This window comes from Sphingobium sp. SA916 (assembly GCF_002894065.1).
GTDB lineage: Bacteria > Pseudomonadota > Alphaproteobacteria > Sphingomonadales > Sphingomonadaceae > Sphingobium > Sphingobium fuliginis.
On the sequence record NZ_LXYF01000035.1, the window covers coordinates 1 to 56,391 of the forward strand.

Annotated in this window: 55 protein-coding genes and 1 tRNA gene (1 of these 56 only partly in view); 23 read left to right on the top strand and 33 right to left on the bottom strand. The window is 65.6% G+C overall.

All coding sequences use genetic code 11. The annotated features are described in order from the left end of the window. The 3 genes from A8G00_RS10405 to A8G00_RS10415 form a co-directional block, all read right to left on the bottom strand. On the bottom strand, positions 1-1,082 hold a 1,082-nt coding region (locus tag A8G00_RS10405), incomplete at its 3' end, for a glycosyltransferase (RefSeq protein WP_103000602.1). Further along, complete coding sequence (locus A8G00_RS10410; protein ID WP_103000603.1) at positions 1,079-2,413, bottom strand: polysaccharide lyase family 1 protein; 1,335 nt, start codon at positions 2,411-2,413, stop codon at positions 1,079-1,081. The genes A8G00_RS10410 and A8G00_RS10405, both read right to left, overlap by 4 nt. Beyond that, on the bottom strand, positions 2,410-3,414 hold the full coding sequence (locus A8G00_RS10415) for a sulfotransferase (RefSeq protein WP_025550565.1): 1,005 nt from the start codon (positions 3,412-3,414) through the stop codon (positions 2,410-2,412). The genes A8G00_RS10410 and A8G00_RS10415 overlap by 4 nt, the downstream gene beginning before the upstream one ends. Before the next feature lie 203 nt (positions 3,415-3,617). On the opposite strand from A8G00_RS10415, the gene A8G00_RS10420 reads away from it, so the two are divergent. Continuing rightward, complete coding sequence (locus A8G00_RS10420) at positions 3,618-4,943, top strand: O-antigen ligase (protein WP_048577229.1); 1,326 nt, start codon at positions 3,618-3,620, stop codon at positions 4,941-4,943. Positions 4,944-5,048: 105 nt separating this feature from the next. Here the strand turns inward: A8G00_RS10420 and A8G00_RS10425 are convergent, their stop codons facing one another. Beyond that, positions 5,049-6,026, bottom strand: coding sequence for a 2OG-Fe(II) oxygenase family protein (locus tag A8G00_RS10425; protein ID WP_103000604.1), 978 nt, complete (start codon positions 6,024-6,026; stop codon positions 5,049-5,051). A 324-nt stretch (positions 6,027-6,350) separates the two neighbouring features. Between A8G00_RS10425 and A8G00_RS10430 the strand changes: the two genes are divergently transcribed. Next, positions 6,351-8,624: a Wzz/FepE/Etk N-terminal domain-containing protein gene (locus A8G00_RS10430; protein WP_103000605.1), complete on the top strand. Its 2,274-nt coding sequence runs from the start codon at positions 6,351-6,353 to the stop codon at positions 8,622-8,624. Continuing rightward, positions 8,621-9,349, top strand: a complete 729-nt coding sequence (locus A8G00_RS10435) for a response regulator transcription factor (protein ID WP_103000606.1) — start codon at positions 8,621-8,623, stop codon at positions 9,347-9,349. Before A8G00_RS10430 ends, A8G00_RS10435 begins: the two co-directional genes overlap by 4 nt. Before the next feature lie 240 nt (positions 9,350-9,589). Here the strand turns inward: A8G00_RS10435 and A8G00_RS10440 are convergent, their stop codons facing one another. From A8G00_RS10440 to A8G00_RS10465, 6 genes are all read right to left on the bottom strand, one after another. Further along, a complete protein-coding gene (locus A8G00_RS10440) occupies positions 9,590-10,972 on the bottom strand; it encodes a lipopolysaccharide biosynthesis protein (RefSeq protein WP_048577226.1) in 1,383 nt (460 codons plus the stop codon). Positions 10,973-11,076: 104 nt separating this feature from the next. After that, complete coding sequence (locus A8G00_RS10445) at positions 11,077-11,829, bottom strand: response regulator transcription factor (protein WP_025550792.1); 753 nt, start codon at positions 11,827-11,829, stop codon at positions 11,077-11,079. Positions 11,830-12,172: 343 nt separating this feature from the next. Continuing rightward, positions 12,173-12,856 carry a PIG-L deacetylase family protein gene (locus A8G00_RS10450; protein WP_103000607.1) on the bottom strand — a complete coding sequence of 228 codons (684 nt, stop codon included), beginning with the start codon at positions 12,854-12,856 and terminating at the stop codon, positions 12,173-12,175. A gap of 3 nt (positions 12,857-12,859) precedes the next feature. Next, positions 12,860-13,774: a formyltransferase family protein gene (locus A8G00_RS10455; protein WP_103000608.1), complete on the bottom strand. Its 915-nt coding sequence runs from the start codon at positions 13,772-13,774 to the stop codon at positions 12,860-12,862. Then, positions 13,737-14,333 carry a sugar transferase gene (locus A8G00_RS10460; protein WP_025550786.1) on the bottom strand — a complete coding sequence of 199 codons (597 nt, stop codon included), beginning with the start codon at positions 14,331-14,333 and terminating at the stop codon, positions 13,737-13,739. The genes A8G00_RS10455 and A8G00_RS10460 overlap by 38 nt, the downstream gene beginning before the upstream one ends. Then, positions 14,330-15,514 (bottom strand): glycosyltransferase family 4 protein, encoded by a 1,185-nt coding sequence (locus A8G00_RS10465; RefSeq protein WP_103000609.1) that lies wholly within the window; start codon positions 15,512-15,514, stop codon positions 14,330-14,332. Before A8G00_RS10465 ends, A8G00_RS10460 begins: the two co-directional genes overlap by 4 nt. A gap of 402 nt (positions 15,515-15,916) precedes the next feature. On the opposite strand from A8G00_RS10465, the gene A8G00_RS10470 reads away from it, so the two are divergent. The 11 genes from A8G00_RS10470 to A8G00_RS10520 all read left to right on the top strand — a co-directional run bounded on the left by A8G00_RS10470 (position 15,917) and on the right by A8G00_RS10520 (position 27,983). After that, the gene (locus tag A8G00_RS10470; RefSeq protein ID WP_103000610.1) at positions 15,917-18,055 is read left to right on the top strand and encodes a polysaccharide biosynthesis protein; all 2,139 of its coding nucleotides are present in this window, start codon (positions 15,917-15,919) and stop codon (positions 18,053-18,055) included. Positions 18,056-18,070: 15 nt separating this feature from the next. Then, positions 18,071-19,327 (top strand): DegT/DnrJ/EryC1/StrS aminotransferase family protein, encoded by a 1,257-nt coding sequence (locus A8G00_RS10475; protein WP_103000611.1) that lies wholly within the window; start codon positions 18,071-18,073, stop codon positions 19,325-19,327. Next, positions 19,324-20,166 carry a sulfotransferase gene (locus A8G00_RS10480; protein WP_103000612.1) on the top strand — a complete coding sequence of 281 codons (843 nt, stop codon included), beginning with the start codon at positions 19,324-19,326 and terminating at the stop codon, positions 20,164-20,166. The genes A8G00_RS10475 and A8G00_RS10480 overlap by 4 nt, the downstream gene beginning before the upstream one ends. 172 nt (positions 20,167-20,338) lie before the next feature. Further along, a complete protein-coding gene (locus tag A8G00_RS10485; RefSeq protein ID WP_025550778.1) occupies positions 20,339-20,914 on the top strand; it encodes a polysaccharide biosynthesis/export family protein in 576 nt (191 codons plus the stop codon). 53 nt (positions 20,915-20,967) lie between these two features. Continuing rightward, positions 20,968-22,152 carry an outer membrane beta-barrel protein gene (locus A8G00_RS10490; RefSeq protein ID WP_253257961.1) on the top strand — a complete coding sequence of 395 codons (1,185 nt, stop codon included), beginning with the start codon at positions 20,968-20,970 and terminating at the stop codon, positions 22,150-22,152. Between the two features lie 161 nt (positions 22,153-22,313). Next, complete coding sequence (locus tag A8G00_RS10495; RefSeq protein ID WP_253257962.1) at positions 22,314-23,423, top strand: glycosyltransferase family 4 protein; 1,110 nt, start codon at positions 22,314-22,316, stop codon at positions 23,421-23,423. After that, the gene (locus tag A8G00_RS10500) at positions 23,420-24,283 is read left to right on the top strand and encodes a sulfotransferase domain-containing protein (protein WP_048577219.1); all 864 of its coding nucleotides are present in this window, start codon (positions 23,420-23,422) and stop codon (positions 24,281-24,283) included. The genes A8G00_RS10495 and A8G00_RS10500 overlap by 4 nt, the downstream gene beginning before the upstream one ends. 1 nt (position 24,284) lies before the next feature. Further along, entirely contained in the window at positions 24,285-25,421 is a 1,137-nt protein-coding gene (locus A8G00_RS10505; protein ID WP_103000615.1) for a glycosyltransferase family 4 protein, read from the top strand. Next, positions 25,412-26,128, top strand: a complete 717-nt coding sequence (locus A8G00_RS10510) for a metallophosphoesterase (protein WP_025550772.1) — start codon at positions 25,412-25,414, stop codon at positions 26,126-26,128. Before A8G00_RS10505 ends, A8G00_RS10510 begins: the two co-directional genes overlap by 10 nt. After that, entirely contained in the window at positions 26,125-27,108 is a 984-nt protein-coding gene (locus tag A8G00_RS10515; protein ID WP_048577217.1) for an ATP-grasp domain-containing protein, read from the top strand. Before A8G00_RS10510 ends, A8G00_RS10515 begins: the two co-directional genes overlap by 4 nt. Then, positions 27,105-27,983, top strand: a complete 879-nt coding sequence (locus A8G00_RS10520; RefSeq protein WP_103000616.1) for an NAD(P)-dependent oxidoreductase — start codon at positions 27,105-27,107, stop codon at positions 27,981-27,983. Before A8G00_RS10515 ends, A8G00_RS10520 begins: the two co-directional genes overlap by 4 nt. A gap of 189 nt (positions 27,984-28,172) precedes the next feature. Here the strand turns inward: A8G00_RS10520 and A8G00_RS10525 are convergent, their stop codons facing one another. Further along, positions 28,173-28,742: an outer membrane protein assembly factor BamE gene (locus tag A8G00_RS10525; RefSeq protein ID WP_103000617.1), complete on the bottom strand. Its 570-nt coding sequence runs from the start codon at positions 28,740-28,742 to the stop codon at positions 28,173-28,175. An 88-nt stretch (positions 28,743-28,830) separates the two neighbouring features. Between A8G00_RS10525 and A8G00_RS10530 the strand changes: the two genes are divergently transcribed. The 4 genes from A8G00_RS10530 to dinB are packed head-to-tail and all read left to right on the top strand — an operon-like array spanning position 28,831 to position 31,535. Continuing rightward, positions 28,831-29,346, top strand: a complete 516-nt coding sequence (locus A8G00_RS10530) for a ubiquinol-cytochrome C chaperone family protein (protein ID WP_103000656.1) — start codon at positions 28,831-28,833, stop codon at positions 29,344-29,346. Beyond that, positions 29,343-29,867: a DUF177 domain-containing protein gene (locus tag A8G00_RS10535; RefSeq protein ID WP_103000618.1), complete on the top strand. Its 525-nt coding sequence runs from the start codon at positions 29,343-29,345 to the stop codon at positions 29,865-29,867. The genes A8G00_RS10530 and A8G00_RS10535 overlap by 4 nt, the downstream gene beginning before the upstream one ends. After that, complete coding sequence (locus A8G00_RS10540; protein ID WP_103000619.1) at positions 29,864-30,403, top strand: hypothetical protein; 540 nt, start codon at positions 29,864-29,866, stop codon at positions 30,401-30,403. Before A8G00_RS10535 ends, A8G00_RS10540 begins: the two co-directional genes overlap by 4 nt. Positions 30,404-30,455: 52 nt before the next feature. Further along, positions 30,456-31,535, top strand: coding sequence for a DNA polymerase IV (gene dinB, locus A8G00_RS10545; RefSeq protein ID WP_048578233.1), 1,080 nt, complete (start codon positions 30,456-30,458; stop codon positions 31,533-31,535). Between the two features lie 136 nt (positions 31,536-31,671). Here the strand turns inward: dinB and A8G00_RS10550 are convergent, their stop codons facing one another. Beyond that, a complete protein-coding gene (locus A8G00_RS10550; RefSeq protein ID WP_048578232.1) occupies positions 31,672-32,484 on the bottom strand; it encodes a DUF1134 domain-containing protein in 813 nt (270 codons plus the stop codon). Positions 32,485-32,714: 230 nt separating this feature from the next. On the opposite strand from A8G00_RS10550, the gene A8G00_RS10555 reads away from it, so the two are divergent. Beyond that, positions 32,715-32,806, top strand: a tRNA-Ser gene (locus A8G00_RS10555). 431 nt (positions 32,807-33,237) lie between these two features. Here A8G00_RS10555 and A8G00_RS10560 read toward each other — a convergent pair. The 14 genes from A8G00_RS10560 to A8G00_RS10615 form a co-directional block, all read right to left on the bottom strand. Beyond that, positions 33,238-33,705 carry a hypothetical protein gene (locus A8G00_RS10560; RefSeq protein ID WP_103000620.1) on the bottom strand — a complete coding sequence of 156 codons (468 nt, stop codon included), beginning with the start codon at positions 33,703-33,705 and terminating at the stop codon, positions 33,238-33,240. Continuing rightward, complete coding sequence (locus A8G00_RS10565) at positions 33,702-34,400, bottom strand: hypothetical protein (RefSeq protein ID WP_146032583.1); 699 nt, start codon at positions 34,398-34,400, stop codon at positions 33,702-33,704. Before A8G00_RS10565 ends, A8G00_RS10560 begins: the two co-directional genes overlap by 4 nt. Before the next feature lie 91 nt (positions 34,401-34,491). Further along, positions 34,492-35,091: a hypothetical protein gene (locus A8G00_RS10570; protein ID WP_103000622.1), complete on the bottom strand. Its 600-nt coding sequence runs from the start codon at positions 35,089-35,091 to the stop codon at positions 34,492-34,494. Between the two features lie 44 nt (positions 35,092-35,135). Then, positions 35,136-35,297, bottom strand: a complete 162-nt coding sequence (locus A8G00_RS25880) for a hypothetical protein (protein WP_367379447.1) — start codon at positions 35,295-35,297, stop codon at positions 35,136-35,138. Beyond that, positions 35,242-36,123, bottom strand: a complete 882-nt coding sequence (locus A8G00_RS25130) for a hypothetical protein (RefSeq protein ID WP_172451827.1) — start codon at positions 36,121-36,123, stop codon at positions 35,242-35,244. Before A8G00_RS25130 ends, A8G00_RS25880 begins: the two co-directional genes overlap by 56 nt. Positions 36,124-36,217: 94 nt before the next feature. Continuing rightward, positions 36,218-37,492 carry an AAA family ATPase gene (locus A8G00_RS10580; RefSeq protein WP_172451828.1) on the bottom strand — a complete coding sequence of 425 codons (1,275 nt, stop codon included), beginning with the start codon at positions 37,490-37,492 and terminating at the stop codon, positions 36,218-36,220. A 13-nt stretch (positions 37,493-37,505) separates the two neighbouring features. Next, complete coding sequence (locus A8G00_RS10585) at positions 37,506-38,456, bottom strand: toprim domain-containing protein (protein ID WP_103000625.1); 951 nt, start codon at positions 38,454-38,456, stop codon at positions 37,506-37,508. Then, positions 38,453-38,764, bottom strand: a complete 312-nt coding sequence (locus A8G00_RS10590; RefSeq protein WP_103000626.1) for a hypothetical protein — start codon at positions 38,762-38,764, stop codon at positions 38,453-38,455. The genes A8G00_RS10585 and A8G00_RS10590 overlap by 4 nt, the downstream gene beginning before the upstream one ends. Further along, on the bottom strand, positions 38,757-38,957 hold the full coding sequence (locus A8G00_RS10595) for a hypothetical protein (protein ID WP_103000627.1): 201 nt from the start codon (positions 38,955-38,957) through the stop codon (positions 38,757-38,759). The genes A8G00_RS10590 and A8G00_RS10595 overlap by 8 nt, the downstream gene beginning before the upstream one ends. Further along, complete coding sequence (locus A8G00_RS25135; protein WP_172451829.1) at positions 38,950-39,138, bottom strand: hypothetical protein; 189 nt, start codon at positions 39,136-39,138, stop codon at positions 38,950-38,952. The genes A8G00_RS10595 and A8G00_RS25135 overlap by 8 nt, the downstream gene beginning before the upstream one ends. Before the next feature lie 3 nt (positions 39,139-39,141). Beyond that, a complete protein-coding gene (locus A8G00_RS10600) occupies positions 39,142-39,330 on the bottom strand; it encodes a helix-turn-helix domain-containing protein (RefSeq protein WP_103000628.1) in 189 nt (62 codons plus the stop codon). Positions 39,331-39,428: 98 nt separating this feature from the next. Then, complete coding sequence (locus tag A8G00_RS10605) at positions 39,429-41,078, bottom strand: hypothetical protein (protein WP_146032584.1); 1,650 nt, start codon at positions 41,076-41,078, stop codon at positions 39,429-39,431. Between the two features lie 121 nt (positions 41,079-41,199). Beyond that, positions 41,200-41,664 (bottom strand): hypothetical protein, encoded by a 465-nt coding sequence (locus A8G00_RS10610; RefSeq protein ID WP_103000630.1) that lies wholly within the window; start codon positions 41,662-41,664, stop codon positions 41,200-41,202. A gap of 99 nt (positions 41,665-41,763) precedes the next feature. Continuing rightward, on the bottom strand, positions 41,764-43,011 hold the full coding sequence (locus A8G00_RS10615) for a site-specific integrase (RefSeq protein WP_103000631.1): 1,248 nt from the start codon (positions 43,009-43,011) through the stop codon (positions 41,764-41,766). 714 nt (positions 43,012-43,725) lie between these two features. Between A8G00_RS10615 and A8G00_RS10620 the strand changes: the two genes are divergently transcribed. Further along, positions 43,726-44,589 carry an OmpA family protein gene (locus tag A8G00_RS10620; RefSeq protein ID WP_103000632.1) on the top strand — a complete coding sequence of 288 codons (864 nt, stop codon included), beginning with the start codon at positions 43,726-43,728 and terminating at the stop codon, positions 44,587-44,589. 70 nt (positions 44,590-44,659) lie between these two features. Here the strand turns inward: A8G00_RS10620 and A8G00_RS10625 are convergent, their stop codons facing one another. From A8G00_RS10625 to A8G00_RS10655, 7 genes are read right to left on the bottom strand one after another with little or no spacing between them, the layout of a single operon-like run. Then, entirely contained in the window at positions 44,660-45,676 is a 1,017-nt protein-coding gene (locus tag A8G00_RS10625; protein ID WP_103000633.1) for an NADP-dependent oxidoreductase, read from the bottom strand. Beyond that, positions 45,673-47,742: a 3-hydroxyacyl-CoA dehydrogenase NAD-binding domain-containing protein gene (locus A8G00_RS10630; protein ID WP_103000634.1), complete on the bottom strand. Its 2,070-nt coding sequence runs from the start codon at positions 47,740-47,742 to the stop codon at positions 45,673-45,675. Before A8G00_RS10630 ends, A8G00_RS10625 begins: the two co-directional genes overlap by 4 nt. A 1-nt stretch (position 47,743) precedes the next feature. Beyond that, entirely contained in the window at positions 47,744-49,285 is a 1,542-nt protein-coding gene (locus A8G00_RS10635) for a class I adenylate-forming enzyme family protein (protein WP_103000635.1), read from the bottom strand. After that, positions 49,263-50,057, bottom strand: a complete 795-nt coding sequence (locus A8G00_RS10640; RefSeq protein ID WP_103000636.1) for an SDR family NAD(P)-dependent oxidoreductase — start codon at positions 50,055-50,057, stop codon at positions 49,263-49,265. The genes A8G00_RS10635 and A8G00_RS10640 overlap by 23 nt, the downstream gene beginning before the upstream one ends. Beyond that, positions 50,050-50,388, bottom strand: coding sequence for an EthD family reductase (locus A8G00_RS10645; protein WP_103000637.1), 339 nt, complete (start codon positions 50,386-50,388; stop codon positions 50,050-50,052). The genes A8G00_RS10640 and A8G00_RS10645 overlap by 8 nt, the downstream gene beginning before the upstream one ends. A 3-nt stretch (positions 50,389-50,391) precedes the next feature. Beyond that, positions 50,392-51,189, bottom strand: a complete 798-nt coding sequence (locus A8G00_RS10650; RefSeq protein ID WP_013039003.1) for an enoyl-CoA hydratase/isomerase family protein — start codon at positions 51,187-51,189, stop codon at positions 50,392-50,394. A 42-nt stretch (positions 51,190-51,231) separates the two neighbouring features. Further along, positions 51,232-51,939, bottom strand: a complete 708-nt coding sequence (locus tag A8G00_RS10655; protein WP_103000638.1) for a carboxymuconolactone decarboxylase family protein — start codon at positions 51,937-51,939, stop codon at positions 51,232-51,234. Positions 51,940-52,157: 218 nt separating this feature from the next. Here A8G00_RS10655 and A8G00_RS10660 point away from each other — a divergent pair, with 218 nt between their 5' ends. The 3 genes from A8G00_RS10660 to A8G00_RS10670 form a co-directional block, all read left to right on the top strand. Continuing rightward, complete coding sequence (locus A8G00_RS10660; protein ID WP_103000657.1) at positions 52,158-53,360, top strand: acyl-CoA dehydrogenase family protein; 1,203 nt, start codon at positions 52,158-52,160, stop codon at positions 53,358-53,360. Then, the gene (locus tag A8G00_RS10665; RefSeq protein ID WP_103000639.1) at positions 53,357-54,439 is read left to right on the top strand and encodes a phosphotransferase family protein; all 1,083 of its coding nucleotides are present in this window, start codon (positions 53,357-53,359) and stop codon (positions 54,437-54,439) included. The genes A8G00_RS10660 and A8G00_RS10665 overlap by 4 nt, the downstream gene beginning before the upstream one ends. Positions 54,440-54,508: 69 nt before the next feature. Then, on the top strand, positions 54,509-56,391 hold the 5' portion of the coding sequence (locus tag A8G00_RS10670; protein WP_253257963.1) for a TonB-dependent siderophore receptor. The gene runs 994 nt beyond the window's last position; 1,883 of the gene's 2,877 nt are visible here — the first part of the coding sequence; the start codon lies at positions 54,509-54,511; its stop codon lies off the right edge, out of view.

Consider the following 56,391-nt stretch of genomic DNA (forward strand, 5'->3'; position numbering starts at 1 on the left):
CGCAGGGCCATGGCGCGGACGTCGCCCGGATCGGCGCAGGCCCGGGCCAGCGCCCCGGCGTCGTCCGGCTCGACCAGCAGGCCGATGCCGCCCTCCAGCGCCTCGACATTGCCGCCGGACCGGGCGGCGACGATGGGCGTGCCGACCAGCATCGCCTCCACCAATGTCCGCCCGAACGGCTCGCCCACGGCGGGCACGACCAGCCGGTCGCAGGCGGCGATCCAGAAGGGGCCGGGCGTGCGATAGCCCATTAGCTTCACCCGATCCTCCACGCCCTTTTCCACGATCCGCCTGCGCAGGGCGATGTCCATGGCGGGCACGCGCGCCTCCCCGAACATCAGGCCCATGACCGGCCCTCCCATCCCGTCCGTCAGCCGGGCGATCATGTCGACGAACAGCAGGGGCCGCTTCCTCGGCACGAAAGCGCCGAAATAGCCCAGCAGCAACGTATCGGGCGATACGCCCAGTTCGCGGATCAGCGCCTCCCGCGCTCTGGTCCGGTCCACCTCCAGCGTCGTGTCGAAGGGACTGTGGATCACCGAGGCCCGGTTTCGCGCCGACCAGATGCCGGCAGGCGGCAAAGCGAAGGACGAAACCGCCAGCACCCGATGCGCCAGCACGGGCGCGAGCAGGCGCAGGCCCATCGCGCCGGGATCGCCGCGATGGTGCCAGATCAGCTTCGCCCCGGCCAGCCGCGCCGGCAACGCCCAGTTGGCGCTGCTCCGCCCGTCATTGACATGGACGATGTCGACCCGGTTGCGCCGCAGGAACCGGGCACGCGGCAGAACGCCGCCCAGCGTCCGCCCGAATTTCCGCAGGGTGAAGGCCTCGCCCGGCACGAAGAGCCCGTGGGCGGCGGGGTCGTCCATCTGCTCATGCCCGGCGAAGAAATTGGCGATCATGCCGCCGGGCACCTCCGTCACCACCAGCGGACGGTAGAGCGCCGGGTCGAGATGCCCGATCAGCCCCCGCACCGAAATATGGCTGCCGCCGATGCTGTCCCCGGAAAAGGGGAAGCAGATGCGCAGGCGCTCGTCCGGCGCGGCATCCGCAGGCGTCAGGCGGGGCAAGGGCGCATTCATGGCGTCACCCCGTCCATCAGGTCGCGCGCCCGCTGGTCCAGAAACTGGTCGAGATTGGCCAGCCCGTCTCCGTCGGCGTCGGCCCATGGATCGGCCTTGCGCGGATCGGCGCCATGCTCCGCCTCCCACCGGTCGTCCATGCCGTCTCCGTCCGCGTCGGCATAGGGCGTCCCCGGTTCCGGATCGTCGATCAGGCCGGGCTGCTTCACGATATGCCCCTTGCGCTCGCGCACCTGCTTGACGATCCGCCGGTCGAACGGGTCGCGGGGAAAGGCGCCGGCGTCGCTCAGCACCGCCTTGTAGGCCGCGTCGGCCGGTTCGGCGGCGATGGTCGGCGGGCAGGGCGGCCGGTCCACCTCCGCCGCCTTCAGCAGGGGAGAGAGATGGACGAAATCGCCGTCAAAACGATTGTCGGCCAGATAGACCTTCGCCGTCCCCTTCGACCCCATGACGTTGCGCGCCACGCCGATCGTGTCGGGCCGGGTGTTCCGCCCCGCGACGAAGCTGTTGCCGATCAGCGAGACGGGCACGCCGCCGAAGCTTTCCCATATCTCCGCAAATTCCGACTGGCCGTTATAGAGGATGTTGTTGATCACCTCCGCGCAGGAGCCGGGGGGGAAATTGAGGTCCGGATTGCGGTCGCCATTATGGGCGCAGATATTGCCGATGAAGCTTAAATGCTGCGGCCCCCTGGGATCGCTCGCCAGCAGCGCGCATTTGTCGTGCCGCGGTATCCCCTCCGCGAAGATCGAGTTGCTGATCGTGATCCAGTCATTGTCGCCATAACCGTTGATCAGCTCGTCCCGCGCCCAGCTTGCGCTCACATGGTCGATGATGACCTGACGGCTGTTCTCTATGGTGAAACTGTCTTCCGACCCGCGATGGGCGCCGGTGCGGTCGTTGCGGACGCGGATATGGCGGATGACGATGTCGTGCGTGTTCTTGATCAGGATCGGCGTGCGCCCTTCCGCGCCGCCCGCATGGGCGATGACGATGCCGCCGCCAGGCGCCGTCTGCCCCGCTATGGAGAGATAGGGGTTGGTTATCACCGGCGGGCGCGTGGTGAAGCGGATCGTGCCGCTCACCCGGAATATGCAGACGCGCGGGCCCGTGGCTTCGATGCAGGCGCGCAGGGAGCCCGGACCGCCGTCGGCCAGCGTATCGACGGCGATGACCTGCCCGCCACGCCCGCCCCTGGCCGCCGCGCCATAGCCGACCGCGCCGGGAAAGGCGGGTTTGCCCCTCACCGGCTGCGCCCGCGATTCGCTGCCCGCGCCCGAACAGCCCGCCATCACAATGGGCAGCAGCATGCCGACCAGCCGCCGCCTCATGATTCGTCCCCGCTGCGCAGCGCATAGCCGTAACGTCGCAGCAAGGGCGCGCACAACAGAGTGAAAAGCCGCTGCTTCCACCCCGGCATTTCGCGCTTCCACTTGTCGTCGCCCTTGATGCTGAGCGATTTCTGCATGCGGTGGCGGCTTCCCGCGACCTGGTGCTGCGGCGCGAAGGGGGCGAGGCCGGTGGCGGGCAGATGTGGCATTTCCCCCACCAGCGCGACGATCCGCCCGATAATGCCGCGTGGATCGTCGACAAAATCCTCATATCGCACCCGGATGCAGCGCCCCGGCCCGACCCGGCGGCACAGCATCTCCGCGGCGATGTTCACCATCGACCAGCGCAGGGCGGTGTAAAGCAGGGGCTTGGGCCGCAATTCACGCTGCACCCCCTTCTCAACGCTGCGGCCATGCCCCTTCATCAGCGACCAGGCGACGCCGCGCCCGTCGCGCACCACATGCACGACATGCAGGTCGATGCCCGGCATGGCCGCCAGCGCAAAGGCCCGGCCGGGCAGCTTCGAGGAATCGACCAGTACCGGCCGCCCCGACACCAGCGCCATGCCGCGCAGCAATTTCACGGTCCGGCGAACATGGTCCCGCCATCCCGGCAGCCGCAGCAGCCGTGCCGGGGCCAGCAGCGCCTCCGTCCGCTCCTGCGTGCGGCGGTAACGGGCCAGAAAGCCATCCGGCTCGCCCTGCGTCCAGCCCGTGACGATGGCGCGCCATTGCGGACAGTCCCGCACCCGCGCTCCGCAGGCGCAATATTCACCCCGGTCCCAGACATGCCGCGCCAGCGTCGTCACCTCACCCGCGCCCATGATCGCCGGATGCTCGCCCAGCGCGATGTCGAGCAGGGTCGTCCCGCTCCGCCCGTAACCGGCCACATAGATCAGCTTGACCGGTCCCTGCCGCGCGGCACGAGTCGAAGGATCGACGGTCCGCTCCACCGTCGCCGGCGGTTCGCTGTCGCGCAGGGGCAGGATCGCATCCGTCACCAGGCTTGTCCTCGTTGCACGAGACGCCTGCCGGTCCGGTGGCGCTCGGGCTGCCGTTATCCCGTCAGTCCCAAGGCCATTTCAACGGATCACAAGGCTGATCCTCCGGCAAATTCGGATAAGGCGGGCTGGCTGGAATCGCCCGATGCCCTGCCCCGAAGGGCGTTTGCGCGGAGCAGTCGCCAGGCCCAGCCTATGCCACCGTGACGACTCTCGCCAGCCCCGCCTCCCATGGTTCAGCATCCGCCGCCGCGACGGATATTTTCGCGGCGCATGAAGAAATCTGGGACAGGATCGCGCGCTGGTGCCTGATGACGGCGATCTTCCTCAGCGGTTGGGGCCTGCTGCGCGTCGGCCAGATCAATCTCACCTTTTCCGACCTCTTCTTCCTCATCAGCTTCTCCATCTCCGCGTTGCGCGGGCGGCTGAGCGTCACGCCCTTCCGCTCGCTCACGCCCTTCTGGCTTGCGGGGCTGGTGATGATGCTGGGCGGGCTGTTCATCGGATCGATCATCAACGGCGATCCGCTGCGCTGGGTGAACATCGCCCTGCAATATACCGTCGCCTTCCTCTGCATCCCGATCCTGCTGATGCAGCAGGAGGAAGGCACGATCCGCAAGGCGCCGCTGATCTTCATGCTGGGCATCGCCTGTTCCGAAGCGGTCGGCATCGCCGCCAGCGCGTTCCTGACCTATCACGACACGCTGCACTGGCTGGGCGACGGCTTCATCACCGGCAATGGGCGCCTGGGGTCCATGGCGGGCCAGCCCAATCCCAACGGCGCGGTGGTCGCCTTCTCGCTGCCGATGCTGCTCTATTCGATGCGCCATCGGCTGATCGGCGGCCTTGCCGGAGTCGCCTGCCTGATCCTGCTGCTCTGGGGCCTGATGCTGAGCGCGTCCTTCACCGGATTTTCTGCCTCGCTGCTGGCGATCTTCACCACATTGCTGCTGATGGGCGTGCGCTACATCTTCCGCCTGGGGCTGGCGGTGGCGGTGGCGGCCGGGCTGTTCTTCGCCAGCGGCGCCCCGCTGCCCAAGGCTTTCCAGGAGCGCGTCGGCAATGCCGTAGAAAGCGGCGACATCAACCAGGCGGGGACATTCCTCAACAGGTCGCAGCTCATGGAGGAAGCCTGGGGTTTTGCCGAGGACTATACCGTCATCGGCATGGGCGTGGACCGCTATCGCGAACTCAGCGCCTATGACAATCCGGTGCACAACCTGTTCCTGCTGATCTGGAACGAGGGCGGGGCGATCGCCTTTTGCGGGCTGATCCTCCTGCTGGGGCTGATCGCCCTGCTGGCGGCGAACGGACTGCGCACCAGCCGCGACAAGGGCGCAATGGCGGTGGCGGTGGTGCTGGTGTTCCTGATCTACACCCTGTCCTACCCGCACATGTATTCGCGCATGTGGGTGATGCCGGTGATGGTGGCGCTGGCGACGATCTATGTCCCCCGCAAGGCAAGGCCGGAAGCGGCGCGGCTGATCTATGCGCGGCCTGTCGGGCCGCAGCCCCTGCCTGAATTATAGGCAAGGCGGGGATTCAATCGGTTTTGCCCGTCGAAACGCGACATGCTCCCGCGAAGGCACTCACCCAATGGTGAAAATCCCTGTCCCCTTCTTTACTGTCTCCGCTTAAGCCGATCCGATCAGCAGCGTCACATTGTCCGTCCGCGGATCGCCGCCGGTCTGGCCGGGTTTCTCCACATGCAGCACGCGGTGCAGCACGTGCCGCATGCCATAGGCCTGCGTCGCCATGCTGCCGGGGAAGACGGCCAGCGTCGCGCGGTCGATCGGCAGGTCTATCCATCGCCCGCCGGCAAAGACCTGCGTCAGCATCTGCGTCCGTTCGCCGCACAGGGCGGAAAAATAGCGATAGTCGAAATGCGCGCCCTCGATCAGCTTCTGGCCCGGCGCGATGTCCCTGCTACGGTCGCGGCGAAGCAACAGGCGGTTGATGCCCTGCAACAACCGCCCAAGGACCGGCACATCGGCCAACAGGCCATAGAGGTCGGACAGGCCGCGCGGGCTGAGCACCCCCGCCGCCTGCCACCGCCTTTCATCCAGCGCGCAGCCCGCACGGCCCCAGCGCCCCATGGAATTGCGCGCCAGCGCGCCCAGCCGCTCGAAATCGCCCGCGCTTTCCTGATATTTCAGCCTTTGCACCACGACATGGAAATCCCCAGGCGGCGTCCCCTCCGGCGCGAGCGCCGTCATCAACCGCCAGCCGATGGCCCAGCACCGATCCAACAGCGCCTGACCGGGCGCATAATGCTGCCCACCCTGCACGAAATAGGCAGGACGCACGGTGGCATGATCCTCCCCCGCCCCGCGTGACAGGGCCATTTTCCGGGCGATATAGCCATGGCGTCCGGGCTGGAAGTAGAAGAGGTCGCCCAGGCTGGCGGTGATGTCGCCGCTGCCATGATAGTTGCGGGCGATGTCGACCAGCGGCGCTTCCCAGGGCATCTGCTCCGCCCTGTCCTCCAGCAGGCCGCGCCACAGCTCGGCCACGATTTCCGGACAACGCACCAGCACCGCGGCATGGCCAGCCCCGAACAGCCGGGCGAGCGATCCTGGTTCCAGTTCCTGATATGCCAGCTCCGCGATCATGGCCGGTCCCCTCGTGCGGAGCGTTCTTATCCTCGATCAACTTTCGCACAATGGCGCGGAATGGGGCGATCCGGAATAGTCAGACACGCATCAGAAATGTGTAGGCTCTGGACCCATTGCTGGCGGGTTCGAGACGCCATCGATGGGTTTTCGGTCAGGACAGGGCATGGGCCCCCGCCTTGATCCGAAGGGTTTAGCACCTATGCGCATCGCCGGTCCCCGATGCGCTTTTGCGCTCTTCCGCCGCAACCCGCACTATCGCTGCATTGGGGACGGCCCTGACGGCGGGGCGCGTCCGCGCGCCGATGCGACCGGGAGACTATCATGGCGTCTGCACAGCTCACTCTGATCGATGGCGCCGCGCCGGGCGGCGGCGCGGAAAAGCCGCGCGACCTGTCCTTCGAGTTGCAGCAGATGTCCGCGCGGCAGATCTGGTTCCTGCTCCACCGCCACATGAAGCTGGTGGCCAGCATCGTCATCGCCTGCGTCGTGGTGGTGCTGATCGTCCAGTTGCAACTGCCCAATCGCTATGAAGCGACGGCGACCGTGCAGGTGGAGCTCAACGATTCCACCGGTTCCAACCAGGCCGACGCGACCCGCAACCAGCAGCGCGTCGCCAATGAGGCGCGCATGTACCGGTCGCAGGCGCTGGCGGAGCAGGTGGTGCGCGACCTCAACCTCAATCGCAACCAGGCCTTCACCCATGGCGTGCAGATGACGGTGCAGCAGGCGGCCGCGCAGCTTACCAAGACCACCCGCGTGGTCAGTTCGACCGATTCCGACTTCATCGACATCACGGTCCAGTCGCGCAAGGCGGAACTGGCCGCGCGCATCGCCAACCGCTTCGTCGACAGCCTGCAGAAGATGCGCTCCCAGCGCCGCCAGACATGGCGCAACGGTCTCAGCACCGCGCTCGACAAGGAAACTAGGCGCCTCGCCCATGAAGTGGAGCTGGCCGAGCGCGCCGTTGCCGATTTCCGCCGCCAGCACCTGATGCCGATGGGCGCTGGCAGTGCGGAGGACTATCAGCAGATGAACCGCATCGCCGTGGAGGCGGCGTCCACCGCCGCGATGAGCAGCGCGATGCAGGCGCAGGCCGCCGGCGTCAGCCGCGCCGCCAGCATGCGGACGGTGGCGGGCGCGACCTCCCCCGCGCTCGACAATCTGCAGAAGCAATATGACGACCTGATCCGCCAGCGCTCCGAAATCTCCGTCCAGATGGGCGCCAACCATCCGCAGATGCAGGCGCTGTCGGCCCAGATCGCACAGGTGAGCAGGGCGCTGGTGCAGGAGCGCGCCTCCGTCGTCGCGACCCAGCAGACCCGGAACGACACCGATGCCGGGCGCGAACGGGCGATGGCGCTGGCGGAGGCGAACGCTGCCTCTGCCCGGGCCGGCCAGTTGCAGGCGAAGCTCAACGCCATGACCGGCGCCGCCTTCCGCAACAACGCCAATCTGGTCGATCTCTCCATCCTCGACCGCCGGGCGGAGGTGGCGCGGCAGGCCTATCTCACCACGGCGCAGCGCGCCCAGACGGTGCAGTCGGAATTGCAGACCACCGGCGTCAACTCGACCATGGTCTCGGCGGCGGCGGTGCCGCTCCAGCCCGTCGCGCCCGCGCCCAAGAAGATGGCGCTGGCCGCGTTCGTCGGCTCGTCCGTCCTCGCCTTCCTGATCGTGCTGGGGATCGAGATGTTCGACAACCGGCTGCGCAGCGGGGACCAGCTCCGCCGCCTCTTCGGCCTTCGCACGCTGGCGATGCTGCCGAAGCTGGAGGAATCGATCGGCACCACGATCGAGGACAATCCGGTGACCACCCAGCCGCAGTCCCTGTTCACGGAGGTGGCCCGCAACCTGGCCAGCGAGATCGGGGAACTGCCCCATCAGGGAACCAGCCAGCGGGTGCTGGTGACATCGCCACTGCCGGGCGACGGCAAGTCCAGCGTCGCGCTGACGCTGGCGGCCGCCGCCGCCTCCATGGGCCGCCGCGCCATCGTGGTCGACCTCGACCTGCGCCGCCCCGGCCCCAGCATCCTGCGTTCGATCCAGGACGGTTCCGACACGCCGGACCTGATCGAGGTGCTGACCCATGCGGGGGAAAGCCGCCGGCTGATCCCGCAGGCCGAACGCCATGTGGACCATGACGCCGCCGAAGGCGCGGCGCCCGTCGCGCTGATGCCGGTGGTGCTCAGCACCCGCGAACAGATTCGCAATCCGGCCGCCGTGGTGCAGGGCTGGCAGGTCGGCCGCCTGCTGGACGATCTGCGCGAGCGCTTCGACCTGGTGGTCATCAACGCGCCGGCCATCCTGGCGGTGCGCGATGCGCGGACTCTCTCCTCGCTGGCGGATTCGACGCTGATGGTCGTGCGCTGGGGGCATACGACGGTCGAACAGTTGCGCGCCTCGCTCCAGATGGTGAACAACCAGGTGGTCGGGGCCGTGTTCAACCAGGTCGATTATGAGGACCATGCCCGTCGCGGCTATGGCGACGCGGTCCAGTTCTACATGGGATCGGCCGCCTATTATTCCGACAGCTTCCCCATCCGCCAGAGCTGGACGGACCGCGTCCGGCACGTCTTCACGCGCAAGGCGGCATGAGCCGCCTGCCGCCTTTGCAGGAGGCGTCTTCTGTTCGTTTCGAAAGCGTAATAGTGGAAGAGGATGCCCTTCGTCTCAATCTGCTGATCCTCGACGGAAGCCCGCTTCGCCGGGCCTGCATTGCCGTGGCGCTGGAGACGGCGGGCGTTCGGATATTGCAGCAATCCAGCCTGGACCAGCCGGAAGCCGGCGAGCCGCCCGACATCATCCTGTTCCAGACCGGGGAATCCGAACTGGAAGGCGCCGCCCTGCCGCTGCAGATCGCACAGGCGAAGCAGCTATGGCCCGCCGCGGCGATCCTGGTGATCGCGGACCATGGCAATGAAGCGCTGATGCAGGCGGCTATCGCGGCGGGGGCGCAGGCCTTGCTGCGCTCCAGTACCGGCATCGTCAGCATGCAGCGCGTGCTTTTCCTGCTGAAGGAGGGGCTGGCGGTCTATCCGGCCGCGCTTGCCGCCACCTTGCACAGGCGCCAGCCGGACACGGTCGACGGCCTGACCGAGCGGATCGCCCAGGCGGTGGACAGGTTCAAGCTGCTGACGAAGCGGCAGCGCGACGTGCTGCGCCTGCTCGCGCAGGGCGCATCCAACAAGGACATCGCCCAGCGGCTGAACATCAGCGAAAGCACGGTGAAGGTCCATGTGCGGGCGATCATGGCGGTGAACGGCGCATCCAACCGCACCCAGATCGTCGCGCATCTGTTGAAGGGCGGGGGCGAGGATTAACGGAACGGGTGGGAAGCGGACACCCGCTTTATCCCTCTCCCTTGAGGGAGAGGGCTGCGCAGACTTGGCAGCTTGCTGCCTTAGTCGTAGCTGGGTGAGGGGGTGCGATCCAACGGATCGCGCGGGCCGCAGACCCGCTTCCTCCCTCCAAATCAACCCAGGCTCCTTCGTCGCGAAGGCTTCCTATTCTTCTCCTTCAAGGGAGAAGGAAGGTCTTGAAATAGCCACCTCCCGCCCGGCTCATCCCATGCTCGCCGCGACCGGCCGGGGCTTCGCCCGCCGCAGCCAGCTCACGTCCAGCAACACGGCCGTCACCACGCCCAGCACGACATGGGCGATATTCCCGCCGATCGGTCCATAGCGGGGTACGGCATAGGCCGCGACCGCCACGAACAGCGCCGTTCCGAAGCCCGAGATCGCAAGGACCGTCCAGCTTCGGTTCATCGCCAGCATCGCTGACCGGGAAGGCGCGGCATGCAGCATCAGCATCACCGCAACCAACTGCGTCAGCAGCAGGATATAGGTTTCCGAATAGGCCACGCCCGGCCCGACCCGGATGAGCAACGGTCCCAGCAGCCAGGCCCCAGCCAACATGACGAAGCCGACCGCCGCCAACGCCATCTGCACCTGCAGCGTGGCCGCCCGGAAATTGCGGATATTGCCGTTCGCCCACATCCGCGCGACATCGGGATAGACGACCGCCTGCACCTGAGCGCCGACCTGGGTCGCGACCTTGGCGATGCGCTTGGCGAGATAATAGACCGCCGCGGCCGAACTGCCCGCCACCGCGCCCACGAACAGCGAGTCCGCTTCCGTGGTGATGACGCGCAGGGTGAGCGACAGGTTGGTCGAACAGGCGAAGCCGAAGAAGCCGGGAAAATCCTTCACCAGCCCCTTCAGCCGGGCGTGCAGCGGATTGGGGATCCCCATCTGTCTCAGGGCGCGGAAGCCGACCCAGAAGACCAGCACCGAACCCAGGGCCTGCGACACCGTCCACGCGACCATGAAGCCGATCACGCCGGCATGCGTCACCATGCAGAGGAAGGCGAGCAGGATGCGCAGCACATTGCCCGCGACCTGCGCATAGGCCAGCATCTTGAACTGGCCGGAAAGGCGCAGCGCCGCGGTCGGCACCCCCGCGATGTTGAACAGGGTCGCGACCGAATAGATCGCCACCAGCTCCACATGCAGGGGTTTGAGGCCGAACAGCGGCCCGAACAGCCACGCCAGGCCAATCGCGCTGACGGCCGCCACCGCCGCTGCGCCCATGTCCAGCATCAGGCCATAGCAGTAAAGCCGCTGCATCCGGCGCGGCGAGCCCCTGGATTCTTCCTCCACGGCAAAGCGGATCAGCGGCTGCCAGGATTCGAAGCGCAATATCCGTTCGACCACGCGATTATAGGACAGCACCAGCACCATGACGCCGTAGGTGGCCGGTCCCAGCGACCGGGCCGCCATCGCCACACTGACCAGCATGATCAGCGCGTTCAGGAAATTGCCCGACAGCAAATGCCCCACTGCGACCAGCCGGCCCCGGGTTCCCTTGACCAGGAAGCCCGAAAACCGGCCGCGCAGCATCGGCAAGGCGCGTGCGGTCAGCACGCCCTTCACATCATAGGCCATGACGATCCCCCTGGAACGCGCGGCGTCGCATCGGACGCCGTCGCACGCTCCAGATTCTTCGTTGCATCATCGCGCCGGCGCGCGATGCCTCGGGAATGCGCGGATCAGGCGCGGCTTGCGACGCCCGCCATCTCCAGCACCGGCAGTTGCGCCGGATGGGGAATGGCGACGGGCAGTTCGGGTTCGACTTCCGTCACGCGCCCGCGCATGCCGTGATTGGCCGCCCAGATCGCCGCCTGGGTCCGGTTCTTGACGCGCAGCTTGCGCAGCACGGCCTTCACATGGACCTTCACCGTCGCCTCGCTGATGTCCATCCGCTTGGAGATGACCTTGTTCGGGCATCCCATGATGAGCCAGCGCAGGATTTCCAGTTCCCGGTCGGACAGGCAGGCCGCATCCACCGGGCGTTCGACTTCCAGGGCATCGGTCAGGCTGGGCCGGGATTGCAGTTCGTCCGCCAGTTGCGGTGGAAGGACGCGCTCACCCATGGCCACCAGCCGCAGCGTCGCCACCAGCCGGTCGCAGGAGATTTCCTTGACGATATAGGCCAGAGCCCCCAGCCGGAACGCCTTCAGCATGATCTGGAAATCGAATCGGTCGGATAGAAGGACAAGGTAGGAACAGGGAAAACGTTTCTGCAGAACCGACAGCGTCTCGACATCCATCGCGTCGGTTCCGTCGTCGATCAGCAACAGGGATGGTTCGGTATCTTCTTCCGGCACCTCGACTTGCTGAAGCACCGTAGCCACGTTGGGATATTGGGTTACACGGAAATCCCGTTCCATCAGGATGCGGCTAAGCCCCTCCCGAACGATCGCATTACCGCACAACAGACGCACATTAACTGGGTAAGACATTGGGTGGTCCCCTCATGATCTCTTCTACGTCCGTAAGCAGGCCCCAAACGGAATGTAGAAGACCAGTAATCAAATGCCTGTAGTGCGACCCTTTCTTTTCGTTTCAACAACTTATCAGTAACATATTTGTGCCGTGAGAGTCCCCGAATGTACAATGGAAATTTCGGGTGCGCGCGACAAGGCGTTAACACATTGTTAAGTTGCTGAATTTTTCTTACCACTTGTGCAATATGCTGCGCCAGCGGCAGTCAAACTTACCACTTTGGTGGTATCGCAAACGGTCTAGGGGCCCGTTGCGACATCGTTTCGCTAATGAAGCGATTCGCCCGCGAAGTAACACATGTTAATTAATTTGTCGAACCAGAACAAAAGCTTCAGCGGCGGAACGATAGACGGTTGCGCCACGTAGCGTCGCGAGGGCTCGAATGGCCTCTATGGACCGCTCGTCGGGGCTGGCTTTCACCTGCGTCCGGAACGCCTGGAAGGCGGCGATCTTTCGTTCGATCGTCTCGCTGATGTCCACGAAAATGTTCGGAATGAAGGCGGGCGTGACGCCGGGGGCGAGCCAGTTGGTTTCCGATAGCGTCTCATAGGCCATAACGCAGCTCGGCCCGCCGGGCCCACGCGGCCGGGCATGGACCAGCGCTGCGTTGAAGACGATCTGATGATCGAGGTGGATGTCCCCGATGAAGGGGATCAGCAGCAGGTCGGGATCGATCCGCGACAGCGCCTCCGACAGCGCCGCATTGAGTTCGCTTCGCCTGATCTGATCCAGCCCGGCCGCCGGGAAATCCAGGAACCGGGTGTCTGCCACGCCGATCATCCCGTGGGCGCGCAGGGTTTCGGAGCGTATCTGCCGCACCAGCTCTTCGTCGAACAGCGGCGGCTGGCCGCGGGTGACGACGACGACATGCACCTCCGCCCCAGCGGATGCCGCCCGCGCCATGGTGCCGCCGCATCCCAATATCTCATCGTCGGGATGGGGCGCGACGACCGCGATCCGGCGGGCGTTGAACGGCAGCGACATCGGCTAATCCCCCAAAATGGCGTGAAGCTTGGGCGGCTTGTCCGGGCCGCTCCATTGCGTGACGATAAGGGCGGTGGCCTGACCGCAGAGCACGGTGAAGCCGTCCGCCGTCCGCGCCACGACCTGTCCAGGCAGGGCCGCGTGACGCCCGCCCATGTCCGACGGCGCCGCCGCCCAGATCCGGAGGTCCGCGCCGCCCAGCCGGGTGAAGGCGCCGGGATAGGGGCGGCCCGTTGCGCGGATCAGGCGCAATATGTCGCCGGCGGACCGCCGCCAGTCGATCAGCCCGTCCGCCGGGGTCCGGCGCGCGGCCCAGGTGGCGCAGCTTTCGTCCTGGACCATGCGTGGCATCTCCCCCGCCGCGATCCGTTCCAGCGCACGGTCGAGCATGACGGCCAGCGCCCGCATATGCTTGGCGTAGAGGGTCGCCGCCGTTTCGTCCGGCGCGACATGGAAATATTGCTGGTCGACTATGTCGCCCGTGTCCGTCCCCGCATCGATCCAGAACAGCGTTCCCGCCGTGATCGGTTCCTGCTGCAATATCGTCCAGGGAATGGCCGCGCGGCCGCGCAACCGGGGCAGGGCGGCAGGATGATAGCCGATCACCCGGTCGCGAAAGAGCGCGCGAAAGGCGGTCCCGCAAATCTGCGACCAGCCCATGACGAAGGCGATGTCCGCGCCCGCGTCCCGGATGGCGGACAGCGCTTCCTCCCGGTTGATATTGTCGACATGGATGACCGGGCAGCCCCGTTCCCGCGCCGCCGGCCGCAGGTCGACATGATCCGAATGGCGCCCGGCCAGAGCGGGATCGAGCGTGACGATGGCGGCCATGTCCCATGCCGGGTGGCGGGCGATCGCTTCGAAGGCGATCCGGGTGGTTTCAACTGCCCCGATGAGGAGGGCGCGCTTCGTCGGCATGCCAGTCGATCCTTTTTTCACCCCCGACCACCACCAGCAGCGTGCGGGCGATGATCTGCGCGTCGAGGCGGGCGCTGCGGTGGCGCACATAGCGCAGGTCGAAGCGCAGCTTTTCCTCGATGGTCAGCAACGTGTTGCCGCTGACCTGCGCCAGACCCGTCAGGCCGGGCCGCACCCTGCCGCGCTCCACGCCGTCGCGGCCCATGGCGGCGATGCTGTGGGGCAGCAGCGGCCGGGGGCCTATGAAATCCATATCCCCCCGCGCGATGTTGATCAGTTCGGGCAGCTCGTCCAGCCGGAAGCGGCGCAGGAACTGCCCAACAGCCGTGACCCGCCGGGCGTCGGGCAGCAAGGCCCCGTCGCTGTCGCGCAGGTCGCGCATGCTGCGGAACTTGATCATGGCGAAGGGCCGGCCGCCCAGGCCGCTTCGGACCTGACGGAAGAGCACCGGCCGCCCCAGGCAGAGCAGCACCAGCAGGGACAGCAGCAACAGCAGGGGGGCAAGCAGCGCGAAAAGGCCGATCGCCAGCAATCCCGCCGGGCGCAGACAGGCGGTCATGCGCGCTCCGGCACCAGCAGCGCGGGCGGAGGCGCTGGCATGGGCATCGCACTGGCCGCACCGCGCAATTGCATGATGTCCAGCAGCATGGCGTTCACCTTGTCCACATCATAGATGTCGACCGCCGTCCGCCGGGCGGCTGCGGCCATGGCCGCGACACGCCGTGGATGGGCGATCATCGTTTCCATGGCGGCCGCCAGCGCGGCCCCGTCACGGGGCGGCACGAGCAGGCCGTTGACGCCATGCCGGATCGGCTCGCGGCAGCCGGGCATGTCTGTGGTGATGACGGGCCGCCCGGTCGCCAGCGCCTCCAATATCGTGCGCGGCAGGCCCTCCCGGTAGAAGGACGGCAGCACGAACGCATGGGCGGACGCGATGAAGGGCCGCACGTCACGCGTCTCCGGCAGGAATTCGATCAGCCCTGCCGCGCGCCATTGGTCGAGATCGGCGGCGGTGTAGCCGGTCGGATTTTCCGTCTCCGGCCGGGTCAGCAGCAGAAAACGCACGTCGGGGCGCCGGGCCCGGACGATCCGTGCGGCATCGACATATTCGCCCACGCCCTTGTCGCGCATCAGGCGACCCATCATCAGGAAGGTGAAGGGCCCTTCCGGCAGCGCCTGCTCGGCAAAATGGCGCACGTCGATGCCCGAACCGGGAACCTGCATCACCCGCTGCGACGGCGAAACGATCCCGCTTTCGCGCATCAGCCGATGATCGTCGCCGTTGAAGACGAAGATGCAGCGCGCCCGGGCGACGCCGATCCGGTAGAGCCGGGACACGACGGCGCGCAGCCAGCGGCGCTCATCCGCCTCCTCGCTGAACACATAGCCAAGGCCGCTCATGATCGCGAAATAGCGCGCCCGGCTCCACAGCCGTGCCGCCAGACCGCCATAAATGATCGGCTTCTGCGTATAGGCGACCACCACATCGGGCCGCTCGGCCCGCATCAGCCGCCGGTAATGCAGCAAAGTGCGCGCATCGTGCAGCGGGTTGGTGCCCGCCCGCGCCATCGGCGTCCGGCGGAAGCGCACGCCCATCTGCGCCAGCCTTTCCAGCACCTCCGGCTCCTCGTCCGGGGCGCAGGCGACGACCTCATGCCCCTCCCCGACCATCCGGGCGATCAGCGCCCCGCGGAAATTGATCAGCGACCAGGACAGGCTGGAGAGGATCACGACTTTCACGGCGCTTATGCCCTCCGGTTTTCCACATGTTGCTGCGCAGGATTACGCCGCCGCTTCAGGCGGGCGAACAGATCCAGTTCTTGAAGACAGCTATCACAGCCCGCCCCGCAGCCCGGCGGTGCATCGGTAGATTACCCCTTTGAGGCAATCCGCCTCCCCTCCGCGCCCGCCCGCCCCTGCCGTCCGGCGCCATCGAGCCTGTGGCATAGCCCCAATGGGCGGAAGGGCGCGCCGGTCGGGTTGCGCATGGGATAAAGGATAGTGTCCGCTCGACCGATTACCGCGATGCACCCGTTCCGATAGCCTTGGCGCCACCGTCGGTTGCGGACGGCATGCAGGGTGGCGCCTCCAGGCAGCCCTCCGCCCCCGCAACCGGCGGACCATGGACTCGGAGACATCGGAATGCCGAACATCGCATCAGCCAGGCCGGACGGGCAGGACAGCGTTGCGCAAACGCCGCCCGCCGCCATGCTCCTGCGACTGGACGCAGCCGCGCGCGCCTTCGCCGCGCGGGGCGCCACGCGCTTCTGGGCGATCAGGCTGGCCGTCATCCTGGCGCTGGACGCGCTGATCATGCTGGGCAGCTTCGTGCTTTCCCGGCTGATCCTGTCCGACCTGCCCATGCCCCGAACGCTCCTGGAACCCTGGTTCATGGCCCTGTTCGTCGGCGTGAACCTCAGCGTCCTGTTCGTCGTCGGCACCTATCGGCAAAGCTGGCGCTTCCTGTCCATCGGCGACGCGCTGTCGCTGGCGGCCAGCCTGCTCGCCAGCAGTTGGCTCATATGGATGATCACCGCGGGATTGCTGGTGCCGCAGAAAATGATGCGCGGGCCCATGACCGTCTTCCTGACCGTCGACGTGCCGCTGACCGTCGCGGCGCTGCTGGCCGTGCGCGTGCTGCGGCGGCAGTTCTTCAAGCATGTCCGCTCCGCGCGGCTCCGCCGGACAGTGCAGGCGCGCCGCCGCATCCTCCTGCTCGGCGAACTGGACTGGGCGCGGGTCATGGCGGACCTTGTCCCCACCGACGCCCATTCGGGCCTGGAGATCGTCGGCGTCATCTCCTTCGACGGGCATGAGCGGCGGCTGCATGTCGGCGGACTGCCGATATTGGGCTCGCCCGAGATGCTCCCCCGGATCGTCGCGGACCTCGACCGCGCAGGCCGGCGGCCGGTCAGCCTGGTGGTGCAGGAAAGCAGCGAGCGGCTCGACCGGCAGCAGATATTGCGCATCGCGGCGCTGGCGGAGCAGGAAAATCTGGTGGTCTCCCGCTTCCGCAATCCCTGGACCAGCGCCCAGCCGCTGAGCGGCGACCGAATGGCGATAGAGAAGATGCCGCTCGCGGAATTGCTGGGGCGGCCGGAAATCACGGTGCAGCACAGCTATCTGGAACGGGTTGTCACCGGCGCGCGGATCATGGTGACGGGCGCGGGCGGCACCATCGGCGGCGAGCTGGTGCGCCAGCTTGCCTATTACGCCCCTTCGGAGATCGTGCTGCTCGATCACAGCGAATATAATCTCTACGCCATAGAGATGGAGGCGCGGGAGAAATTCCCCCATGTCCGCTTCCACGCCGAACTCTGCTCGATCCGTCAGCGCCCCGCGCTCTGGCAGGTGTTCGAGCGGCGGCGGCCGGAGATCGTCTTCCACGCCGCCGCGCTGAAGCATGTGCCGATGGTGGAGGCCAATCCCTGCGCCGGGGTGCATACGAACGTTCTGGGCACGCGCAATGTCGCGGACGCGGTCTGCGAATTCGAAGCCCGCGCGATGATTCAGATTTCGACCGACAAGGCGGTAAACCCCGTTGGCCTGATGGGCGCGACCAAGCGGCTGGGCGAGCTATACTGCCAGGCGCTCGACCTGATCGGCAGTTGCGATCCGGACAGTCCGCGTTTCCTGACGGTGCGTTTCGGCAATGTGCTGGGGTCCAGCGGCTCGCTGATCCCGCTGTTCCAGCAGCAGCTCGCCAGCGGCAAGCCGCTGACCGTCACCCATCCCGACATCGAACGCTTCTTCATGACGGTGCAGGAGGCGGTGCTGCTGATCCTGCAAAGCAGCGCCCGCGCATTGGAGACGGATTCGGAACGCGGCACCATCTTCGTCCTCGACATGGGCGAGCCGGTGAAGATCGTGGAGATCGCCCGCCGCGTCATCCGCATGGCCGGGCTGCGGCCGGAAATCGACGTGCCGATCAAGTTCATCGGGCTTCGTCCCGGCGAAAAGCTGTTCGAGGAGCTGTTCGACAGCAGCGAGGACAAGATCGAAAGCGCCATTCCCGGCATTTTCGAGGCCATGCCCTCCCCCATCCCGCTGGAGATGCTGGTGGAGGGCTTCGCCCAGCTTGCCCGGTTGATCGCGGCGGGCGACGCGGATGAGCTGGTGCGGCTGACGCATGAGATGGTCGCGGCCTCCGCCAGTTCGCGCTGGGCGGAGATATTGCGGCGGCTGGCGGCGGAAAGTTCCGACACGCTGCTGATGATGCCGCCGCGCCCCACGGACATTCCAGCCGTCCTGTCCTCGCCGCTGCCGCGCGATGTCGCCTGACTTTTTGGGGGAACAATGATGCAAGCCGCGCCTGCCCAAGCCCAGATTCCGTCCCAGCTTCCGCTCCGCCGCAGTCCGCTCGATCATGCCGCGCTGCGTTGGCCGCAGCATGAGCCCGACGAGATCGCGGCGGTGACGCGGGTTCTGGAGACCGGGCGGGTCAATGCCATGGTCCATGGCGAGCAAAACCGCGCCTTCGAGGCCGAGTTCGCGGCATTTTGCGGCATGCCCCACGGCATCGCGGTCAGCAACGGCACGGTCGCGCTGGAACTGGCGCTGCGGGCCTTGGGCGTCGGCGCTGGAGACGAGGTGATCCTGCCCTCGCGCAGCTTCTTCGCCAGCGCGGCCTGCATCGTCGCGGTCGGCGCAACGCCGGTCTTTGCCGACATCGATCCGGTCAGCAACAATATCGACCCGGAATCCGCCCGCCGCATGCTGTCGCCGCGCAGCCGGGCGATAATGTGCGTGCATCTGGCGGGCTGGCCCTGCGACATGACGGCGCTGCGCGCGCTGGCCGATGAACGCGGCCTGTGGCTGGTCGAGGATTGCGCGCAGGCGCATGGCGCGACCCTTCACGACCGGGCCGTGGGCAGCTTTGGGGATGCCGCCGCTTTTTCCTTCTGCACCGACAAGATCATGTCCACCGGCGGGGAAGGCGGCATGCTCCTGCTGCGGCAGGAAAGGCACTGGAAACCGGCCTGGGCCTATAAGGACCATGGCAAGAATCCGGACAAATTCTTCGCGCCGGCCACGACGAACGGCTTTCGCTACCTGCACGACAGCTTCGGCAGCAACTGGCGGATGACGGAGATGCAGGCCGCCATCGGGCGGGCGCAGCTTGCCAAGCTGCCCGGTTGGCTGGCCGCCCGCCGTCGCAACGCCGCGACCCTGATGCGGCTGCTGCGCGCCAATCGGGCGGTGGAGGTGCCCGAAATTCCGGCCGAGGTCGGTCACGCCTTCTACCGGCTCTATGTGACCATCGCCGCCGACCGGCTGGGGGAGACGGGAACCACGCCGATCATAGGCCGCATGGCGCAGATGGGCATGCCCGTGGGCAGCGGTTCCTGCGCCGACATGACGGGCGAAGCCGCCTTTGCGGACCGGCAGGTGCGCCGCGACGGCGCCCTGCCGGTGGCGCAGGATCTTGGCCGCCGCAGCATCGCCTTTCCAGTCGACCATCTGCTGGACGAAGGCGACATGCATCGCCTCGCCAACTGCCTGGAGATCGCCATGGCGGAACTGCCATCCGGACGAAGAGGGGAAAGAGGATGACCAACGACCGCCTGCCGCATTTCGTCATCATCGGCGCCGTCAAGGGCGCGACGACCTGGATCCACAACCAGCTTCAGGACAACCCGGCCATCTACCTGCCCGCGCCGGAGCCGCATTTCTTCAGCCAGGACCATGCGCGCGGCCTGGACCATTACCGCCGTTTCTTCGATGGCGCCCGGCCCGACCAGATGCTGGGGGAAAAGTCCGCCGATTATCTCGCCCATCCGGACGCGCCCGCCCGTCTTGCCGCCGTCCTGCCCAGGGCGCGGCTGGTGGTGCAGCTCCGCAATCCGGTCGACCGCGCCTATTCGGATTACAAGATGCTGTTCCGGCGCGGCACGGTGACGAAGGGGCCGGAACATTATCTGGACGGGCGGCCAAGCGACCAGCCGCGCTTTCTGGAGGACGGGCTTTACGCCAGGCATCTGCGCCGCTGGCTCACGCATTTCGATGCCGAGCAGATCAAGGTGCTGCTGTTCGAGGATGTGAAGGCCGCGCCCGAAGCGAGCGTCGCCATCGTCAGCGACCATATCGGCGCCCCCTGCCATTATTCGACGCAGGTGGGTGCCGACCCGCGCAACGACAGCAGCGAAAGATTCCTGCCCCTGCCCGTGCGCACCGCATTGGCGCCATTGAAGGAAGCGGTGCGGCCCCTGCGCGGCAATGCGATGTTCGAAAAGGTGCGCGGCATGTTCGCGCGGCAGATCGCCTATCCCCCCCTGCCGGCGACGCTCCGCCAGCGGATGGTCGATTATTATGCGCGGGACATCGCCGATCTGGAGGAGCTGATCGGACGGGACCTCAGCCATTGGAGGCAGGATAGGAAACTGGCGGCCTGACGGTAGCTGCTCCTGCCTTCAGGCGCACGATATGGCAGGCACGCCTCCTTCGTATCACCCCCAAAGCGCCCCGGCTCTCGCCCCTTTTTGCCTGCCTGCCAGCCGTTATTGCCCGCCCCTGAATCAGCCAAAGGGCTTAAACTTCCGCCCTATCCATCCAGAGGGGACACAGATGCGCAACCGGCTTCATCATGGCCTTTTCCTTGGCCTTTTCGCCCTGACGACGGCTTGTTCGAGCGGGCTGTCGGGCCTGGCCAGCCTTCCGCCCGCGCCGACCGTGGCCTATCGCCTGGGCGCGGGGGACGAGGTGCGGGTGGCGATTCCGGGCCTCAGCGGGACCGATTCCGGCGACAGCAGCTACACGATCAACGATCGGGGACAGATTTCCCTGCCGGTGCTGGGCGATGTCGACGCGGGCGGCAAGACGGTGCCGGAATTGCAGGCCAGCATTGCCCAGCAATTGACCCAGCGCCAGTTGCTCAATGCGCCCACCGTCAGCGTGCAGCCGGTGAAGCTGCGCCCCTTCTATGTGCTGGGCGAGGTGAAGAGTCCCGGCGAATATCAGTATCGCGCGGGCATGTCGGTGCTGGCGGCGGTATCGGTTGCGGGCGGATACACCTTTCGCGCCGAACAGGGCAGCGTCGCCATCACCCGCATGGTCGACGGGCGGCAGGTGGTCGGCCGCGCGGGCGAGCGGGACATGATCCAGCCGGGCGACACGCTGCGCATCTATGAGAAGTGGTTTTGATGCGCCGCCCGGCATTTGGTCCGGCCTCGGGGGGCGCGGCCGCCCTCTTGCTGATGGCTGCCCTGCCTGACGCCCATGCGCAGGACATGGACGCTTCCGACCCGTTGCAGGGCGAACCCGCCGCGCTGTTCGAACCGACGCCGCTGGCGCTGGGCAGCGCGACCGTCAGGATCGGCGGCAGCGCCCGGCTGGAATATGACAGCAATATCTATGCCCAGGCCTTTGGCGAGAAGGACGATTTCCGCCTTCAGGTCCGCCCCTATGTCGACCTGCTGCGCAAGGGCGGCGCACTGGAGCTGACCGCGCGGGCCGAGGGGGATTTCCGCAAATATTTCCAGTATGACAAGGAAGATGCGGTGGGCGGGCGCCTGTCGGCCGGGCTGAACTGGAACCCGTCGGCCGCCGACCGGCTGAACGTCGCCGCCGGTTGGCAGCATATCATAGAGGATCGAGGCGAGCCGGAGGGCAACACCCTGCCCGGCATCGGCCCGCGCGAACTCAATCTGGTGGAGGGCGACCTGTCCTATCTGCATCAGGGTTCGCGTATCGGATTTCTGTTCAAGGCGACCGGCGCGCGGATGCGCTACACCCGCACCATAGACGAGGAGCGCGACCTGGATGCCGTCGGCGGCCTTGCGCGGGTGATGCTGCGCGTGTCGCCGCTGACGAGCCTCTTCGTGGAGGGCGTCGCGGCGCATCGCGATTTCCGGCTGGCCCCCGTGCCAGGCCAGTTCAACCGCGATGCGTCGACCTATGGCGGCCGGGTGGGCATCGCCATCGATCCGGGCGGCACGCTGCGCGGCGATGCCGCGGTGGGCGTCTATCGCCTCGACGCGAAGGACAGGCGGATCGAATCGCAAACCCGCATGTCGGTGCAGATCGGGCTGACCTATGCCCCTCGCCCGCGCACCACCATCACGCTGGACGGCTTCGTCGGCAATGTCGCCACCTACAGGACCGGGGTGCAATCGCGTGAGGACATGCGCTTCCGGCTCGGCATAAACCAGGAAATCCGCCACAATCTGAGGGGGCGGCTGGGGATTCTCTACCGCCGCAGCAAATATTTCGGCGTCGACGACACCGACAATCTCTATGGCGTCACCGGCGAACTGGAATATGCCGTCAACCGCCGGGTCGCCATCGCGGCGACAGCGCGCTTTTCCAAACGCGACAGCAGCGTCGCGCTGGACGAATTCGACCGCACCCGCGCCGGGCTTGAACTGCGCATCCATTATTGACGCGCAGCCGTGCCGGGGTGGGACAGGACTGATCCAAAGCGCCACCCCCTAACCCCTTCGCGCAATGGACTTGGGATCGCCCGCCAAAGACACTGGCCCCGCATAACAGCGTGATTATACAGGACCCCGCCGCCATGCTGGTAAGAGCATCCAGGCCACCCATGCTCGCCTTCGTCCTTCCGGGGCTGGGCGCCGGCGGGTCGGAACATATCGTCAGCCTGCTGTGCAACCATTTCGCGGCGCAGGGCTGGAGCATCACCCTGATCGTGTTCGAGGAGCCGTCCGCCCCCTCCTATTACGCCTATCATCCGGAGGTGCGGATCGTCAGGCTGGGCATGAAGTCGCGGCGTCGCGCCGCCGCGACCGGTGCATTGACGATGCTGCGGCGGCAGAGACTGCTGAGGCGGGCGTTGAAGGCGGTGCGGCCGGAACTGGTCGTGAGCTTCCTGACGCGCACCAACATCCTTTCCGTCCTGGCCGCGCGGTCGCTGCATATCCCCGTGATCGTGTCGGAACGCAACAATCCCGCGCTCCAGACCGTAGGGCCGGTCTGGAGCCGGCTGCGGCAGATGACCTATCCGCATGCCGTGGGCCTCATCACCATGACGCAAGGGGCGATGAACTGGTTCAGGGGCGCCATGGACGTGAAGGGATGGGTGATCCCCAATCCGGTGCCGCCTGCCGGCGCCGCGCCGGATCGCCGGTCGGACGGCCGCACTATCGGAGCCGTGGGGCGGCTGGTGCCGCAAAAGGGCTTCGACCTGCTGCTGGACGCCTTTGCCCATGTGGCGCAACGCATTCCCGACTGGAAGCTGGTGATCTGGGGCGAGGGGCCGGAGCGCGCGGCGCTGGAGCGGCAGCGCGACCGGCTGGGCCTGGCCGGTCGGGTCAGCCTGCCCGGCGTGACGGAAAGGCCGGGCGACTGGATTCCCCAGACCGACCTGTTCGTCCTCTCCTCCCGCTTCGAAGGCTGGGGCATCGTCGTGGGCGAGGCCATGGGCGCGGGCCTGCCGGTCGTCTCCTTCGATTGCCAATGGGGTCCGGCCGAAATGATCGGGCATGGCCGAAGCGGCCTGCTGGTGCCCAATGGCGACGGCGCGGCGCTGGGCGACGCCATCGTGGCATTGTGCGCCGACCCGGCGCGGCGCGCGGCGCTGGGACAGGCGGCGCGGGAGCGGATGGCCGATTTCGGCCATGATCGGGTGCTTGCCCGCTGGCAGTCGGTCATCACCAGCATTCTCGACCATCATCGCGTGAGGGCAGGATCATGAACATGATGTCGCTGAAGGGCTTTGCGCGGGCGATGCGTCGGCGGCTGCGGGACGAACCGCCATTGCGGCTGGCGGCGGCGCGGGCCGACGCCTTTCTCGTGTCCTACCCCAAGAGCGGGCGGACATGGTTGCGCTACCTGCTCTCCTGCTATTTCGCGGAAAGCGCGAAGCTGGGCTTCGAGCCCGATCTGACCAGCACCTTCCGCATCCTGCCCAATTTCGACCGCGATCCGGTGCGCGGCATCGACGCCTTCATCGGGCGGGCGGGCGAGGCCGAACTGCCGCTGATCCTGGTCAGCCACCTGCCCTATCGCGAGCGGCTGTTCCTCGACCGGCCGGTCCTGTTCCTGGTCCGCGATCCGCGCGACGTGATCGTGTCCGCCTATTTCCACGCAACCCGGCACAAGCATAGCTTTTCCGGCGACATGGCGGCTTTCCTCGATGAGCCCAAATATGGGATGGCGGCGCTCACCGGCTATCTGAACGGCTGGGCGGCGGGGCTGGCGGGGCGACCGCATCACCTGATCAGCTATGAGCATATGCTGGCCGAACCCATGCCGACCGCCGCCGCCATCCTCGCCTTTCTGGGCGTCGAGCCGCAGCCCGACATGCTCGCCCGCGCCGTGGCCGCCGCGCAATTCGACCGGATGCGCGACAAGGAGCGGGAAAGCGGCATTCCGGGCCATGATTATGATCGCAAGGACGACCAGAGCCTGCGCATGCGCAGCGGCAAGGCGGGCGCCTTCGGCGAGTGGCTGAGGCCCGACCAGGCAGATCTGGTGCTGGAACGCTGCCGCGCCGACCTGTCGCCCCGCGCCCTGGCGCTGCTGGCGGCCACCGGCGTCGACCTGGCGCGCTGATATGCGCATCTGTTCGATCATCACCAGCTTTACGTCCGGCGGGGCAGAGATGCTGGTCTGCAATCTGGCGGAGGCCTTTGCGGGGGCCGGGCATCAGCCAGCGGTCCTTTCGCTGAGCGACGCCGCGCAGGTCGGCAACGCGCCGGATACCGAGGCGGCGATGATGGCGCGGGTGCGGGCTGGCGGCGCCACCGCCCTTTCGCTGGGACTCGCCAATCGCAACAATCTGCCCGGCGGGGCGCTGGCGCTGCGCCGCGCCTTGCGGACGATCCGGCCCGATGTGATCCACGCCCATAGCGCCCGCGCGCTCCTCCCCCTCGCCCTGGCCATGCCCGGCGTGCCGGTGGTGCTGACCCATCATAACAGCCGCCTCTCCTTTCCTCCGTCGGCCTTCGCCCTCTTCAACTGCATCGTCGACGGCTATGTCGCGATCAGCGACCAGTGCGAGGCGTTGCTGCGCGGCCATGCCCGCAAGCCGATCCGCATGATCCTGAACGCCGCCGGCGCCCGCTTCCGGACCGGACAGCCACGCGCAGCCGCCGGTCGCGATCCGACGATCCTCGCCGTGGGCACGGTGTCGGCGCAGAAGGATTATCCCACCCTGCTCCGCGCCGCCCGGCCGCTGGTGGATGCGCTGGCGGCGCGGGGCCGTTCCGCCCGCATCCGCATCGCCGGGGCGGGGCCGGAGTTCGGCCGGCTTGCGGTGCAGGCGGCTGGAGAACCGGTGGAACTGCTCGGCGCCCGAAGCGACGTCGACGCGCTGATGCGGCAGGCGGACCTGTTCGTGAACTGCTCGCTGTGGGAAGGCTTTCCCATCGCGATGATAGAGGCCGCGATGAGCGGCCTGCCCATCGTCGCCACCGCGGTGGCGGGCAACCGGGAAATGGTCTCGCCCGGCGTCAACGGCCAGCTCGTCCCGCCCTCCGATCCCGCCGCGCTGGCGCAGGCCATGGCGGATGTGCTGGGCGACGACGCCCGCTACGCCGCGCTGTCGCAGGGCGCGCTGCGGGTCGCCCGGCGCTTCTCCATCGAAAACTGCGCGGCAGCACATCTCGACCTGTACCGGGAACTGATCGAAGCCCGCCGTCTCCGCTTCGCCCCGCCCCCTGTGGCCCGGCCGGTGTCGCCATGCGAATAGCCGCGCTGACCGACATCCATGCGGCCAGCGACCCGCTGCAACTGGCCCTTACCGCCGCGCGGCGGGAGGGGTTCGACCGGATGCTGATCCTGGGCGACCTGCTGACCTATGGCGTGCAGCCGCTGGAGACGCTGGAACTGGTGCAGGGCGCGGCGGCGCGGGACGGCGCGATCCTGATCAGCGGCAATCACGACATGCTGTACAGGGGATCGCCCGCCGCAGAGAGCTATCGCGCTGCCCTGCCCGACTGGCTGCGCGAAAGCGTCGACTGGACCGCCGCCCATATCCCGCCGGGCGGCATGGCGGCCTTCGACTGGAGGGAAAGCTGGTCGCTGGGGCCGCTGTTCGCCGCCCATGCCAATCCCTTCGACTATGGGGACTGGCGCTATATCCGCTCGACGCAGGAGGCGGAGGAAGCCGCCGCCGCGCTCGCGGCGCGAGGGTTCCTTTATGGCCTGTTCGGCCATGTTCACCGGCATCGCCGCTATGATTGCGCCGCCGCCACCATCTTCACCCTCGCCTCGCTCGGCCAGCCGCGCGACGATGGGGACCGGACGCCCAAATGGGCGATGATCGAAGTCAGGGGAGATTTTGTGACCGTCGAAAGCCGCGACATCGATTTCGATCCGGAGGACCAGGTGCACGCCATCCGCGCCACCACCCTGTCCCCCGCCACGCAGGAGCGGCTCTGCCGGTTCTTCGCATGAAGGTCCTCGTCACCGGAGCCGGCGCGGTGCTGGGACAGGGCATCATCAAGTCGCTGCGGCAATCGGCGCTGGGCTGCCATGTGATCGCGGCCGATCCCAATCCGCTTTCCGCTGGCCTCTACTGGGCCGACGCCGCCTATCGCCTGCCCTTTGCCGACGACCCGGCCTTTGGCGACCGCATCCACCAGTTGCTGGACCGGGAGCGGCCGGACGTGGTGCTGGTCGGCACCGATGTGGAACTGTCCTGGTTCGCGGCGGAGCGGCGCCGGCTGGAGGCGCTGTTCGGCACGCATGTGCTGGTCAGCGATCCCCGCGTCATCGCCATAGCGGACGACAAGCTGGAAACGGCGCGCTTCTTCGAAAGCGTCGGCCTGCCCCACCCCGCATCCGCCGCGGCGGAGGATGGGGAAGCGGTGGAGGCACTGATCGACAAGGCCGGCTTTCCGCTGGTGGTGAAGCCCCGGATCGGTGCACGCTCGGTCGGCGTGTCGGTTGTGCATGACCGCGTCGGACTGGCGTCGGCGCTTGAGGGACGCGGTGGGCTCGTCGTGCAGCAATGCGTGGGCAGCGCCGATTGCGAATATACCGCCAGCACGCTCGTCTTCGACGGCGAGGTGCAGGCATCCATCGTGATGCGCCGCGACCTGCGCGACGGAAACACCTATCGCGCCTATATTGCCGATTATCCGGAACTGAACGCGCAGGTGCGGACGCTTGGGCGGGCGCTGCAACCCCATGGCCCCGCCAATTTCCAGTTCCGCACCGATGCCGACGGCACGCCCCGCGTGTTCGAGATCAACGCCCGATTTTCCGGCACGACGCCGCTGCGCGCCATGGCGGGCTTCAACGAGGTGGAGATGTGCGTGCGGAAACTGCTCCACGCCACGCCCATCGTGCAGCCGCCGGTGCGGCCGGGGGTGATCCTGCGCTATTGGGACGAGATGTTCGTGCCGCAGGAGCGCATCGACAGGGTGCGATGAGCGACCGTGCCCCCCTGCTGGCGTTGACCGGCGGATCGGGCTTTGTCGGCCGTGCTTTCCTGCCCGCCGCGCGCCGCGCCGGCTGGCGCGTCCGCCATCTCGGCCGCCGTCCGCCGCCGGAAGCCGATCCGGCGGATGAATGGGCGTTTCTCGACCTGATGGCGGTCGAGGGGGTGGATTTCTCCGGCTGCACGGCGCTGGTCCATCTCGCCGCACATATCCCGTCCGATCATGGCGACCCGGCGGAAGCGGAGCGTTGCTGGCGGATCAACGCGCTCGGCACGCTGAAACTGGCCGACGGGGCGATCCGGGCAGGTGTGCGGCGGATCATGCAGGCGAGCAGCGCCAATGCCTATGCGCCGGCTCCCCAGCCTCCGGACGAACATGCGCCCCTCTTTCCCGGCAGCAGGGGCTATTATCTCGGTTCGAAGGTCGCGCAGGAAATCTATGCGGCGGAACGCTGCCGGGGGGAGGATGTGCTGCTCCAGACGCTGCGGCTGGCATCGGTCTATGGGCCGGGCCAGCGAAGCGGCGCGCTGGCCGCGATGGCCGGGGCAGCCGTCAGCGGTGGGCCGATCCGCGTGCTTGGCGGCGGCGGGTTCGGAGCCGACCTCGTCCATGTCGACGATGTGGTGCGGGCCATGTTGCTGCTGCTCGGCAATGAGGAGGCAGGGCCTTTCAATGTCGGCAGCGGGGTCCGCACGACCATGGCGGAACTGGCGCAACTGCTGTCCGGACAAACCGGTGCGCCGGTCGTTCATGAGGTTGAGGGAAGAGAGCAGGATTGGGGGTTTCCCGCCCTCAACATCGATCGGTTGCGGGCATTGGGCTACCGGCCGATGCGCTTGGCCGATGGTCTGCTCAGGAAGGTGTAGGGTTGGAGAATGCCGCCCGCGACGGCCAGTTGCTCACCCAAGAGGACCGTTCGGGCTCAGCCAAGCCCGGCCGGAACCGGTCGTTTCCAGAGCGCGCTGCGCTAAATCGTATGCAGGCCGCGCGCTCTAAGCTTTTGTTGTCGCATCCTTTTAAGCGCAAAACCGGTTCCCACTTTTGCGCACGATGCTTTAGCTTCCGTTCGGACCGCCGCCGGTGTTGCTGCCGCCGCCTGCACCGCCCATGCCGCCGGCGCCCACCGCGCCGATATTGCCGAAAATCTCGTCGAACAGGCTGCGATGGCGGCCCAATGTCGGCGTCTTGTCGCCGGAAGGCGAGATTTTCGCGACCTGCTCCAGTCCCATGCGATCCACCGCTACGACATTGCCCGCCGCGTCGAAACGCACATGCAGCACGGTCTGCGACACCGGCTTGGGATTGGAAAAGGCGAGCGAGCGCATGTCGCGCGACACATAATACCAGTCCTGGTCGCCGAACTGCGCGACGAAGCTCGGCCGGCCCAGCGTCCCCTCCACCGATGCGCGGTTGTCGATGCCGGGCTGGACCGAATCCACCAGCAGCTTGTCGACCTGATAGCCCTGATGGGTGCGGATGCGCGTGCAGCCGGACGCGCCCAGCAGCAGCGCGCAAAGGCCTGCGCCAAGCAAAATCCGCCCGCTGCGGGATTGGCGGCTGAACTGGCGCATGAACTTCTCCTGCGGGGGCTTGCCCCGGACCTTGCCGAAAAACAAAGCCGCCATTGCATCGGGCGGCCGGGCGATCAATATGGAAATGCGCGAGCCTCGGCAAGGGGCCGCCGATCGGTCCAGCCAGGAAACAGTCAAACTCATGCCCAGCATCTTCCAGCGTCTGTTCGCGCCGAGCGATCCCAGGGACGCGATGCGTACCCTCTACAACGCCATCGTCGCGGAGGGACGTCAGCCCCATTGGTATGTCGAAGGGCAGGTTCCCGACACGATGGACGGCCGCTTCGACATGATCGTCGCCATCCTCGCCCAGGCGCTGATGCGGCTGGAGGCGCTGGGGGCCGCGCAGGAGAGCGTCTGGCTGACCGAGTTGTTCGTGGACGACATGGACGGCCAGTTGCGGCAGGAGGGGATTGGCGACGTCGTCGTCGGCAAGCATATCGGCCGCATGGTGAGCGCGCTGGGCGGGCGTCTGGCGGCCTATCGCACGGCGCTGTCGGGCGAGGCCGACCTGAGCGAAGCGATTGCGCGCAACCTCTATCGCGGCGATGCGCCGTCGGCAGACGCGCTGGCGCATGTCGAATCGCATCTGCGCGCGCGCTGGGTGAGGCTGGGCTGCCTCGGCCGCGACGCGCTGATGGCGGGAGACCTTGGATGAGCGCTGCCCCCGAATTTTCCCGGCCCGTCCGAATCGACCAGCTTGCCCGTCATGCCCAGCCGGTGACCATCACCGCCGACGCCGCGGAGCGGGAGGCTCTGGCGAAGCGCTTCAACCTGCTCTCGCTCGATGGGCTGGAGGCGGATTATGCGCTGAACGAGGACAATGGCGCGATCTATGCCAGGGGGCGGGTGCGCGCGGACCTAGCCCAGCCCTGTGTCGCGACAGGGGTCGGGGTGCCCGAAAAGCTGGACACCGATTTCCTGCTCCGCTTCGTCAGGGAGGGGGAAGAGACGCCCGAAGGCGACGAACTGGAGCTGGACGCCGAGGATTGCGACACCATCGGTTTCGACGGCCTCACCATCGACATGGGCGAGGCGGTGGCCGAGACGGTGGCGCTCGCGATGACGCCCTATCCGCGCTCTCCGGAAGCCGACGGAGTCCTGCGTGAAGCGGGCGTGCTGAGCGAGGAGCAGGCCAGCCCCTTCGCCGCGCTGCTGTCGCTCAAGGACAGGAAATGAGGCTGGCGCTGGCGGCCGCCCTGCTGTCCGGCGCCATGCCGGCCTTTGCAGCGGAAACCGCCACGCTGATCGGGGAGAGGCGAGCCCGCGCCGAATGGAGCAGGGCGGAGAACCGCCAGTCCTGCGCGCCGCTTGCGCTCGCCGCGCCCGGCGATCCGGAGGGTACGCCGCGCGCGGCCAGCTTCGGCGGCGGCTGGGGCGTTGCCTTCGACCTTCCCGGGCTGCGCAGCGCCTATGGCTTTGCCGGAACCGGCCTGCTGCCGGACGACCGGGCCGATGCGCGGCTACAGCGGCGCAGGCTGACCGAACAATGGCCCTATATGCGCGAACTGGCGCGCCTGCCCGCCCCATCCTTTGCCGGCTATGGGCAGGAAGGCGCGCAGCGCTATCCCGCCGCCAATCCGGGCGGCAAAGGCCTGCATTCCCTTGCCTATCTGCGCGTCGGCGGCCAGCGCTGCACCTATAATGTGTGGAGCCGGATCAGCCGCGCGCATCTGGAATGGCTGCTCGACAATCTGCGCCTGTTGCGGCGCTGAAGCGCGCCCTCCCCTTTTCCTTCCCTTCCGCCCTGTGGCATAAGCGCGGGCCATGGAGACCCCGCCGCGCAAGATCATCCATATCGACATGGATGCCTTTTACGCGTCGGTTGAGCAGCGCGACGATCCCTCGTTGCGGGGCAAGGCGCTGGCCGTTGGCGGCGGCGGTCCGCGCGGGGTGGTCGCCACGGCCAGCTATGAAGCGCGGAAATATGGCGTCCGCTCCGCCATGCCGGGCGCGCGGGCGCGGCGGCTCTGCCCCGACCTGCTGTTCGTCCGTCCCCGTTTCGAGGTCTATCGCAGCGTGTCGGCGCAGGTGCGGGAGATATTCTCGCGCTTCACCGACATCATCCAGCCGCTGTCGCTGGACGAAGCCTATCTCGACGTCACATCGAACAAGCCGGGCATCGCCTCCGCCACACACATAGCGGAGGAAATCCGCCGCCTGATCCGGGAGGAAACCGGGCTCACCGCGTCGGCGGGGGTGTCGTACAACAAGCTGATCGCCAAGCTGGCGTCGGACCAGAACAAGCCTGACGGTATCTGCGTCGTACGGCCGGAGGACGGCGCGGCCTTCATCGCGAAGATGCCGGTGCGGCGCATCCATGGCGTGGGGCCGGTCACGGCGAAGCGGATGCAGGCCTTGGGCATTGAGACGGGCGCCGATCTGCGTGCCCGCGACCTTGCCTTTCTCCAGCATCATTTCGGCAGCGCGGCGCTATTCTACTATCGCGCATCGCGGGGCGAGGACGACCGCCCGGTGCATGAGCGGCAGGAACGCAAATCCGTAAGCGTCGAGGATACCTTCTTCGACGATCTGGTGACGGAGGAAGCGCTGATCACGGAACTGGACCGGATCGCGGAAAATCTCTGGGGCCGCATCGAAAAGAGCGGCGCCTATGGCCGGACGGTGGTGCTCAAGGTCAAGTTCGCGGACTTCAGGATCATCACCCGGTCGAAAAGCTTCGGCGGACCGGTGCGCTCCCCCGACCTGTTGGCGCAGACGGGCCGGGCGCTGCTGCGGGCCCAGTTGCCGCTGCGCATGGGGGCCAGGCTGCTCGGGCTGGGCGTGCACAATCTGGATCATGAGGAGCCGGAAGAGGCCGGCGAGCAGCTCAACCTCTCCCTTTAGAGGGCGGCAGGAGCGAATCCCCAAATTCTCCTTATTGGAAGATGGAGAATGGGACCGCCCCCCAAGACGGTGATGGAGGAGAAAGGGGAGAAGGTCGCGGCTGGCTTCGTAAAACCAGCACTTGTCACCAGGGCCGTCAGAAGGGCAGCCAGTTCCGCTTCTCGGTGAACTTCATGTAACCGGCATTGACCCCCAGGCGATAGCCCACGCCCAACCGGATCGGGATCAGCACCACGCTGCCCCAACGCAGGTAGCTGGCGGTGAAGCCGCCCACCAGATAGGCGGTGCCCTCCGCCGCCGGGAAGCGATGGTAAAGGTCCTGCGTGTCATAGAGATTATAGACGAGCACGAAGGTGTTCGCCGCGTTGCCGCCCACGTCGAAGCCGATGGACGGGCCGGTCCAATATACCTCCCGCTTGCCCTCTACCTTGTGATTGAGGGTGCCGGACCCATAGCGCAGGCCGACGACGAACGCGCCCGACGCCTCGCGCCCGGCGATATAGGCATTGGGGCGGCCCTGGTCCTTCAGAATCTTCTCGATGATCCCGGCCAGCCCTTCCGCCCCCTTGCCGAACACCCCTTCGGCCGCGCCGATCAGATCGTCTTCCTGGTAGGAATCGCTGGGGGAGATCGCCGCCGGCGGAGAATTGGCCGTCACCGGCGCGCCAGTTGCGGTCGCGCCCGAATTGACCGGCGGCGGATTATAGGGTGCGCCGCTGTCGGCGGGCGCGCTGCTCCCCGGCTGCGCATTGGGGTCCACACCGGGATCGGTGGGCGTGCTGCCGCCCTGCTGCGGCACGGGGGCCAGATCGGAATCGATGGCGCTATTGGGGTCGACGGTGCGCACCTGCGCCTGTGCGACAGGCGCCAGCGTGATGCCGCCCAGCGCGGCCGCCAAGGCGCCCGCCCGTGCAGCGCGGCCCGAAAACCGCCGCAAAATCCCGATCATGCCCGCTACTCCCCAAAGAACCCGCTCTTCAACCATATTTCAGATTATCGGGGAACAAGCTGAAACGACAATGAACGAACGGCGACCCGAGTCGATTCCGCGCCAGTCCGAATCCGCTTTTCGGAATTCGGGTGATTTTTCTCCGCTGCGGACCGTTGCCATGCATGAAACCCGCCGCTATAGGCCGACATCTAGCCACTGCTCACCTCATCCGGTGGGCAAATTCGTGCGGAGACGTGGGTGAGTGGCTGAAACCAGCGGTTTGCTAAACCGTCGTAGCCTTAAGGGGCTACCGAGGGTTCGAATCCCTCCGTCTCCGCCACCAGCCATTGATTTTCATTGATATTTTATCAGTGAGTGGCTCGGTTCCCATAACCGCTCCCCGATAGCGCGACTGCTTGAAGCCGGACAGCGCCGGACAAATCGGCTCGATGGCGGGGATGATCCGCGCCAGACGGTGGCCAATTCCGAGTGATTGGCAGTGCAGGCCCGGCAGTCCAATTCGGACCGCGTTTCCGGTCCGCATGGGTGAGCAAATGACTCCACACCGTACGCGACAAATCGCGGCTGGAAATGGCGGATTTGTGCGGCTCTTGGCCTATGGTCACTTCTCAATCACATTGACGTATGGGCGGCTTGTTCACGTCGAATTGATTTGCCTTGAACGCATGGCGCTGATTTTAATGGCTTAATTTGTCAGGCGCGCGACCGTTGGCGACACGTTGAACTGACGTAGGCATGTTCGGTGCCGGATTAACTCGCCTTGCCCTTCTTGGCCGCCTTCTTCAGCTTCTTTTGGGCCGACTGAAAGTCAATCGCTACCGGCTGTAGCTCTCCGGTCTCATTGATGTTCCACGGCGGGCGGAAGCATTGCCGGGGCTTCATGGCGAGGATGCATTCTTCAATCCTGGCCCACCACATGAGAATATGGGCAGATTGCATGGTGCCTTTCGCCTGCCCCCATTTCGGCGGCAGATGAATCACCTTTGCGCCAGTTCGGAAGACTGCATCGACCTGAGGAGGATTTTCCAAAAAGTCGCGGTCGGCTGAAAGGATCGCGTCGCCGCCATCGGCCATAAACTCGGTGATCCAGTGAACGTCTGACTTTCCAGCTTGTCTGGCGCTCACGACAGAATCCAGCGCCCAGCCGTCCCGCAATGCAATCTCGCGAACCGCCTTGATAATCGCCTCTGCGACGTGCTCGTCCGCTCTGATCCTCAACTTGCCAAATCAAGCTCGAAGCGCACGGCACCTTCAACCTGGCCGCGTGACACGTTGAACCAGCGCGCCACTCTGTCAAAGTTGCCGTCTTCCGCTTTCCATTGCCGAAACAAGGCATCGGTAGGAATGCCCGCACTGTCCACCAGCGGCTTGCCGAATGCCCGCGCCGGATCAAGAACAATATCGGGATGGTCGCCGGGGCGAGGTTTCCAGCGCGACGCCAAATGCGTCGCCGGATCAAAGACGACTCCCTTGGCAATCGACGCTTCGATTGCATCCCAGATCAGATATTGACCTGTCACCAGTTCCCAAGTTGGCCGGTCGCCCACCTCTTCGGAAGCCTGAGCAATCACGCGGCGACGGTCGGTTAGATATTTCACATCGGACAGGGCAAAGGGATGCTGAACACTCCATTCCTTGCGCGCCATTTCGGCGGCCTTGCGAAGCGTCTGCATCGAGACGCCTTGGCCCCGGAAATATTCAATGAAGCGCAGTTCCATCAGGTCCAAAAAGCTGACCGTGGGGGACTTCTTGAAGTCGCGATTCACAATCGGCCCGGACTTACTGCTTGGCCAGCCGTTGATCCAGCCGCGAAGCTTGGCCGCATGGGACACGCCCAGCAATCGGGTTGCGTCCCCGATGCTGTAGAAGCCCGCAAGCAGCGGGTCGCGGTCAATGGCTTCCATTACGCCCATGGCAATATCCTAACGGTTGGACCGCCCATTGGCATCCCCTAATCGTCATGGCGCTCCGAACCATGCATCCAAGCGGGACTATGCTGCCCCTTCAAAGGTGCTCAGCCAAATACGCGATGGCTCCTATGATCGGAACGAAATGCCCGTCGAGCGCGGTTCGGCTGGACTCGAAACCATCGCCCAATTGCATCTCGATCCTGCGTTCCAAATTCGCGCAGTTGGGATTGGACGGATTCTCCTTCCGGTCGCGCACCGCGAAGACCTTTTGCATTTTCAGGTCCAGCCGCACCGAATAGCGGGCGCAGTCTGGACGGTCATTCTCATAGGAAACAGCATCCGGTGCGAACCGCGCGTCGAACCAGTCAATTTCCGGCGCATACACGTATTGCTCACTCACCATCACTGAGGCTTCGAGGCAGCGGCCCGTCTCCCGCTGGCATTCGATTGTGACCGTGCCGGGAACAAGCGCCCCGCCACCGTCAATGCGTCTCCAGCTTCCTTGAGCGCGAACATAACCGCCGTAGCTGAACAGGTGCGCATTAGTGTTGGGCTGCGCCCCCTGTGCCGATTCCAGCACTGCAATTTCGCGCGTCAATTCGAATGCAAGCAATGCGATGAAAAAGGCGATCTTCCACCAGTTGCGGCGAGACTTTGGGCGGGCGTCAGGTGCATTGTTCGTCACTTCGTTCATGGCAGCCCCCCCCCCGATGCTCGTGCGATACTACCCGCATGAAGCTAGCAGTCCACCTCTCGCACCAGCCGCGCAATCTCCCTTAGGTATCGAGCCGCCGCCATCGCCCTGGCCGAGCGCCCACCATGCTTCCGGGCGTTGCTATTCCTCTCAGGCGCTCCCGGATTCGTGCCCCCGTGCATACGGCACCGCTTCCGGCCCTTCACGGCTGGGGATTGGCACTCCGTTCCCGAACGGGTCCGCGCCAAGCAGCGCGGGGCCGATGCCAGCCGTTCCGGTTGCATGGGATTGATCGTCAATTTTTCCATTTCCCTTCCCCCCCGTGTGGACGTTTTCGGCAATGACGGCCTGCCCGCCGCGATTATCGACGTGGACATGGCGCACGACCTGTTCCCCGCCGCGTCGCATCCGGGCCAGCGTTTCCATTTGCCCCTGCGAGGTGCGCAGCAGCTTCGTGGCGAGATTCCCGAACGTCTGAGCGGTTGGCACCCATTCCGCCGATCCAAGTTGGCTCAGTGCCCGGATTGCTGCGTCGTGGGTGCAATACATCTGCACCAGCAACAGCGCCTCGGCCTGATCGCGTGGGGCCATGCTTTCGATGAACGACAGCGCCGCGTTGTAACGCCCTTCATTGTCGGCACCGACTGAGCCGAGATATTTCAGCAATTCGTTTGCCCGCGCATTCACCGGGTCAATGGAATTGGCCGAAAAGGTTTCGTGCAGCTTGAGCACCGCCAGCATTTCGCTCTTGCCTGCCGGTTCGATGCTCCATCCGCCATCGGGTTTGCGGATCAGCTTTACCTTGGCCGGTGTGCCGCGCTTGCGATGATCGCGGATCAGCCGCAGCAGTTCGGCCCGCTCGTCCTTGTCTAGCTTGTCCCAGCCGGGAACGTCTTTCGCCAGAATGCGATTGGCTTCGTCCTCGCTGTCCGTATCGGGAAACGGGATCGTCACCGTCCGCTCTTGCGGTTGGGTGCTAGTCGCCGCCTTGGTCCGCCGCGCCGGTTTGGGTTTGGTATTCTTCGCCGTCATCTCCGCACCTTTGATTTAGACCTGAAACCTCCACTCACCCGCACCCGCACCACCTGCACTCCCTATAAGGGAAGTGCGGAAGGTGCGGACGGGTTCAGCACGGGTCGCCAGCCGCACTTTCCGCACTTTCCGCACCGCACTTTTCAGGGTGCGGATAACTTACCTGCGACGGGTCAACGGGATCACCGACCACGACGAACGGACGTTCATCGCCGTTCTTGTCGGGCAGGTTTTCCACCTTGAGCGCGCCGTTGCGCTTCCACGTTTTGAGGATAGCCTTGATGCGGGCCTTGTCCTTTTCGACGGACAGCCCGGCGACCCGAGCGACCACGTTGCCGACCCAATCCTTGGCCTGCACACTGTCCCGCCACTGGCCAGCCGCAACGCGCGCTTGCACTTGGTAAAGGTGCCACGTGCTCAGCCCGTGGAACACGTCCGGCTTTTCCCAAAGGGATGCGACGCCGACATGATCGGCTGGCACAGTGCCGTCGCCATTATCGAGGGACTGGCTTTCCAGCTTGATCCACGTTGCCACGTCCGGGGGAGCACGATTGGCCTTGCCAGTATCGACGCGCACCAGCGAGCGGCGCAACAGGGGATCGGTAATGCCCAGTTCCTCGGCCTCGGCCTGGCTCATGGCGTTGAGCGGCAACACGACGCGGGCAGCATCGCGCAAAGCGACCGCGCCGCGCCCGTCCTCTGCCGTCACCTCACGCCCGCCCAGCTTCTTGGTGTGGTGCACCAGCACGACCGCGCAGCCGGTTTCCTGAGCCAGCCGCTTCCACCGCTTGGCGATGGCGTCGATTGCCTCATTGCTGCTTTCCCGCACGGTATGGCTCGACACGAACGGGTCCACGATCACGACCGAGATTCCCCGCTCCCGCACCGTTGCCGCCACCTGAGCAAACACGCCCTCAGCAATAGCGAAACCGTCGCGATCCTCGGTTGCCGTGCAGAGCGGCTGGATAAGCCCGCTATCGACGCAAAGCCGGTTTCGGCAGTCGTCCGGCACTATGCCGTGAAACAGACAGGCAGCGGACACTTGCCGGTCCAGCTCGTCTTGCGAATCCTCAAGGTTGTAAATCCATGCCGATTGCGGGCCGCGCGGAAGTGGCTTGCCAAGCAGCGGTTGCCCGGACGCCAGCGATAAGGCCAATGCTGCACCGATCGTGCTCTTTCCGGTGCCGCCCGGCGCGATGATCGCCGTAACCTCGCCCCTCAGCAGCCAATGTCCAAGCAGCCATTGCCGGGTTGGGAGCGAACGGGGATCGGGCCAGCGGTAGGGCGTGGCGCTAATGGCCGCGCTCATGGGCGTGGCATCGGCTATGCGGCTGGCCACGTCATCCGGTTCCATATCGGCAAAGTCCATGGGTGCGGATGCGCTATGCATGGTCCTCCCTCCCGGCTTGAGCGATCCGGGCCGCGACCTCGGCAGACGGAATATCCGCAAAATCGGTTCCTGAGTCCGCTGGGCCTGTTTCGGCACTTACCGGGAACGGAGTGGCCAAAAGCGCCCCGATGGACTCTGCGGCCCTCTGAGCGGCATTCAGCCCGATATTCTCCGATAGGTGACGGTCATCGTCCGCCGCAACGATCAGCGACCGGCTGGGGAACAGCTTTCGCATAGCGCGGGCGACGGTTTCGAGGTTGCGCGCCGACATGGCCGCGACAACGCCGTGCCCGGTAGCATGGTGGACCGCCGCCATGGTGGCGAAGCCTTCCCCGATCACCAGCGGCCCTGCCGATGGCCTGCCATCCTGCCAGAACGCCCCGTGCGCCCAGAACAGGCCATCGGTGCGCCCACCAGAAAGGAACAGCTTGCGCCCGTCCTGAAAGACGCGCTGGACGTTCCACAGGCGAAAGCCGCAATCGACCATCGGGACAAGCAGCGCGTCGCCATTCTGCCGGATGCCGAACGGGGGAAGGCACTTGCGGGCCAGATACCCATGCGCGGGATCGGGCTTGCCAGCGCCGCGCCACAGATCAAGGGCAACGCCAGCCGCCGCTTCCTGCTTGGCTTCGGTTTCCGCCTTGCGTCGGGCTTCGCTTTCACGGGCCTGAGCCATGATCGTGCGCCGTTCGGCTGGTGACAGCGAACGGGGATCGCTCCCCGCCCGCCACACCGACCGCACGCCCAGCCGGTAATGCCGGAACACGCCAGCGGGCACGCCATCGAGGTGCAGCCATGCCCAGCCGTTGCGCCGTCCCGGCTTGTCGCCATCGGCGCGGAAGCGGACGGGATCGCCGGAAGCGAGCTTGTCGGCAATCGGCTCCACGGGGCGGATGCCAGCCGCCCCCATGGCATTGAGAAATTCCGAAACGGGATCGGTCACAGTGCGGCCCTCCCTTTTTCGGTAAGGCGAAGCACCGCCGCGCCCTTGCCGGAAGGATTGCGGCGACGCGCGCCGGTCGGCTCCACAAGGCCCATGGCCCGCAGTTCGGAGAAACGCGGTTGCAGGCTTTCGCGGGCGACCTCGGCAACGGCGACGGCTTCAAGCACCGTTGCCTCGCCCAGCCTGTCCAGCGAGCGCATGGCGACGCGGCGAAGGTAGGAAACGCAAGGCGCAATGGCCTCGGCAGCGTCCTGGCTCGTGCCGTCCGCACCTTTCGCGCCGGGAATGTCGGGATAGCGATCAGCCATGCTCGCCTCCCTCAGCCAGTGCGGGAAGGCCATGCCGGGAAAGCAGGATGCGCAGCCAATTGGCCTGCTTGTCGCTAAGCGGGGCAGCGCGGAAGGCAAGGCCGCCGCAAAACTGCCCTTCCTTTTCGGACAGGGATTCGACTGCCAGCAAGGCGCGTGCGGCATCACGGAAGCGGGAGAAGGAATCAGCCATGACAGGCACCTCCCCCGAATGCGAGCGCGGCGACCATCGCGGCCAGTTCGGGCCGGACGTGGTGTGCTGCGATCAGGAATTGCGCCTGAATGGCGAGAGAGGTAGAGAGGGGGAGCGACAGGCCTGCAAAGCTATCGCGCGAAGCCCCGGTGCCAGCCGGGGTTTTGCTTTTCTGGGGCATGGCTCAAGCCTCCCCCGCGATCAGCGCGTGCAAGGCCTCGGCTGGAATGATCGTCCTGCCGCCGACGCGAACGGCGCGAAGGCGACCAGCCGAAATGTGATTGTAGAGCGTCGTGCGGCCAAGGCTGGACGCATGGCAGGCTTCCCGAATGCTATAACCGATCTTCGGGGGATCGTGTTTGACGGACTGCATTGAAGCACCTCGCTTGTTGTGTGCGAGGCTGTTCAACCATGCTCGATGCCGTCACGTCCCTTGCCGACAGACGCGACTAACTTGCCGATAGTTCCCTACTAATTGTCGGGAAGTGCAGCGATCACGGTTTCAGCGTGCTTTGCCGCAATATCGTCCGAGAAATGCTTATCCTTGTTCGCCATGTAGCTGAGAAGCATCGTCTGAATTGCCGCTTTATCACCGCGTTTTCGGGTCCGCTTGTAGCCAGCCGCAATACAATCCTGCGTCACCTTGGCGATTGCATGGGGCCAATCAGGATCAGGCGCGGGGCCGGGGCGCTTCCGCGTCTTTGTAACCTGTTCGGGCTTTTCCCTCACAGTCAGCGGAAACGCTTTGAGCAGTTCGGCACGGCAAACCTCAACATCGCGCCAGCCGTCGCCGCGCCCCTCCAAGGCGCGCCCAAGCACGTCCGTTTCCCACACCAGCCCAGCCCCGCGCTCAAGCCCACCATAGAGGCTGTCAAAGCAGGCGAAGTCCCGCGATTGCGTGTCCGACAGATATTCGGTGTCTGCCTTTGCAGCGGCAGAATGATCGGAGTAGTTCGCAACATACCTCCCGCGCACCCGGATATTTTCGGCGCTTGCCAGATCGGCAAAGCTAGCCATGGCCACGCGCAAGGCATCCGGCCAGCCACCCTCTGCGAACGGGCCATATCGGCACGATTCCATGAAGCTGAACTCATCGCGGCTCAAGGAGACGGTAAAGGCGATCCACGTCAAAGCCTGAGTTAGCTCGATAAACGGCCTTCCCGGCGGTTCCCGATATGGAAGCTCATCGGGCTGAGAAGCTTGGTCAAAGGGCACGGGAAGCGTTGGCAAGTTGCCAAGCTTCGCAATTCCCGGATTGGCGACCCAAGCCTTGAACTCAGCGCGCGAAACGAAACAGCGCCAATCGCCATATTCTTGCAATCCATGGTCCAACAACGGATTCAGGGGAAGCCAGTTGAAGTTGAAAGCATTCTCCGCCGCACTTGCGTTTTCCCAAGCCCAGCCCGGAAGCGGGTTGGAGCGGTCATCATTCACCAGATGCGCGGTCAAATCGCCGGACAGCAACGCGCGGCGCATGGCGAGAGACGTGCGGGCAGTTCGCCTGTGCCGGTGGGTTGCATTGGCGCAATCGGCATCAAAGGGATCGGCTGGCGGATCAATCCACGGAGCCGGTTCCTGCCCGGCCAGCCGGGCCTTTAAGATGCGATGTAGGATGCGAACGGCCTTCGATATTCGCAGCCATTGCCTGTCCTGGGCCTCGGTAGGATCACCGCGATTGGTTTCGGGTTTTGTATCGACTTGGGGGCTTTCCTCCCGGCGACCGTTACCGTTGGACATGCCCAGCAATTGAAGCCCATAGAAGCTGGCCCGCTCGTTTCCGTCCGCCGATTCAAGTCGCGCGTCGCCACTGTGCCAAAGGTCGAGCCAAGCATGGCCGAGCTTGTCGCTGACCCAATATGCAGCGGGCAGTTCAACATCCGATTCCCGTTCCTCAACAGGATCGCCCCATTGGAATGATTGGCCTGCGATAGCCGCTGCCAGTTGGTCCTCAATGTGGGCGGTGTCGGCATAAATCTTTGGCCGATGCACGGTCACGGCGAGTTTGGCGCGCGAGGCTATCAGGCCATCTTGCAATCGGCGAATGATCGGTTCGCGGTCAATCAGGACGATTGGACCGCCATACTTTCCAGCCTTCTCAATGGGTGTCCACTCGTCTCTCAAATCCGCCTCCCTAGCGGTTCCCAAGGTAAGGCGGGGAAGCACGTGGGATGCGCGCTTATCGGCTGGCCAGCCTATCCCCGCCCGCAGTCTATGGCGTCATTGGGCAGCTTGCCAGCCGCACTCAAAAACCATCCTCATATTCGCCGGGATCGCTGATCGAACAGCCAGCGCCACGGTCGGGCATTGGTGGGCCGGTCCAGCAATCCTCATCATATTGCCCGGCTGGATCATCTTCCTCGGCATCCTCATGCACTTGCGTGATATTCGGGCCGCGCTTCTGGCTCCCGCGCATGGTGTGCCATTCAATCCAAGCATTCTCGCCAACGTCGGCAATGTCGCATCCTGGCTCATCGCTGGGCACGGGGCGGCCTAAATCGGTGCAGCGCGAAACCTCATCCTCGCTGCATTCGCCCTCCCGGTCGGGATCACCGTCCAGAACGTCGAGCAAGTCGATTGCGACAGTCACGAATGCCGCCAGCTTACCGCGATCATACCGTGACAGGATGCGCGCCACGGCTGGCATGGGCGGTATCGTGCCCGGCAGGGTGACGGGCTGGGCCTCTCGGCCTATGGGATTGCTAGCCATTATCTCGACTCCTTTTCAGTCGGGTTGTGGTTAGGGCCAGCATCGGGGGACCATCCCTTTGCTGGCCCGCTTCCATCGGACCGAATGCCCGGTGAAGCTCTATCCGGCCTCAGCCTTGCGGATCGGCGTCACGTTGGCACCAGCCGCCGGGATCGTGGCGCAATAGGTGGCCCAATCGTCCATGAGTCGCCGCCGCTTGTCGAACAGGTCGCCGCGCCGATAGGCTCGCTCAACCTTGTTCTCGATGGTGTGCGCCAAGGCCATTTCGGCAACTTCATGGGCATAGCCGGTGCATTCGGCAGACCAGTCGCGGAAGCCCGAACGGAAGCCGTGCACGGTCACGTCAACTTTCATCCGGCGCAGCAGCATCGACATGGCCATGCCCGACATGCTCCCGCCTTTGGTCGCCGGGAATAGCCATTCCTTGTGCAGCCCTTGCGTGGACTTCAAAATCTCCACGGCACGCGGCGACAGGGGAACGCGATGCTCCTTGCCCGCCTTCATGCGACTGGCCGGGATGGTCCAGATTGCCTTTCCCAAATCGACCTCATCCCACTTCCCGCCGATCACTTCCCCGGTGCGGGCAGCGGTCAGGATGGTAAATTCCAGAGCCAGCGCCGCGACGGCCTCCCGCTTGTGCAGCGCGCCGACAAAGGCGGGGATCGCATCATAGGGCATGGCCTTGTGATGGCCGCGCGTAAGGCGGGACCGGACAGGCAGAATTTGCGCGATATGGCCGCGCCACCGGGCGGGGTTTTCGCCACCCCGGTATCCGCGCGCCTTGGCGGCATCGAGGATCGTTTCCATGCGACCGCGCACGCGGCTGGCCGTCTCGGCCTTGGTTTTCCAGATCGGCTCAAGGATTTGCAGAACGTGGGCAGTGCCGACCTCTGCAACGGGCAATTCCCCGATCACCGGATAGACATAAGTGGCCAGCGTGTTCTTCCATTGCTGCCGGTGCTTGTCATTGCGCCAGCTTCCCTCATTCGCGCCGATGTAGGTTTCTGCCACGGCCTTGAATGTTATTCCGGCGACTTGTGCCGCCTGAGCCGCTGCAAGGGCCTCAGCAGCGTCCCGCTGGCGTTCCGCAAGGGGATCAATTCCGGCTTTCACCTTGAGGCGCAGCGCGTCGCGGGCGTCGCGGGCATCGGCAAGGGTAATGCCGTCCGGGCCAGCCGTGCCAAGACCAATGTCCCGCGACTTGCCGCTGAGCATGAAGCGATAGACCCATGACCGGGCACCGCTTTCCTTCACCAGCAGATGCAGCCCGCCACCATCGGCATGGCGACCGGGCTTTGCATTCTTGACCGCCAAGGGCGTGAGCACGTTGCTGAGCTTCTTTGGCATTATGGCTCCCTGTCAGGGAACCGAACCTGCCCCAAGATCACCCCAATGGTGTCGCGGGCATCGCGTTCCCAAAAATGTTCCCCGATAATAGCGTGGTTTTATGGGAACGCAACGGGACGCATTCGGACAAGCGAACGGACCATTCTTCACCAAATCTGCCTATTTTAGCCGTTATTGTGGCGGAACTCGGATGCATACGGACACTAGTTAGGCGGACTCCGTCTCCGCCACCTTTTCCTCACATTGACGGTATCAAGACAAGGTGCGTCACCGGGCAGCCTGGTCATTCCCGGCGACATTCGTCCCAGCGGAGTGCAAATCGGTGTTTCCAAAAGATAACATCCAGATTGCATGATTTAGCCTTTGAACTCAGTCCAGATTTCGGTTTGGCCGAACGTCTATTGATGAAGAACTGAACTCAGCACTCTATTCCCCAGATCTACTTCAGCAATGCTCTCCCGCGCGGCATCCATTGATTTCGATTCGTCGCAGGATGCGCTCCAATTGCCTCTTCAACGAGCTGACTGATCCAGCCTGTTCATGTACCAGAAAGGTCATTCTCAACAGGCAGAAGCTGCGCGGCGTCATGCCGCACATCTTAGGAAGGACAATGGAGGGGGTTCTGACAGCCGAATACGCCATCACGCAGACGGCAGTCGGACGAAAAGCTGCGGCATTGCAGGCCCGACTATCGAAGCTTGGAGGAGTAGCGTGATGAGTGTGATTTCCAGAAGCCCCAAATGTCTCTTGTTGCTTGCCCTGCTGTCCGGGGCATCGGCCAGCCTGGCTGCGCAGACGCAGGACCCACCGTCGGCCGATGTCTCTGCGACCGCTTATCTGCCCGCCGAAAAGTCGGAAGGCCCGGAGATAAAGGGCATCATTTCCGCGCGCAGCGGCGACAAGATGCAGGTCACGGCGGCAGACGGCACCAAATCCGTCATCGCCATCGACGATGCCACCCGGATTACCGCCAGCAAGGGCTTTTTCGGCCTTAACCGCAGCAAGCTTGCCGCAACCTCGCTGCTGAACGGCCTGCCGGTCACCGTCAAGACGTTGCAGTCCGGCGGCGGGCTCGTGGCCAGCCATATCAATCTCCAGAACAAGGATCTGAAGACCGCGTCCATGATCCACAATGGCACGGCCCAGCGCTTCGACGAACAGACTGCCGCGACCGAGGCGCTGCGCGGCCGCATGGGTGAGATCGACCAATATAATGTGAAAAGCACGACCAACGTGAATTTCGATACCGGCAAGGCGGTGCTGTCGTCTCAGGCGAAGAACGATCTCTGCGCCACGGCGGCGACTGCCGAGGGAATGAGCAACGCCCTGCTGCTCGTGGTCGGTTACACCGATTCCACGGGAGACGAGGATTTCAACCAGGAGCTTAGCGAGAAGCGGGCCGGCCGCGTCGTCAATTATCTTCAGCAGGCGTGCGGGTGGAAACCCTATCGCATGCTGACGCCCACCGGCATGTCGGAGGCGGACCCTGTGGCGAGCAACGACACCATCGAAGGCAAGGCGCAGAACCGCCGGGTCGCGGTGAATATCCTGGTCAGCAAGGGCCTTGACGGACTGTGAGATGCGCGGGGTGGGTTCCGCCCACCCCGGATTTTCGAATGTGGCCATGTCTCTCGCGAAGCGCGAAGATCTAGATCCGGACTATCAGCGTTCCGGCGTTGCGCCCGTTGAAAATGTCGACAAAGGCGTCGGGTATGCGCTCGAACCCGTCCCGCACATCATAGCGATTGCGCAGCCGCCCTTCAGCTTCCCACTGTCGTATCGATGCGATCGCGGACGCATAATCGTCGGCATAGTCCCCGACGACAAAGCCCTGCATCCGAATCCGTCCATAGACCAGCTTCATCATATCCCGGGGGCCGGCGGCCGGGCTATTCGAATCATAGGCAGCCAACTGTCCGCAAAGCACGATGCGGCCATGGGGCGCCATCCGGTCGACGGCGGCCTGCAATATGTCCCCGCCCACATTGTCGAAAAAGATGTTGATGCCGTCGGGACTGGCCTCCTTCAAAGCCGCAGGAAGGTCGGCCGAGCGATAGTCGATCGCCACATCCGCACCGCCTTCTTCCTTCAGCCAACGACATTTGTCGGGACCGCCCGCCACCGCAATGACCCGGCAGCCCGCGATGCGGGCCATCTGGCACACCATCGCACCGACCGATCCCGCCGCACCGGACACGAGCACGGTCATGCCGGGTTTCGGCTCCCCCACCGCGAAGAGGCCGAAATAGGCGGTCAGGCTGTTGGGCGAGTACAGCGTCATCGCGTCGACCGGATCGATGCCGGTCTCTAGGGTGGTGACGGGCACGGCCGCCTTATCCGGCTGCAGGACGGCATAGTCCTGCCAGGGCGCCACAGCCGTAGCCCATTGCCCGGTTTCAAACCGTGCATGACGAGACGCCAATATTTCGACCGCCGCCATGCCCCGAACCGGGTCGCCGATGCCGATCGCGCCGCGATAGCTGCGTTCGGGCGGGTTCAGCCAGTTGCGGATCGTCGGCGCGCAGGAGATGATCCGGGTGCGGACGAGAATGTCGCCCTCCTCCAGCGCGGGCGCATCGAACGCCTCCTCCCGATAGGCGAAGTCGCTGGCGCGCACCGCGCCTTCGGGCCTGTGCGCAAGCACCCAGGAGCGGTTGAGGGTCACGACCCGTCGCCGAACCGCCGCCCCGTCTCTGCCAGCCGCACGAGCAACGGCGCGGGGCGGAAGGTTTCGCCATGCACCGCCGCCAGCCGGCGCATGTCCGCCACGATCCCGTCCAACCCGACCTGATCGGCCCAGAATAGCGGTCCGCCGCGATAGACTGGCCAGTTATAGCCCAGCACGGCGGCTATATCGATGTCGGAGGCGCGCAGCGCGATGCCTTCTTCCAGGATCTTCGCCCCTTCGTTGACGACCGGATAGAGCAGCCGCGCAAGCAGCGCCTCGTCGCCCGATGTGGGCGCATGGGCGACGCCTCGCGCCGCGGCCACCTCGCTTATCAGGCTGCCAGTCACGTCCGACGGACGCGAGCGCCGCTTCTCATCATAGTCATAATAACCCGCGCCGCGCTTCTGGCCCAGCCGTCCGGCGGCGACAAGATCGCCCATCACGGTGCGTTCCGTCGCGTTCCGGCCGATGACGTCCAGGCCCACCAGATCCATCATCTGGAAATGGCCCATGGCAAAGCCGTAGTCGACAAGCACGCGGTCGATCTCCGCGATCGGCGTGCCTTCCAGCATCATCGCTTCGGCCTGCGCGCCACGCGGAGCCAGCAGCCTGTTGGCGATGAAGCCGTCGCACACGCCGCTCAGCACCGCCACCTTGCCGATCCGCTTGGCCAGCCGCATCGCCGTGGCGACCACCGGCTTCGCCGTCTCCGCCCCTCGCACCACCTCCAGCAGGCGCATGACATTGGCCGGCGAGAAGAAGTGGAGGCCGATGACCCATTCGGGCCGGCTGGTCGCCGCCGCGATGCGATCAAGGTCGAGGAAAGAGGTATTGGACGCCAGGATCGCCCCCTGTCTGGCGATCCGGTCAAGCCGGGCGAAAATGTCCGTCTTGACGTCCATGCTCTCGTAGACGGCTTCGATGATGAGATCGGCGTCGGCGAGCGCGGCGAGGTCGAGGCTGGGCGAAATCAGGCCCATGCGCTGCTCCACCTGCGCCGCCGTCATCCTTCCCTTGGCGGCCGTAGCCTCATAGTTGCGGCGGATGGTGGCGATGCCGCGATCCAACGCCTCCTGGCTCGTCTCCACCAGCGTAACGGGGATGCCGGCATTCAGGAAGTTCATCGTGATGCCGCCGCCCATCGTGCCCGCGCCGATGACGCCCACCGATCGGATGTCGATCGCGGATATGTCGGGGCCGATGTCGGGAACGCGGGCCGCCTCCCGCTCCGCGAAGAAGACATGGCGCTGGGCGGCGGACTCCGGGCTGGCGACCAGCCGCTCGAACAGGGCGGTTTCCTTTGCCAGCCCCTCATCGAATGGAAGGGTCACTGCTGCCTCGACAGCCTCGATGATGGCGGCGGGCGCGACGAACCCCTTGAACCGGCGTGCGTTTGCGGCGGCAAAGGCGGTGAACAGCTCCGGGCGATCCCGGTCGCGCTGGAGCGCGTCGGCCCGATCGCATATTCGCGGCTTCGCACCGCCATCGGCCACGATGCGGCGCGCGAAGGCCAGCGCCTCGTCCTGCAAGGCCGCATCATCGACCACGGCGTCGACCAGCTCGAGCGAAAGAGCTTCGGCAGCCTTGATCTGCCGCCCGGACGTGATGATTTCGAGCGCCGCCTCCGCACCGACGATCCGGGGCAGGCGCTGGGTGCCGCCCGCGCCGGGAAGCAGGCCCAGATGCACCTCCGGCAGGCCGACCTTCGCGCTCCGCGCCGCCACCCGATAGTGGCAGGAGAGCGCCAGTTCGAACCCGCCCCCAAGCGCCGTGCCATGAATGGCGGCGATGACGGGCTTGGGCGCGTCGTCCAGCATGGCGCAAAGGTCGGGCAAGGATGGCGACTGCCAGGGCTGGCCGAATTCGGTGATGTCCGCGCCGGCGATGAAGGTCCGTCCGGCGCAGAGCAACAGGATGGCGCCAACCGCCCCATCGCTGAACGCCTGCTCCAGTTTGACCTGCAATCCCTGACGGAGGGACGCCGAGAGCGCGTTGACCGGCGGATTGTCGAGCGTGATCAGGGCGACGCCGTCGGTGACGACGCTGGTTGCGGTCTGCTTCATGTCATGCGTCCTGTCTGGTGGGCGGCGCCGCGCGCCTGCGGGCGACCTCCTCCACGGCGATGGCGGCCATCGCCTTCTTGTCGAGCTTGCCGGTGGCGGTGACGGCCATCGCCTCGACCAGCACCAGATGCTCTGGCCATTTCTTGCGGGACAGGCCCTGCTGGGAGAGGTGGTCGAGCAGGGCGGACAGGTCGATGCTCCCATCGTCCGTGCGCAGCCGGCAGACGGCGCAGGCCTGTTCGCCCAGCTTGCGTTCGGGCACCGCGACGACCGCCACCTCCGCGACGGCGGGATGGCGCAGCAGGGCTGCCTCCACCTCGGCCGGGTCGATGTTGAATCCGCCGCGAATGATCTGGTCCTTGATGCGGCCGACCACGCGCACGAAGCCGTCCTGATCGCGGACGATCTCGTCGCCGGTCAGGTAGAAGCCGTCGGGCGTCATGCGCTCCTGCCCCGCCCCCATGCCCTGCGCATAGCCCAGGAACAGCGACGGGCCGCGCACGCCTGCCTGCCCCCGGCTGCCGCGCGGCAGGGGACGCAGATCGGCGTCGAACGCCTCCTCCTGCGTGCCGGGAAAGGGGATGCCGTCGAACAGCTGACGACGCTCCAGCGAATGGGACGGATGGGTGGAGGCATGGCCCATGCATTCGGACATGCCGAACATGCGCAGCGCCTTGAGGCCGAGCAGCCGGTCGGCGTCCTCGATCAGTTCCGGCGTCATCGCGCTGCCGCCCACCGCCATGGCGCGAAGCGGCAGGCGGCCGGTCCATTCGCCAAGCCGCGCCGCCTCCACCATCGTGAAAAGATGCGTCGGCACCGCGATCGCCCAGCCGCATCCATAGCGTTCGGCCCGCCGCAGCGCTTCGGCCGGCACCCAAGGGTCGACCAGCACCAGCGGATGCCCCAATGACAGCGCGAAATGCGCCGTGAAGGTGAAGCCGGGCGCACTGTCGAGTGGGACGATGCCCAGGATCGCGTCATCCGGTTGCAGACCCGCAATGGCCGCGCAGGCGCGGGTCGCATAGTTCAGGGCTTCGGGGCCATGCATCACCCCCTTGGGCACGCCAGTGCTGCCGGAGGTGAAGCCGATGAGCGCGGTATCGCGATCGCGCGGATCGACCGACCGTTCGCCGGCGGCTGCGGCCACCTCGGGCAGGGCGCTGCCGGCGCCGCTCACCTTGGCGGCATGGCCGAGCAAGGATTCGAGCGAGGCAAGGTCGCCCGCTCCGAGCTTTGGCGATACGGGGCAGAAGGTCGCCTGCAGCGATGATATGGCAAGCGCCGTCGCGATCGTCGCAGGGCTTTTATGCGCGGTGACGAGGACGCGGTCGCCCGGCTCGACCCCTACCGCCTTCAGCAGAGCCGCGATCTCCACCGCCTGCCCTCGCAGCTCTTCCCGGCTCCACAGGCGATCATCGCAATCCGCCAGGGCAAGCGCGTCCGGTTCGGCGTCGGCAAGGCGGGCGAATTGCGGCCAGAGCCGCTCGGCGTCCCATTCGAACGCCGGATGGCTTTGCTCTTCAGGCAAGGGATTGCCCTCCATCGACCAGGAAGGTCTGACCGGTGATGAAACTGCCTGCGTCCGACGCCAGCAGGGCGAGCGTGCCTGCCACTTCGTCCGGGCGGCCGAAGCGGCGCATCAATATGCCTGCCCGCGTCTTTTCCTGAATGGCGGGATCGAGCGTTTCGGTCATCCCCGTCTCGATCGATCCGGGCGCGATGGCGTTGACGCGGATATTGTGCCCGGCCCATTGGGCGGCGAGATCGCTGGTCAGGTGAACGATCGCCGCCTTGCTGGTGGTATAGGGAACGACCTGCCCGGCGTCCGGCTGATAGGACAGGAATGCGCCCACCGACGCGATATTGACGATGGCGCCGCCGCCCGCCGCGATCATGTGGCGCGCGGCGTGGCGGCAGGCGAGGAAGGTGCCGGTCACATTGACGTCCATCACCTTTTGCCACCCCTTGAGCGGGATGTCCTGCGGCAGACCCCACCAGGAGGCGCCTGCATTGTTGATGAGGATGTCGAGCCCGCCCAGCCGGTCGACCGTTCCCGCAACCGCCGTCTCCACCGACGCCTCGTCGGCGATGTCGCAGGAAAGGCCGACAGCCGGAACCCGGAACCGCTCGGCTATGCCGGCGGCCAGATCGGCGCAGTCGGCCTCCGTGCGGGACGCAAGGGCGACGGCGCAGCCGAGGTCCGCCAGCGTCGCCGCCATGGCTTCTGCCAGCGCGCCGCGTCCGCCGGTGATGAGCGCGCGCTTTCCGTCCAGACGGAATTGAGCAGCGGTGAAACCGGGGTTCCAGTCAGCCATGATTGTCTCCGGCAAGCAGGTCGACCTCATCGGTGATGAGGATGATACGGCGACCGCCCATGCCCTTTGTCTGGGCGGTCGCCGCCTTCCATTCGGGCGAGGCGAAGGCGGCGTCGAGCGCCGCCTGATCGGCGAAGGTCAGCACGGCGTGGCCGTCCCAGCCCGGCGCTTCCGGATTATCATAATCCTTCGTCACCGCGCCGTGCCGATAGGCTATCAGCCCCGGCAGGACCCTGGCGGCGTCGGCATGCGGCCCGCGCCACCAGCTGGTGAACTGCTCATGCGTCCAGTCCTGCGGCCGGCTGGCCAGGACGACCATGCTGACCGCCATGGCTTACTTGCCCGTCCAGACCGGCTGGCGCTTTTCGAGGAACGCCGCGACGCCTTCCTTCGCATCGGCGGAGTGATGCACCACGTTGCAGGTCATCGTTTCCAGCGTGATGAGCGAGTTGGTGTCGGCGTCCATGCCGCGATTGACCGCCATCTTGGTCATCCACATGCAGAAGGGGCTCTTGTCGATCAGCGGCGCGCAGAAATCCTGGATCAACTGCTCGAGCTGATCGCTGGGCGCCGAGGCGTTGCACAGGCCCCATTCGACGCATTCCTTGCCGGACAAGAGCTTGCCGGTCAGCATCAGTTCCTTCGACTTGCGCATGCCGATATAGCGGGGCAGGCGATAGATCGGGCCGGCACCGCCGAACAAGGCGCGGCGGATGTGGAAGTCGCCGATCTTGGCGTCGTCGGCGGCAATGCCGAAATCGCAGGAGATGAAGAGTTCGAACCCGCCGGCGACGGCATAGCCCTCGACGCAGGCGATGGTCGGCTTTTTCATGTTGTAGATCTTGTCATAGGTGCGCGCGGAGTCGATCGCGAGCTGAAGCGAGGTGCTGGTCTCGTGCAGCACCGGACCCACCAGTTGTCCGAGATCCGCACCGGCGCAGAAGGTGTGGCCGCGACCGCGGAACACGACGGCCAGCACCGAATCGTCCTCGGCCGCCTTGTCCACCGCCACCTCAAGGTCGCGCAGAAGCTGGGGGCTCACGCAATTCTTCACATGGGGACGGTTGAGCCAGATCGTGCAGATGCCGTTGTCGGCCACTTCATATTGGATGACGTCCTTTTCCGGTTCCATGTAACTCTCTCCTTGGCAAAGATGTGAAAAGATCGGTCGTTTTCAGCGGGCGATGCCGCCTTCTTCGGGCGGGGCAAGCATGCCGCCCACGGCCATCCAGGCGGCGATCCCCGCCGACGGAATGGCGCAGAGCACCGCTTCGGCAATTTCCTCGTCGCTCGCGCCTGCATTGCGCGCGCCGCGCACATGGGTCGCGGCCATGGGGCTGTATCCCGCCGCCAATATGGCGAGCAGAAGCAGTTCGCCATATTTGGCGGATAGCGGATTGGCGTCGATGCTGCCTCGCCGCATGAGGTAGTAGGCGTCAGCGGCCTGGGGCACGAGGCGCATCAACGCGCCGAGCGGCGCGGGGATGCTCCCCGCCCAATAAGCCCGGAAATTGGCCTCCGCCTCTCCCTCCGCCGCCATGGGCAGGGGTTGCGGCTCCGGCGCCTGGGCGTCGCCAAAACTGCCCTCGATAATCTGCGCGAAATCGAGCGCCGCCGCCTCGCCGCGAAGGCTGGACAGCACGATAAGGCCTGCGGTCGCCTCTTTCGAGGTCAGGCCAAGCTTCACGCCGCGTTCCAGTTCCCGGCGCGCAAGGGTCAGATGGCGGCGATCGACGGCAGCCACCGCCGCGAACAGCGCTTTCAGGCGAGCCGGCACCGCGCCGTCCGACTCGATCACGGATCGGAAAATATCATATCCTGCAAGCGTGTACGGCGCATAGCCCTGCAACAGGGCGACATCCATGATTGGGCTATTCGTCATCGCTTGCTCTCCTGCGGTCCAGATGATCGACCGACTGGTCGGGCGTCAACCAAAAATTTCTTCCCTGACCAGTTTGACAGCCGACCAGTCGGTCGACTAGTTATCACTCGACCGATCGGTCGGGTGAGTATTAGAACGGAAGCAGGCCGGCTCGAATCCGGCGGCGTAATTGGAGCGGATGCGTGGATTTCGAACAGTCGGCCAAATCCAGGGAATGGATGGAGCGCGTAAGGGCGTTCATGGAAGAGCACATCGTTCCTGCCGTTCCGGTCTATCACAGGCAGTCCGCCGCGATCGATCGCTGGACCGAAATCCCGCCGGTGTTCGACGAACTCAAGGACAAAGCGCGGGAGGCGGGGCTGTGGAACATCTTCATGCCGCCATCTGAGCATGACGATGAATTTTTCACCAGCGTGGGCCTCACCAATGTCGAATATGCGCCGATCGCCGAACTAATGGGCCGGATTTCCTTCGCCAGCGAGGTGTTCAACTGCATGGCGCCGGACACCGGCAATTTCGAGGTGCTGCATCGCTATGGCACGGCCGAGCAGAAGCAGCGCTTCATGGTGCCGCTGCGCGACGGCAAGACCCGGTCCGCCTTCCTGATGACCGAACCGGCCGTCGCTTCATCCGACGCGCGGAACATCCAGACCGACATTCGCCGCGACGGAAGCGACTATGTCATCAACGGCCGGAAATGGTGGTCGTCGGGAGCGGGCCATCCGCGCTGCGACTTCTTCATCGTCATGGGCAAGACCGACCCGGATGCCGCGCCCTACCGGCAGCAATCGATGATCCTGGTGCCGCGCGACACGCCGGGCGTGACGCTTGTGCGGCACCTCCCCGTCTTCGGTTACGATCATGCGCCGCATGGCCATTTCGAGGTGGCGCTGGAGAATGTGCGCGTGCCGGCGGAGAATATGCTGCTGGGCGAAGGCTGCGGCTTCGAGATCGCGCAGGGCCGCCTTGGTCCCGGGCGCATCCACCACACGATGCGCAACATCGCGACGATGGAAGTCGCGCTGGAAAAGATGTGCCGGCGCATCCTTTCGCGACGGGCCTTCGGCAAGGTCATCGCCGAACATTCGGTCTGGGAGGAACGGATCGCCCGCGCCCGTTGCGAGATCGAGATGGCGCGCCTGCTGTGCCTGAAGGCCGCGCATATGATGGACACGGTCGGCAACAAGGCCGCCCGCGCCGAAATCGCGATGATCAAGATCGCCGCGCCGAAAATGGCGCAGCAGATCGTCGACGACGCGATCCAGGCGCATGGCGGCGGCGGCGTCAGCGACGATTTCGGCCTGGCGGAGCTTTGGGCGAACACCCGCATCGTGCGGCTGACCGATGGGCCCGACGAGGTTCATGAACGCCAGCTCGCCCGGATGGAACTCGCCAAATATGCGGAAGGCGCAGCGTCGTGAGCGCCGCGCAGCCTGCCGCGACGATCGGCTCGACGGTCGATGTCGCCGTCAACAGTGCGTTCGACGAAGCCCGACTTGCCGCTTATCTGACGGGCCGGATCGGGGATTTTTCCGGACCCATGCGCGTCCAGCGGTTCGAGGGCGGACAGTCCAACCCGACCTTCCTTCTGTCGACGCAGGACCAAAGCTATGTCCTGCGGCGCAAGCCGGCGGGCGTTTTGCTGAAATCCGCCCATGCGGTGGATCGCGAATATCGCATCACCATGGCCCTGCACGAAGCCGGCCTGCCCGTCGCCGAACCGCTGCTGCTTTGCGAGGACGAGGATGTCATCGGCAGCATCTTCTATGTGATGCGCTACGTTCCGGGACGCAGCTTCTGGGACCCGCTCATGCCGGGCTTAGACCGTCCGGAGCGCGCCGCGATCTATGACTCCGCCAATGAAACGCTTGCCCGCCTGCATCTGGTCGACTTCGCGGCGCTCGGGCTCTCCGACTATGGCAAGCCGGGCAATTATTTCGCGCGGCAGATTTCCCGCTGGTCGCGGCAATATGATGCGTCGCGCACCCGCGACATCCCGGAGATGGACCGGCTGATAGACTGGCTGCCCGGCGCGATCCCGCCCACGGAAGAGCGCACCACGATCATCCATGGCGACTATTCCTTCCACAACCTGCTGGTCCATCCGACCGAGCCGCGCGTATCCGCCGTCATAGACTGGGAGTTGTCGACCCTGGGCGATCCGCTCGGCGACCTCACCTACCATATGATGGAGTGGTTCAGGCCGGAGGGCGTGGACGTGCGCGGAACCCTGCGCGGCGCCGATCTTGCCGCGCTCGGCATTCCCACGGCCGAAGATTATGCCCGCCGCTATTGCGAGCGGACCGGCCTTCGCGGCGATCCCACGCATCCCTTCTACCGCGCCTTCAACCTGTTCCGGGTGGCCGCCATTCTGCAGGGCATCGCCGGCCGGGCGCGCGACGGCGTGCAGACCGCAAGCAATGCCGCCGACATCGTCACACGGATCGAACCACTCGCCAAGGCCGCCTGGCTGGCGGCGCGGGAGGCCGGCGCAGTCTGATCTTCTGACAGGATGAAACGAGATTTCAGGGCGAAAGACAAAATGGCCCTAATCAGAGGGAGAGAGATGATGACAAGGTTCAAGATTGGCCGATTGGCGCTCCTTTCGGGATGCGCGTTTGCCGGGATCATCGTGCCGGCCCATGCGCAAACGGCGACGACCGAACCACAGTCGGCGGAGGATGCCGCCGCGCCTTCCACGCGAGACATCATCGTTACCGGAACGCGCGTCGTGCGCGACGGCTACAACCAGCCAACGCCCGTCACCGTCGCGCCCACCACGGAACTGGAGAAGGCGACCCCCACCAACCTCGCCGATGCGATCAACAAGCTGCCGCAATTCGCCAACTCGGTCAGCCCGCAGTCGAACAGCCAGTTGCAGGGCAATAGCGGCGAGCATGGCAATCTGCTCAACCTGCGCGGCGTCGGTCCGACGCGGGCGCTGATCCTGCTCGACGGCATCCGCGTGCCGCCCACCACCTTCCGGGGCGCGGTGGACGTCAACACGATTCCGCAACTGCTGATCCAGCGCGTCGACGTCGTGACCGGCGGCGCATCGGCGGTCTACGGCTCCGACGCCGTCAGCGGCGCGGTCAACTTCGTCCTCGACAAGAAGTTCGAGGGGGTGAAGGGCGTCACGCAGCGCGGCGTATCGACCCGCGGCGACCTCGGCAACTATCGCATCGGCATTGCGGGGGGCCTCAGCTTTGCGGGCGATCGCGGCCATATCCTCGCCTCGGTCGAGCGTTTTCACAGCGATGGCATCAAGCGCAGCGCGCGCATCTATGGTGACGACGCCTATGCGGCCGTGGGTTCGGTCCCCGGGTCGACCGCCGCACCGGGCCGCGAGGCAAACCCGTTCATCTTCCTGCCGAACCTGCGTTTCACGACGAACGACTATAATAACGGCATCATCCTGACGAGCACCGTGCCCTCGCTCACCAATAACATCTTCCTGCCGGGCGGCGCGGTGCGGCCCATCCAGCGCGGCACCGCCACTGGTACGCCGGGCACCAATGTGGGCGGCGACGGCCTTTATATTCCCGGCTTCAACCAGTTGATCGCGCCGCTGACGACGACACAGGGCTTTGGCCGCCTGGCCTACGACCTGACGGACGGGCTGACGGCGCATGTCCAGGGCAGCTACTCGCGCAGCGTCACCAGCTACGATACGCAGGCCCAGTCCGTACTCGGCTTCCGCTTCTTCAGCGGCAACGCCTTCCTGAACCCGGCGGTCCAGGCGCAAATGGGGCCGAATGACAGCTTCACCGTCTTCCGCTTCATCGGTGAGCAGGGGCCGATCCCGACGCGGGAGGCGACCAATGCCTATCTCATCAACGGCGGCCTTGAATGGAACCTTGGCGGATGGAACGTCACCGCCGACTACACCCATGGCAAGTCCGTCACCAAATTCGCCCAGACGCAGGTCGAGATCCCCAAGCTGGCAGCGGCGCTGGACGCGGTTCGCGGTCCGAACAATTCGATCGTCTGCCGCGTCACGCTGACCAATCCCGGCCTCTATCCGGGGTGCACGCCGCTCAATGTCTTCGGCGCGGGAACGCCCACGTCCGCCGATCTGCAAACCGTCCTTGGCGTATCCCGTTACCGCGCCATGAACACGACCGACGACTTCGTCCTGTCGGCGCGCGGGGATCTTTTCGAGCTTCCGGCAGGCCCGGTCACGGTCGCCATCGGCGGGCAATATCGCAAGCAGAAGCTGGACCTGACGTCCAATTCCGATCCCGCCGTGCCGGTGGACTTCACCGGGCTGCGGGGCATTCCGGCCAATCGCATGACCCGCTTCAACAACACCAATGTCGGCTCGGCCTTCGGCAAGCTGAACGTGAAGGAAGTGTTTGCCGAAGCGCAGGTTCCGGTATTCAAGGGCCAACCCTTCGCCGAGGAGCTGAGCCTCAACGGCGCTTTCCGCCTGACCGACTACAGCACCAGCGG

Bases quoted from the DNA above. Each gene is read 5' to 3' on its own strand.
- A8G00_RS10650 (WP_013039003.1), bottom strand. From the start codon at position 51,189: ATGGAACCGGAAAAGGACGTCATCCAATATGAAGTGGCCGACAACGGC.
- A8G00_RS10535 (WP_103000618.1), top strand. From the start codon at position 29,343: ATGAGCGCTGCCCCCGAATTTTCCCGGCCCGTCCGAATCGACCAGCTT.
- A8G00_RS10500 (WP_048577219.1), top strand. From the start codon at position 23,420: ATGAACATGATGTCGCTGAAGGGCTTTGCGCGGGCGATGCGTCGGCGG.
- A8G00_RS10645 (WP_103000637.1), bottom strand. From the start codon at position 50,388: ATGGCGGTCAGCATGGTCGTCCTGGCCAGCCGGCCGCAGGACTGGACG.
- A8G00_RS10525 (WP_103000617.1), bottom strand. From the start codon at position 28,742: ATGGCGGCTTTGTTTTTCGGCAAGGTCCGGGGCAAGCCCCCGCAGGAG.
- A8G00_RS10520 (WP_103000616.1), top strand. From the start codon at position 27,105: ATGAGCGACCGTGCCCCCCTGCTGGCGTTGACCGGCGGATCGGGCTTT.
- A8G00_RS10475 (WP_103000611.1), top strand. From the start codon at position 18,071: ATGATGCAAGCCGCGCCTGCCCAAGCCCAGATTCCGTCCCAGCTTCCG.
- A8G00_RS10425 (WP_103000604.1), bottom strand. From the start codon at position 6,026: ATGATCGCGGAGCTGGCATATCAGGAACTGGAACCAGGATCGCTCGCC.
- A8G00_RS10515 (WP_048577217.1), top strand. From the start codon at position 26,125: ATGAAGGTCCTCGTCACCGGAGCCGGCGCGGTGCTGGGACAGGGCATC.
- A8G00_RS10590 (WP_103000626.1), bottom strand. From the start codon at position 38,764: ATGGCTGATCGCTATCCCGACATTCCCGGCGCGAAAGGTGCGGACGGC.
- A8G00_RS10455 (WP_103000608.1), bottom strand. From the start codon at position 13,774: ATGCCGACGAAGCGCGCCCTCCTCATCGGGGCAGTTGAAACCACCCGG.
- A8G00_RS10630 (WP_103000634.1), bottom strand. From the start codon at position 47,742: ATGAAGCAGACCGCAACCAGCGTCGTCACCGACGGCGTCGCCCTGATC.
- A8G00_RS10495 (WP_253257962.1), top strand. From the start codon at position 22,314: ATGCTCGCCTTCGTCCTTCCGGGGCTGGGCGCCGGCGGGTCGGAACAT.
- A8G00_RS10580 (WP_172451828.1), bottom strand. From the start codon at position 37,492: ATGGACTTTGCCGATATGGAACCGGATGACGTGGCCAGCCGCATAGCC.
- A8G00_RS10490 (WP_253257961.1), top strand. From the start codon at position 20,968: ATGGCTGCCCTGCCTGACGCCCATGCGCAGGACATGGACGCTTCCGAC.
- A8G00_RS10480 (WP_103000612.1), top strand. From the start codon at position 19,324: ATGACCAACGACCGCCTGCCGCATTTCGTCATCATCGGCGCCGTCAAG.
- A8G00_RS10530 (WP_103000656.1), top strand. From the start codon at position 28,831: ATGCCCAGCATCTTCCAGCGTCTGTTCGCGCCGAGCGATCCCAGGGAC.
- A8G00_RS10610 (WP_103000630.1), bottom strand. From the start codon at position 41,664: ATGGCTAGCAATCCCATAGGCCGAGAGGCCCAGCCCGTCACCCTGCCG.
- A8G00_RS10565 (WP_146032583.1), bottom strand. From the start codon at position 34,400: ATGGGCGTAATGGAAGCCATTGACCGCGACCCGCTGCTTGCGGGCTTC.
- A8G00_RS10510 (WP_025550772.1), top strand. From the start codon at position 25,412: ATGCGAATAGCCGCGCTGACCGACATCCATGCGGCCAGCGACCCGCTG.
- dinB (WP_048578233.1), top strand. From the start codon at position 30,456: ATGGAGACCCCGCCGCGCAAGATCATCCATATCGACATGGATGCCTTT.
- A8G00_RS10470 (WP_103000610.1), top strand. From the start codon at position 15,917: ATGCCGAACATCGCATCAGCCAGGCCGGACGGGCAGGACAGCGTTGCG.
- A8G00_RS10435 (WP_103000606.1), top strand. From the start codon at position 8,621: ATGAGCCGCCTGCCGCCTTTGCAGGAGGCGTCTTCTGTTCGTTTCGAA.
- A8G00_RS25130 (WP_172451827.1), bottom strand. From the start codon at position 36,123: ATGACGGCGAAGAATACCAAACCCAAACCGGCGCGGCGGACCAAGGCG.
- A8G00_RS10635 (WP_103000635.1), bottom strand. From the start codon at position 49,285: ATGGAGGGCAATCCCTTGCCTGAAGAGCAAAGCCATCCGGCGTTCGAA.
- A8G00_RS10485 (WP_025550778.1), top strand. From the start codon at position 20,339: ATGCGCAACCGGCTTCATCATGGCCTTTTCCTTGGCCTTTTCGCCCTG.
- A8G00_RS10655 (WP_103000638.1), bottom strand. From the start codon at position 51,939: ATGACGAATAGCCCAATCATGGATGTCGCCCTGTTGCAGGGCTATGCG.
- A8G00_RS10445 (WP_025550792.1), bottom strand. From the start codon at position 11,829: ATGTCTTACCCAGTTAATGTGCGTCTGTTGTGCGGTAATGCGATCGTT.
- A8G00_RS10595 (WP_103000627.1), bottom strand. From the start codon at position 38,957: ATGGCTGATTCCTTCTCCCGCTTCCGTGATGCCGCACGCGCCTTGCTG.
- A8G00_RS10460 (WP_025550786.1), bottom strand. From the start codon at position 14,333: ATGACCGCCTGTCTGCGCCCGGCGGGATTGCTGGCGATCGGCCTTTTC.
- A8G00_RS25135 (WP_172451829.1), bottom strand. From the start codon at position 39,138: ATGCCCCAGAAAAGCAAAACCCCGGCTGGCACCGGGGCTTCGCGCGAT.
- A8G00_RS10640 (WP_103000636.1), bottom strand. From the start codon at position 50,057: ATGGCTGACTGGAACCCCGGTTTCACCGCTGCTCAATTCCGTCTGGAC.
- A8G00_RS10540 (WP_103000619.1), top strand. From the start codon at position 29,864: ATGAGGCTGGCGCTGGCGGCCGCCCTGCTGTCCGGCGCCATGCCGGCC.
- A8G00_RS10620 (WP_103000632.1), top strand. From the start codon at position 43,726: ATGAGTGTGATTTCCAGAAGCCCCAAATGTCTCTTGTTGCTTGCCCTG.
- A8G00_RS10505 (WP_103000615.1), top strand. From the start codon at position 24,285: ATGCGCATCTGTTCGATCATCACCAGCTTTACGTCCGGCGGGGCAGAG.
- A8G00_RS10570 (WP_103000622.1), bottom strand. From the start codon at position 35,091: ATGAACGAAGTGACGAACAATGCACCTGACGCCCGCCCAAAGTCTCGC.
- A8G00_RS10440 (WP_048577226.1), bottom strand. From the start codon at position 10,972: ATGGCCTATGATGTGAAGGGCGTGCTGACCGCACGCGCCTTGCCGATG.
- A8G00_RS10450 (WP_103000607.1), bottom strand. From the start codon at position 12,856: ATGTCGCTGCCGTTCAACGCCCGCCGGATCGCGGTCGTCGCGCCCCAT.
- A8G00_RS10600 (WP_103000628.1), bottom strand. From the start codon at position 39,330: ATGCAGTCCGTCAAACACGATCCCCCGAAGATCGGTTATAGCATTCGG.
- A8G00_RS10430 (WP_103000605.1), top strand. From the start codon at position 6,351: ATGGCGTCTGCACAGCTCACTCTGATCGATGGCGCCGCGCCGGGCGGC.
- A8G00_RS10660 (WP_103000657.1), top strand. From the start codon at position 52,158: ATGGAGCGCGTAAGGGCGTTCATGGAAGAGCACATCGTTCCTGCCGTT.
- A8G00_RS10550 (WP_048578232.1), bottom strand. From the start codon at position 32,484: ATGATCGGGATTTTGCGGCGGTTTTCGGGCCGCGCTGCACGGGCGGGC.
- A8G00_RS10615 (WP_103000631.1), bottom strand. From the start codon at position 43,011: ATGCCAAAGAAGCTCAGCAACGTGCTCACGCCCTTGGCGGTCAAGAAT.
- A8G00_RS10410 (WP_103000603.1), bottom strand. From the start codon at position 2,413: ATGAGGCGGCGGCTGGTCGGCATGCTGCTGCCCATTGTGATGGCGGGC.